Here is a 57,289-nt window from a genome sequence, read left to right on the forward strand (position 1 = left end):
GGCGGGCGAACTATATGCCGTGATTAGGCCGAGAGCTTTGCGCGGCCCTTACCGCGGCGGTTCGACAGAATCGCGCGGCCTGCACGGGTGCGCATACGCAGACGGAAGCCGTGCTTCTTGGCGCGACGGCGGTTGTTCGGCTGGAAAGTACGCTTGCTCATACTTTGTCTCCTTGATTTTCGCGGTTCTCGCCCTCACGGGGTGTCGGAACCGTACGCTTCTTGGTGCACGGAGGTATCGCGACTATTCGCGGTAGGCGGTGCACACACAACAGCACAACTTTAGAAGAGTGGCGGGAGTAAATCAAGTTCTTTTCGCTTTTTTCCGCGTGATTCCGGGCTCCTTATGGGGACTGGGTGCGGAATCGAGGAGAGCTGTTGGTGACGATCGAGGGTTTATGAGAGGCCGAGGGGAACCCTGAAGGGAACACGCTACGCTCCACTCGCATGAGTCACCGCTCCCATCCCCACCCCTGGGGATAACGCGGGATCGCGACTATCCACCGCGGGGCATATCCTCCTCGGATAGCACATTGCGCAACGCTTATCCACAGGCACACACAAACGCGCTACCCCCTGTAATTACAGGGAAGTCGGCGAATTCTCCACCGTTTTCCACCCTCCATCCACTCCTGTAATTACAACTTTTCCACCGTGTGGAAAACTCTTGTGGAAAACGTTAAATGCCTGTGCATTAAGCGGGTAGAATCTTAATGACCTGCGGAAGGTTCCGGCATCGTTGGCACTCTGTTGAGCTGCCAACGTCTTCTGCGGCAGATTGAGCGGAGGTAAAGACCCCTATGACCGAGTCACTTCAGGCGCGATGGGCGCACCTGCTGTCTATCCTGAGCAGCGACCCGAACGTCACGGCGCGCCAGCGTGGATTCGTGAACCTTGCGCGCCCCCAGGGTCTGATGGGATCTTCGCGCCTCATCATCGAGGTGCCCAATAAGCTCACCCGCGCCGTGTTTGAGGAGCAAATTACAGCACCTTTCCGTGCCGCGCTGCACGAGGCGTTCGGCCCCTCCACCACCGCGCTTTTCGATGTGAACGAGGCGATGGTTCCCATTGAAAGCCCAAGTCAGGACGTTAATGAGCCGGAACAGACCGCACCCGTCGAACCCGCAATTGCCGCAGCTCACCAGGTTCCCGATGAGCCTTCTGGCTATTCCGGCGCAACTCCCTACGCCGAGCCCGCCCGCCGTGAGGCCCCCGTTGGCTCCCGAGCTTTCGAGTACTACACCGAGCCGCATCCGGCACTGGATTCCGAGGCGCATGTCCCTGCGGATGAGCAGGTGACTCGTCCCTCGCTACAGGCCCTCGAGGCAGAACGAACCGCTTTCCACACTGCGCACAGTGAGGCCCCGGCCCCGGCCGCGCCGGTTGCGACCCAGCACGAAGACCCGGAAAACGCTCCGACGTGGGATAGCTCTGCTCGATTGAACCCGAATTACACCTTCGATACCTTCGTGATCGGCCAGTCCAACCGCTTTGCTCATGCAAGCGCCTTCGCCGTGGCAGAGCAGCCCGGCATCGTGTACAACCCGCTCTTCATCTACGGCGGTTCGGGCCTGGGCAAGACCCACCTGCTGCACGCGATTGGCCACTACACCAAGTACCTTTACCCGAATCTGCGAGTGCGCTACGTGAATTCTGAAGAGTTCACGAACGATTTCATCAACTCGATTCGCGACGACGAGGGTTCCTCGTTCAAGCAGATTTACCGCAATGTTGACGTTCTTCTGATTGACGATATCCAGTTTTTGGCGGGTAAAGAGGCGACAATGGAGGAGTTTTTCCATACCTTCAACGCGCTGTACAACCACCAGAAGCAGATTGTGATTACTTCGGATTTGCCGCCGAAGCAGCTGACCGGCTTTGCCGAGCGGATGCGTTCGCGCTTCGGGTCGGGTCTGAACGTGGATGTGCAGCCTCCGGAGCTGGAGACCCGCATCGCGATTCTGCGAAAGAAGGCTCAGAGCGAGATTTTGCCGGTGCGCGATGACGTTATGGAATACATTGCTTCCCATGTCACGGCCAATATTCGCGAGTTGGAGGGCGCTCTGATTCGCGCGAGCGCCGCCGCCTCGATGAAGAAGCCTCCGGAGCCCATCACCCTGGCTGAGGCTGAGACCTATTTGAAGGATTTGCTGTCGGATACGGGCGGCGCCGAGATTACCTCGGCGCTGGTGCTCTCGACGGTGGCGAAGTATTTCGATGTGTCCATCGAGGATATGCAGTCGAAGTCTCGCACCCGCACGCTCACGAACGCCCGCCAGGTGGCGATGTATCTGCTCCGTGAGCTGACCGAGATGTCCCTGCCGCGTATCGGTAATGATTTGGGCGGCCGCGACCACACGACCGTGATGCACGCGGTGCGTAAGGTGAGCGCGCAGATGGCTGAGCGGCAGACGATTTTCAATCAGGTGACCGAGCTGACGAACCTCATTCGCCAGGAACAGCGCGCCGCCGGATAGGCCCACGGAACCACTTACACCCCCTATAAGCCGCTGACAAGGCGTTTTATAGGGGGTATCGGGGTGGTTTGAGAGGGGCAGGGTTATTTTCGGCCACGATTTTTGGCTGCCTGGGGCCCTGAAATGTGGGGTGTGGATAAGCTGTGCTTTAACTCCGGCGCTCGTGTGGACGTTAAGTGCATGAATATTCAAAAGGTGTGGAAGAGAGTAAATGCATAAATATTCATACACAATGCATCCTCAACTTGGGGAGGATTCCTCCACTTAATATCCACAGGTCACTTCCGCGTCATTGCGGGGTTCTGCGGGGTTTTCCACCGTTTCCACAAGCGTTAATAATACTACTGTACTTAAAGAAAAAATCCTCCCCATAGCATGAAACATTTCCTCGCCCCGAGCTGCCGGGAAGTTCGATATGCATTTTGAGCTACTCAGGGCGTTCGCCCGTCGTGATTTCAGGAAACACTAGGCGATAGTAAGTGCTTTCTTTGATTCATTCTCCCTGTTGGTTTTGGCGAGAAACCCACATTTTTGAATGTCTAATTTCGAATCTATTTTCGATGCCTTCCAAGGATTCCTTCGCGGTTCTTTGTAATTACAAAAATGCGAGGCTGGTAACCGTGGTGACCGACCGTGTTCACCGCAAATCCCTGTAATTACAATTCGTCTGGATTCCGGTAGGATGGATAGACGCGCGCGCACGGGCACCGCGCACTAGAGCAGGCGAAACCTTCCGGCTCTCTCGCAATTCAGCTTTACGTGCGCCACAAACCGAATCTCTACCACCGTGAAAGGCGCCTTCTCGATGAAATTCACCGTTGAACGCGATGTCCTCGCCGAAGCAGTCGGCTGGACGGCACGCTCCCTGCCCTTGCGTCCTACCTCCCCCGTGCTCAACGGTCTGCTGATTACCGCCTCCGCCGGCGAAGTCAGCATCGCAAGCTTTGATCACGAAACCAGCGCCCGCCAGGTTATCGCCGCCGATGTTCAGGCCGAGGGTGTGTGCCTTGTTCCAGGTAAGATCCTGGCCGAAATCTGCCGTTCTCTTCCGAACGCTGAGGTCGAGTTCACCGCCGATGAGTCCGTGATTCGTCTGCACTGCCGTTCCGCTAACTTCCAGCTGGCCGGCATGCCCGTGGCCGATTACCCCGAGCTGCCCGAACTGCCCGAAGTTTCCGGTACCGTCGACGGCGCCGAATTTGCTGAAGCCGTCAAGCAGGTTCAGATTGCGGTGTCCAAGGACGAGACCCTGCCCCTGCTGACCGGTATTCGCGTCGAGATTAACGGCGACACCATGACCCTGCTCGCCACCGACCGCTACCGTCTAGCCATGCGCGAAATCAAGTGGAACCCCGTCAACCCCGATGTTCAGGCGGCTGTTCTGCTAAAGGCCAAGACCGTTTCCGAGGTCGGTAGCACTCTCTCCGGCTCCGGCGAGCTCTCCATTGCGCTGCCCGCCGCCGGTGAACTGATTGGTTTTGCTGCCGGTACCCGCCGCACCACGAGCGTTCTGATGGACGGCGATTACCCCAACATCCGTGCTCTCTTCCCCGAGCAGACCCCCATCCACGCGGTGGTTCGCACCTCCGACCTGACCGAGGCAGCTCGCCGTATCTCACTCGTGGCTGAGCGCAACACTCCGCTGCGCCTGAAGTTCACCCAAGGCTCGGTTGCCATCGATGCGGGCCGCGGCGACGAGGCTCAGGCCTCCGAAACCCTGCAGGCTCACCTCTCCGGCGACGACATCACCGTGGCGTACAATCCCTCCTACCTGCTGGACGGTCTGAAGGTGTTCGGCACCGAGTTCGTGCGTTTCTCCTTCACCGATGCGCCCAAGCCCGCCGTGATTTCGGGCCAGGACGAGCCGCTGGCTGAGGATGACCGCAACTACCGCTACCTGCTGATGCCGGTGCGTCTGCCCTCGAACTAGTAGCTTGCCGCCCCGCGCCCTTCCCGAGGCTCTGCCCAGGGAAGGCTCGCGGGGCTGTGCTTTCCCCGTCCGCGCTTATCCCCTCCTCGACCGAACCGTCCAACCGAACCGCACGAAAGGAGCCGTCCGGTGTACATCGACCACATCTCGCTGTTGGATTACCGCACCTACGCGCTGCTCAACCTGCCTCTATCGGCCGGGGTGACGGTTTTTCTGGGCTCGAATGGCGTGGGAAAAACGAATATCGTAGAGGCCATTGAGTATGCGGCGGCCCTCTCTTCGCACCGGGTGAGCCACGACGGTCCGCTGGTGCGCGTGGGCGCCGCCCGAGCCTACATCCGCACCCGCACTGTGCGCGGTTCGCAGCAGACCGTGACCGAGTTTGAGGTGGCTCCCGGTCAGGCGAATCGCGTGCGCATTAACCGGGCTGCCCCGGTGCGCGCTAAGGAAGCTCTGGGTATTGCTCGCACGGTGCTGTTTTCCCCCGAGGACCTGCAACTGGTGAAGGGCGATCCCGCCGGTCGTCGTCGATTTGTGGATGAGCTGGCCGTCTCTCTGCGCCCCGTGGTGGCGGGGTACCGCAGTGAGTACGAGCGGATTTTGCGGCAGCGTAATTCGCTGCTCAAGTCGATGCAGCGCCGCGCTCGCGACGAGAACGCGCTGAGTACCCTCGCGGTGTGGGATGGCCAGCTTGCCCTGATGGGGGCGCAACTGCTCTCTGCACGCTTCCGTCTGTTGCAGCGCCTACTCCCCCAGCTGCGTCGCGCCTATGCGGGGCTGACGGACGGTTCTAAGGACGTGGGGTTCATCTACGAGTCCACCGTCTTCGCAAGCATGGGCGAGCGCTCTCTTGAACACGCGGCCCTCATGAGCATCAAGGACCTGAAGGAGGCGCTTCTGTGCGGTTTCGCCGAGCGTCGCGCCGAGGAAATTGAGCGCGGCGTAACGCTGGTGGGGCCGCACCGTGAGGATGTGACCCTGCTGCTGGGCGGCCTTCCGGTTAAGCATTTTGCCTCGCACGGTGAGAGCTGGTCGTTTGCTCTGGCCCTGAAGTTGGCTTCGTGGTTTGTTCATGTGGAGGACGATTCTTCACCGGGTGCCTCCCCCATCCTGATTCTTGACGATGTCTTCGCCGAGCTCGACTCGGCGCGCCGCCACCGCCTGGGCGCTATGGTTGCCGCGGCGGAGCAGGTGCTCATTACGTGCGCCGTACTCACGGATATTCCGGAGGAGCTGGGCGAATACCGCTTGGTGTCTGTAACTCCAGGACATGCGGAGTACGTACCGTCGCCCGGCACTCGCGGTGGGAACGCAGAAGGAAGCACCGGTGAGACCCTCGCCAAGGAGAGCGGCGAAACGTTAGCTGAGAATCCTATTGCCGGTGGGGATCATGAGTAACCGTCCCGGAGAGGATTCCGTCCCCCTCACTGCACCCTTCGGCGATTCCTTGCCGATGCCTTCCCCGGCCCCTGACGCCCGTGAGCTCAACAGCACTGTTTCACGTGAAACATCCGGCGGCGAGGTCGATGGCTTCGGTGAATTTTACCGAGACGAGGTGGACGCCCCCGCGGCCCTGCTGACTCGTATGCGCGTGGCCGCCCAGGAACGCGGCGAGGCGCCCCTCAACGCTTTCTCGGCGCGAAAGATTATGCGCGAGTTCGGCGCCGCGATGTCCGGAACCGCCCCCAAGAAACGTCGAGAACGCGCACAGGGGTGGGATCCCCGCGTCATGGGTGGGTACAGCGGCCCCGGTGAAAGCTCCCGCGATCCCAAGCCGCTCGGGGGTATCGTGAGCGCGCTGATTCGGTCCCGAGGCTGGAAAGAGCCCGTGGCCGTCTCGAGCGTGCTGGCCCGCTGGGCTGAACTCGTTGGTCCCGAAATTGCCGCGCACACCAAACCTCTCAGCTTCGAGAACTCTATCGTTCAGGTGCAGTGCGACTCCACCGCCTGGGCCACTCAGCTGCGCCTGATGCACGGGCAGCTTATCGAGCTCTTCCGCCGAGAGCTTGGCGAGAGCGTGGTGGCGCAGGTACGAATCCTGGGTCCGAACAACGGCCGCTGGAGCCAGCGCGGGTATCGTCGCGCCTCCGGGATGCGCGGGGTGCGCGATACCTACGGGTAGGAGAGCCGGTGGTGCGTGCGGAACGAATTTTTGCCTCGAAACCGGACCGCTTGAAGAAGCAAAACCTCGGAAGTGCCCGCATCCCGGCCGCATAACCGAGGTGTATCCCCCCTCACTGGGGAGGGGGTTGAGCGTCTCTCAGGGGCCATTACGGGCGTTTGAGGGGGTGGAATATGGGTGAATTGCCCAAAAAATGGCGCGCTGGATGGCTTTAATACCCCCTTGCTCGGTAAAATAAAAGGGACAATGCGTAAAGTGCGCCCACCCGGGCGCCGCCGGCACCGCGAGTCCCCGAAGGCGCTTCACGCGCCGCGCCGAGGCGTTCTAGGCTACCCTCGGCAGTGTTCGCGGCTCCCTGCCGGTGCCCGGCTTACCCAAGGAGTTTCCCCTCGTGGCACCTGAACAGCCCCATGAATACGGTGCGTCCGACATCACCGTGCTGGAAGGCTTGGAGGCGGTTCGTAAACGCCCCGGCATGTACATCGGCTCGACCACCGAGCGCGGTCTGCACCACCTGGTCTACGAGGTCGTTGATAACTCCGTGGACGAGGCGCTCGCCGGTTACGCCTCCGAAATCGACGTGACCATCCAGGCCGATGGCGCGGTGCGCGTCAAGGATGACGGTCGCGGTATTCCCGTGGATGAGCACCCCACCGAGCACAAATCCACCGTCGAGGTCGTCATGACCGTGCTGCACGCCGGCGGTAAGTTTGGCGGCGGCGGCTACTCGGTCTCCGGTGGTCTGCACGGCGTGGGTATCTCCGTGGTGAACGCCCTATCGACCCGCGTGATTACCGAGGTGCACCGCCAGGGCTACGCGTGGCACATCTCCTTCTCCAACGGTGGCGTGCCCGACGGTCCCCTGCGTCGCGGCGAGCCCTCCGATAAGACCGGCACGATTCAGGCCTTCTATCCGGATCCCGAGATTTTCGAGACTGTCGAGTTCGATTTTGAGACCCTGCGCGCTCGCTTCCAGCAAATGGCCTTCCTGAATAAGGGCCTGACCATCACCCTGACCGATGAGCGCGAGAGGTTCACCGGTGACGAGGTTGCCGAAGAGGAGAAGGAAAACACTCTCAACCGCGTGCGTGCGAACGCTGACGGTTTCATGACCGTCACTTACCGTTACGACAACGGCCTGTTCGACTACGTGCACTTCCTGAATGCCGGCGCGAAGACCATCGTGAACGAAGAGATTGTCTCCTTCGAATCCGAGGACTCCGACCGTAACATGAGCCTGGAAGTGGCCATGCAGTGGACCGGTGCGTACAAGGAATCCGTCTACTCCTACGCAAACACGATCAACACCCACGAGGGCGGCACCCATGAAGAGGGTTTCCGTGCCGCGCTGACCTCCCTGGTGAACCGTTACGCTCGCGACAACAAGCTGTTGCGCGATAAGGACGATAACCTCACCGGTGAAGACGTGCGTGAGGGCCTGACCGCGGTCATCTCGATTAAGATTTCCGAGCCGCAGTTCGAGGGTCAGACGAAGACCAAGCTGGGTAACTCGGAGGCGAAGTCCTTCACCCAGCGCGAGGTGAACGATCACCTGAGCGACTGGTTCGACCGTAACCCCGCCGTGGCCAAGGACATCGTGCGTCGCGCGATTACCGCCGCCCAGGCGCGTATCGCCGCCCGCAAGGCCCGTGAGACGACCCGCCGCAAGGGCCTGCTGGAGACCAGCTCCATGCCCGGTAAGCTCAAGGACTGTTCCTCGAAGGATCCGTCGATCTCTGAGATTTACCTGGTGGAGGGTGACTCCGCGGGTGGTTCGGCGGTTCAGGGTCGTAACCCGAACACTCAGGCTATTCTGCCGCTGCGCGGTAAGATCCTGAACGTTGAGCGCGCTCGCCTGGATCGTGCCCTGTCGAACGCCGAAATTCAGGCGATGATTACCGCCTTCGGCACCGGCATCGGTGATGATTTCAATATCGAAAAGGCTCGCTACCACAAGATCGTGCTCATGGCCGATGCGGACGTGGACGGCCAGCACATCACGACCCTGCTGCTGACCCTGCTCTTCCGCTTCATGCGCCCGCTGATTGAGGCCGGTTACGTGTACCTGGCTCAGCCGCCGCTGTACCGCATCAAGTGGTCTAACGCTCCGCACGATTACGTCTACTCCGATGCAGAGCGCGACGAGGCTCTGGCACGTGGTTTGGCGAATAACCAGCGTCTGCCCAAGGACAACGGTATTCAGCGTTACAAGGGTCTGGGCGAGATGGACTACACCGAGCTGTGGGACACCACCATGGATCCGGCGCGCCGTACCCTGCTGCAGGTGAAGATGGAGGACGCGGCTGCCGCGGACCAGATCTTCTCGGTGCTTATGGGTGAGGACGTTGAGGCCCGCCGCGAGTTTATCCAGCAGAACGCAAAGGACATCCGATTCCTCGATATCTAACCCGCACGGCATATTTCTTTTGGGGAATATGCGGAATGGGTTATGTAACCGAGTGATTTATTGAGGGAAATAATGAGCGAAGAACAGCAGAACGAAGTGACCGGAGCTGACGTCGTCAGCACCGGTGACACCGAGATCGTGGACCACCACGGCCACATTGAACAGGTGGACCTGCAAACTGAAATGCAGCGCTCCTACCTGGACTACGCGATGGCCGTCATCATCGGTCGTGCCCTGCCGGATGTCCGTGACGGCCTCAAGCCCGTGCACCGTCGCGTCATCTACGCAATGTACGACGGCGGTTACCGCCCGGACCGCGCCTTCAACAAGTGCGCCCGCGTGGTCGGCGACGTCATGGGTCAGTTCCACCCCCACGGCGATAGCGCCATCTACGACACCCTCGTGCGTCTGATTCAGAGCTGGATTATGCGCTACCCGCTGGCACTGGGACAGGGCAACTTCGGCTCCCCCGGTAACGATGGCGCAGCGGCTCCCCGATACACCGAGACGAAGATGGCCCCCATCGCCCTGGAGATGGTGCGCGACATCAACGAGGACACCGTTGATTTCCAGCCCAACTACGACGGCAAGTCTCTCGAGCCGACCGTTCTGCCCTCTCGCATCCCGAACCTGCTGGTTAACGGCTCCTCGGGTATCGCCGTGGGTATGGCGACCAACATTCCCCCGCACAACCTACGCGAGGTGGCCGAGGGCGTGGAGTGGTTCCTGAAGAACCCGCACGCCACCAACGAAGAGCTGCTGAACGCTCTGATGGCTCGCATCAAGGGCCCGGATTTCCCGACCGGTGCGCAGATTCTGGGCACCAAGGGTATTGAGGATGCGTACCGCACCGGCCGTGGTTCGATTACCATGCGTGCCGTGGTCAACGTCGAGGAAATCCACGGACGCACCTGCCTGGTCGTCACCGAGCTGCCGTACCAGGCAAACCCGGATAACCTGGCCATCAAGATTGCCGAGCTCATCAAGGACGGCAAGGTCACCGGTATCGCCGACCTGCGCGACGAGACTTCGGGTCGTACCGGTCAGCGCTTGGTGATTGTGCTCAAGCGTGATGCTTCCCCGAAGGTTGTGCTGAACAACCTGTACAAGCACACCCAGCTGCAGGAGAACTTCTCCGCGAACATGCTGGCCATCGTGGACGGCGTGCCCCGCACCCTGTCCCTGGACGCTTTCGTGCGCCACTGGGTCAACCACCAGCTGGATGTTATCGTCCGCCGTACCCGCTACCGTCTGCGCCAGGCGGAGGAAGAGGCGCACATCCTGCGCGGCCTGCTCAAGGCCCTGGATGCTCTGGACGAGGTTATCGCCCTGATTCGCCGCTCCCCCACCGCGGACGAGGCGCGCACCGCTCTGATGGAGTTCCTGCAGATTGACGAGGCTCAGGCTCAGGCCATCCTGAACATGCAGCTGCGTCGCCTGGCCGCCTTGGAACGCCAGAAGATTCAGGACCGCCACGACGAGCTGATGCGCATGATCGCCGAGTACAACGCAATCATCGCTTCCGAGACTCGCCAGCGCGAGATTATCTCTGAGGAGCTGGGCGAGATCGTGAACCGCTACGGCGATGAGCGTCGCACCCAGATCATGTACGGCTACAACGGCGACATGTCGATGGAAGACCTCATCCCCGAGGAGGAGGTCGTGGTGACGATTACTCGCGGCGGCTACATCAAGCGCACCCGCAGTGATCAGTACCGTAGCCAGCACCGCGGCGGTAAGGGCATCAAGGGTGCCTCCCTGCGCGGTGATGACGTGGTGGAGCACTTCTTCGTGACCACCACGCACAGCTGGATTCTGTTCTTCACGAACCTGGGCCGCGTGTACCGCGCGAAGGGCTACGAATTGCAGGAAGCCGGCCGCGACGCGAAGGGTCAGCACATTGCGAACCTGCTGGAGTTCCAGGGCGGCGAGCACATCGCCCAGGTGATGGAGCTCAAGAGCTACGAGGACGCTGAGTACCTGGTGCTGGCAACCCGTGGCGGCATGGTGAAGAAGAGCCGCCTGAGCGATTACGACACGAACCGTACCGCGGGCCTGATCGCCATCAACCTGCGCGAAGGTGACGAGGTTGTTTCGGCCTTCACCGTTTCGGCTGCCGATGACATCCTGCTGGTTTCTCGTAACGGTATGTCCCTGCGCTTCCATGCGGATGACGCTTCGTTGCGCCCCATGGGTCGCTCGACTTCCGGTGTGACCGGCATGAAGTTCCGCGAGGGTGACGAGCTGATTTCTGCCAACGTGGTCACTGAGGGCTCCTATGTCTTCGTGGTGACTGAGGGTGGCTACGCGAAGCGCACGAGCGTGGATGAATATCGCGTTCAGGGTCGTAACGGTTTTGGCATTAAGGTTGCTAAGCTTGTGGAGGATCGTGGCGCCCTGGTGGGTGGCCTCATCGTGGACGAAGAGGACGAGGTCCTGGTCGTGATGTCCAGCGGCAAGGTTGTTCGTTCGAATGTGAATGAGGTTCCCGCGAAGGGACGCGATACCATGGGTGTTATCTTTGCAAAGCCCAGTGAGGGCGATTCGATTATCGGTGTAGCCCGTAACCAGGATCGTCAGCTGGACGACAGCGATGATGAAAACACTGAGAATGCCGAGGCGGCAGACGATACTTCTGCGGCTCCCGGCACGGATAACGAGGGTGAAGCGGCGGCTGCCGACCTCACCGCTACTGGAGGTAACTAATGAGCAGCACTCCCGCGAGCTCCTCTTCCGCGTCAGCGCAGCGTTCGGCAGCAGCTGGTGCGTCTAAGAAGGGAGCCCCTAAGTCTGGTGCCCGCCGCCCGGCTCAGGCACGTTCAGGTCAGGCCCGTCCCGGAGCCGCTAAGCGTCCTGCCGGCAAGCGCCCGGTGAATGCTAAGCGTCCGACGGGTTCGCGTCGCCAGCTGGTGCGCCCCGCGCCTCGTTCGAAGATTCGTCGCGCGCGCCTGGTGGTGCAGAAGGTCGATACCTGGTCGGTAGCAAAGCTGATCTTCCTGCTGTCGATTGCTCTGGGTATCGTGACCGTCGTGGCCTCGGTGATTCTGTGGCTGTTCCTGCAGGCTTCGGGTGCCTTTACCGGTGTAAACCAGCTGATTAGCTCGCTGGGTACCGGTTCGACCACCGTGGATATCTCGCAGATGATTTCGCTGGGGCAGGTGGCTCTGGTAACCACGATTTTTGCCGTGGTGAACACCGTGGTCTTCACCCTGCTGGGTATGATTGCCGCTATCCTGTACAACCTGGCTGCAAAGCTGGTGGGTGGCGTGACCCTGACCCTGAGCGACGAGTCTTAAGAGCGCTCGACTATGAGTTTGAATTGGGCGGTATCGTCTCCGTGCGGAGGCGGTGCCGCCCTTTTTGCGCTATCTTTTCTGTGTTCTGCGGGGGCTTTGGTGGTGTGTCCTATCTTGATGCTGAACCCCTTCATGCATATGTGACGCATAACATATCATTTTGATTTGGTGTTCCCTCTAAACGCCTGTATAGTTATATCTCGTTCTACGGAAGAAATTCCGCAGAGGGAGGGCGTATAGCTCAGACGGTTAGAGCGCTTCGCTGATAACGAAGAGGTCCCAAGTTCGATTCTTGGTACGCCCACTCCGCACTGTGAAAGGCAGAGATGAAGAAAGTTTTTCTGATTATCGCTCTTTCGGGTGTTGTTGTGATGGCGCTAATAAAGCGTCAGAACAATGAGGTCATCAAGGCCTGGAAATAACTAAACAGTGGTTTCCGCTGAAGCGGGGGCGTGGCGCAATTGGTAGCGCATCTGCTTTGCAAGCAGAGGGTTAGGGGTTCGAGTCCCCTCGCCTCCACTTTCCGGTGATTATAGCAAGAGGGAAACGCCTGGCTCCATTCCGAACCCAGAAGCTAAGACTCTTCGCGCCGATGGTACTGCACTTTTGTGGGTGTGGGAGAGTAGGTCGTTGCCGGTTTATTTTTGAGAAAGACCCCGTATCGAGAGATGCGGGGTCTTTGCTATATATGCTGCACCCCTTCGGCTCACTCGGTTCAGAGCTTTCGCGGTAGACTGCCGGGGAATTTGCAGTAAATGCATAACGGGGTACTCAGTGCGAGGTGAGTAATAGACGCGCATCACAAATGGAAATCTGGGAACTTCCTGAAGGTGAACACTAGATGAACTCACCCCGGCGCTCAGCGTGTGGTATATCGCCCGATGTCCATGTTTAGTGAAGAATCCACATAAAACAACTTAATGATTCTGGTGGGTGCACCCTTTTTGCCTAGTGATAGCGGGTTTCTCGGGATGATGGATGAACAACCCCACGAAACACGCACCCAATCGTGTGGGTTTGCGTGTTATTTCGTGTTAAAACCGAATACTTTCGATTTTTGGGGAAGCGACAGATAATTCTCTTGTGACTACAGAACTCATTATTCTCGTGATCGTGGTGCTGACCGCGCTCGCCTTCGACTTTACGAACGGCTTTCACGACACCGGCAACGCGATGGCTACGTCCATCGCTACCGGCGCGTTGAAGCCGAAGACAGCCGTGGCTCTCTCCGCATCCCTGAACCTGGTGGGTGCCTTCCTCTCCGTTGAGGTTGCACGCTCGGTCGGTAGCGGCATCGTGAACCTGGACCGTATCGATGTAACCTCGAACGGCCCCGCACTGATGCTGATTGTCTTTACCGGCCTGGTGGGTGGCATCCTCTGGAACGTGCTGACCTGGTTGCTGGGCCTGCCCTCCTCTTCATCGCACGCACTTTTCGGCGGCCTGATCGGTTCCGCGCTGGTGGCCATCGGCTTCGACGGTGTGCAGTGGATGGGCGTGCTCTCCAAGATCATTGTCCCCGCGGTTCTATCCCCCGTCATTGCCGCGATTGTGTCGGCAACCGGCACCTGGCTGGTGTACCGCATTGCTGCCCCTGTGGCCGATGAGCGCAAGCACAGCGGCTTCCGCAAGGGTCAGGTGGCTACCGCATCCCTGATGTCTCTGGCGCACGGTACGAACGATGCGCAGAAGACCATGGGCGTGATTTTCTTGGCTCTGGTGGCTTCGGGTTCTCTCAATAGCGACGACGCCATCCCCCTGTGGGTCAAGGCGGCCTGTGCGCTCGCTATCGCCCTGGGAACCTACCTGGGTGGTTGGCGCATCATTCGCACCCTCGGTAAGGGCATCGTTGAGGTGGACACCCCGCAGGGTGTGGCTGCCGACGGTGCCTCCGCCGCGATTATTCTGACCTCTTCCCACTTCGGTATGGCTCTGTCGACCACTCACGTGGCGTCCGGCTCGATTCTGGGTAGTGGCCTGGGCCGTAAGGGTGCCGAGGTACGCTGGTCCGTAGCGGGTCGTATGGTGGTCGCCTGGCTGATTACCCTGCCGGCTGCCGCGATTGTGGGTGCTCTGACCTGGCTGATTGGTCACGGCTTGAATGCTCTGACCGGCACCCAGTTCATTGGCGAAATGACCGTGTTCGCTCTGCTGGTTATCTTCTGCTTCCTGATGTGGCGTCACTCCCAGAAGGACAACATTGACGCTTCGAACGTGACTGGCGACTGGGATGAAAAGGAAGGCGCTGCAGTCACCAGCGCTGAGGCATCCGCAGACCAGACTCTTGCTACTGAGAAGGCAGGTTCGTAAGCCATGGCATATCTGTTGGAGATCGTAAACAAGATTATTCCGGTGCTCATGGCCGGTCTCTTCTTCGGTGCGGGTCTTCCGGCGCTGTATGCGCTCGGCCTCCGCCTCATGGCGGGCCGTACCGAGTACACGGCGGATGGTCAGCTGGTGGAGATTGAGCCGCCGAGCACGGTGGCTAAGATTGCCGCCGGGATTGTTTTTGCTATCATCGTAGCAATCGTAATCATCGCCATTCTCTGGGTTGCTAAGGACTTTATTCACCACACGTTCGGCTGGAATATTTTCGGCGTCACCGGTGGAGGTCACTAGAACCGTGAAACACACAGTGAATATGATGATGACAGTATCGAAGGAGGGGCTCAATGCCTGATAAGGGCATCATCTCTCGAGTAATCGACTGGCTGAGCGTTGGGTATCCCAAGGACGTCCCTGTTCAGGACCGTGCAGCCGTGATGGCCATCCTGAAGATGCGTCTGACGGATGAACAGCTGCAGGAAGTGGTCCGCCAGCTTATGCAGTCCCGCGCTGCTCGCGGTGAGGCATACGTGAGTGACCAGCGAATCAACGAGTACATTCGTCGCGTGGTCGACCATACCCCGACCCCGCAGGACATCGACCGAGTAGCTAAAATTCTGGGTGCACACGGCTTCCTGATTGCAGAAAACCATGTGAACGAGGATGCCGAGCCCGCCGGTCGTACGGAGTATGTGCCGTACGAGGACCCGACGACCGGTGAGATTCGTATTGCGGAGCTGGCCGCCGAGTCGGCAAACGTTGCATCACCGCAGATCGCTGAGTCGGATGACTAAAAATTCGAGGGTTGGCTGAATAGACAACCAAGAGGCCTACCGGGCGAATAATTCGTCCGGTAGGCCTCTTCTATGTCCAGGCTCTCGCTCTAGGCTCCGTCACCTTGACGTCCCATCGGTGTATTCTTACTCCGCTATCTCTCACTCTGTGCGGTCCTCGACCGTCGCTCATCCCCGGAGGCTCGATGTCTTCTTCGCAGATTCCCGAATCTCGTCAATCGGACAAATCTACCGGCGCGCGAGGTCGCTTCGCGGCCGTAGGAGACGCCGCAAAGCGGCGTGGGCGCGACCTGGTGGTTCCCCGACGTTCCCTGCTGCTGACCGGTGGCGTCATCCTGGCGGGTGGTCTTATCGCTACGGCACCGCGCATCGCCGCTACCGGCCTTCTGGGTGAGGATGCCGCCGTCACGGTTTCCGTAGAAAAGTTGCTGGCTCGCCGCGAGCGTCGTGTGCGCGAAAATATCGATACCCGTTACCTGCGCATTGAATCGCTGGAGCGTATTAACGTGGGTAAGGGGAACGAAGAGCAGAATCTGCGACTGGTGGGTTCCCTAGCGCTCACGGAAGCCGCACAAGCGGATTTGCCGGCCGCTGCGGAGGCGCTGGCCCAACTATCGGTTTACGGCTCAATACAGCGTCTGAGCGTCACCTACGGCGGTATAGACCCGTTTAACGACCCGCATGGGGGTAGCCAGTGCACCAATACTCCGGTCGCCCCGCTGCGTGTGAACGATTCGGCAACCCTTGACCGGGAGCAGTGGCTCAAGCTCCTCAATGCATCAGCCGCGCTGGGAACCAACGCGGACTATACCCAGGGGATCGCCATGGCGGACGAGCTACGCCTAACCGCGGTCATCGAGGAGGGCGAGTATGCCAACGTGGTTCGTCGCTTCCGCGCCCTGGGCAGTCTGGGCACCTCAGAGGAGCGTGTGAAGCAGATACAGCTCTACGCTCAGATTGCCATCTCTAAGGCGGTGAAGGTGCCCTCGGGTGGCGAGACGAAGATTGCTGTGAGCGTTGCGGAACCGGCCCGCGTGGCGGTGGCGGCCGATGCTCTGGATAGGGCGGTCACGCCCGCTGAGTTGAGCACCCTCGCAACTTTCGCGCTAACGTGGAACGCCCGCCAGGAATACCCAGCCGCCGGACGGGACGACGCCCTTAAGCTGGGGTTTAAGAGCCCCTCATCGAAGGACGAGCAGGCAAAAGAGAAGCTGAAGGAAGCCATTCGCCGCTACCTGCAGGAAGAGTCTGGGCCGCTGAACGCGGTGTCCAAGCGTGAGGCGAATGTGCCCGGCGAGGTCATCACGGGAGCGTAGCGCGTCGGCTTCCCTTTGAGGAGGCTTAGCGATGCTGTGATGGGTCTTACGAAAAAAATGTCCGCGAGGATTTGGTGATGTCCGAACCGCTGGTATAGACTGGTAGGGCACCACGGGGGCGTGGCGCAATTGGTAGCGCATCTGCTTTGCAAGCAGAGGGTTAGGGGTTCGAGTCCCCTCGCCTCCACTTTCCGGTGATTATAGCAAGAGGGAAACGCCTGGCTCCATTCCGAACCCAGAAGCTAAGACTCTTCGCGCCGATGGTACTGCACTTTTGTGGGTGTGGGAGAGTAGGTCGTTGCCGGTTTATTTTTGAACCGAGAACCCCATGTCGAAAGACATGGGGTTCTTCGCGTATCCGGGATATCGCTACGGGGAAGCAAGGTGGCGGCTTCACACGTGACCACGCCTCCACGCTTATCCCACGCACGCAAAACGGCCGCTCTCCGGAGAATCATCCGGAGAGCGGCCGTTCAAGCTAGATACGCGCTAGAGGCGGGAAGAACGTTTAGGCGTTCTTCCAAGGATCCTCAACGGGGCGAGCAGCGTTGTATGCGGCCGCGCCTGCGACACCCAGCGCCACAACCAGGCCCAGGAAAGCCAGACCCTTGCGGGGGCGCTTACCGCCGTTGCGCTCGATGCGTGCCAGCTCCTTCTCCGCGGCACGAGCGGTCTTTGCGGTGGCCTTGCGGGCCTTCTTCAGGGCGTTCTTCTTGCCGGTCAGCTTCTCGGCGAAAAGCTCAGCGGCCTTGCCCTCAAGCGAGGACTCAGCGGCAGCCAGGGACGAGACGACAGCCTGGGCCTTAGCAGCCTTGCGGGCCTTACGCTTCTTGCAGCAGAACATGGGGTGACCTCCATCGGTTGGGCGTCGCGGCGGTAAGAATCACCGAGACGCGCGTAGTGTTCACCTCTCAGGATATTCAATTCCGGCCTAAAAAGCCCGCCCGACAGTGCGCCCGGGGCGAAAAAACACGTTGTATGGCGAATGAGCGCCAGCCCGTGCCACAATAGAGCCATGACTAATGCAACTGCTAAGGCAACTATCCACACCAACTACGGTGACATCGTCGTGAACCTGTTCGGTAACCACGCACCCCTGACTGTCGAGAACTTCATCGGCCTGGCCGACGGTTCCCGCCAGTGGAAGCACCCCCGCACCGGTGAAATCATGAACACCCCCCTGTACAAGGACGTCGTGTTCCACCGCATCATCAAGGACTTCATGATTCAGGGTGGCGACCCCCTGGGCATGGGCGTTGGTGGCCCCGGCTACCAGTTCAAGGATGAGATTCACCCCGAGCTCTCCTTCTCCAAGCCCTACCTGCTGGCAATGGCTAACGCCGGCCCCGGCACCAACGGTTCCCAGTTCTTCATCACCACCGTTGAGACCCCCTGGCTGAACGGCCGCCACACCATCTTCGGTGAGGTCGCTGACGAGGCATCCAAGAAGGTTGTCGACGCTATTGAGGGCGTTGAGACCGGCTTCCAGGACCGCCCGGTCAAGGACGTCGTCATCTCCTCGATTGACGTCGAGAAGCTCTAAAACCCCTTCAGAAGGCTCGTGGAGCGTTCTGGTGTGTTGATAAAACACATATAGTTCAGGGGCCCGCCAGGATTTTTCCGGCGGGCCCCTGAACTTATATGGCCTGTACACCGTTCCGAACCATCCGGCACAAAATCTTTGGAGATTCAGTGGAGAACTTTCCCAACTACTCCGGCTACGGGCAGACCCCTACCGTCTGCGCCAACCACCCCGACCGCGTCAGCTACGCCCGGTGCGGACGATGCAACCGGGCCATCTGCGGTGAATGTCAGATGAACCAGGGAGCCGGTACGGTCTGCCCCGACTGCTACCGCGAGCTTAACGGGGACATCGCGAAGCCGAAGCGTTCCTTCATCGCCCGTCACTGGTACCTTACGTACACGCTCATTCTCATTAATGTTGTGATGTACGGTCTGCAACAGATCATTCCCAACGAATGGGTGGTTAGGCATGGCAACATCTGGTGGCCCTACGTCCAGCACGGCGAGTACTACCGCATCATCAGCTACGGTTTTCTTCACATGCAGAACGACCCGATGCACCTGGTATGGAACATGATTAACCTCTTCATCTACGGCGTGTCTCTCGAACGCATGATAGGGCGCTGGAAGTTCCTTGTGGTGTACCTGGGCTCTATCATCTTTGGTGCCCTTGGCGTGTACGTGCTGGCTCCTGGAACGAGTGTGGTGGGTGCCTCCGGTGGTCTATTCGGCCTCATGGGCTCGTTCTTGACCCTGCTAATCATCATGAAGCAGAAGGACACTGCACGAGTGTTCGTCATGATTACTGCCCCGAACATCATCTATAGCATTCTGACCCCGTCGAATATCTCCCACGCATGCCACGCCGGTGGCTTTGTCGGTGGCGTGCTGCTGACCCTGCTGTTTGTCCCGCTTGTGGATAAGCCTGAGCCTTCTCAGCCGCCGCAGCAGAGCCCGCAGCAGTGGCAAAACGGCAGGTACTGAGCCTGAAAATCCGCGGAAAATCTTCGGAAAATCCGGCACAAAATCATTGGAGGGTCTGTGGAGAACTTTCCCAACTACATGAATTACGGGCAGAGCCCCACGGTCTGCGTTAACCACTCCGACCGCGTCAGCTATACCCGGTGCGGACGCTGCGGCCGCACCATCTGCGGTGAATGTCAGACGGCTCTGGATGCGGGCGTGGTCTGCCCCGACTGCTACAGCGAGCTCAACGGGGGTGCATCGAGACCGAAGCGTTCCTTCATCGCCCGTCACTGGCATATTACGTACACGCTCATTCTGATTAACATCGTGGTGTACGGTCTGCAGCTAATCATCCCATTCCGTTGGGTACACAATCTCGGCATGATGTCTGGTCCCCGTGTTCACCACGGCGAGTACTACCGCTTGATCACGCACGGGTTTGTGCACTCGCAAACTGACCCGATGCACCTGGTGTGGAACATGATTTACCTCTTCATCTTCGGTGTGTCCCTCGAACGCATGATGGGGCGGTGGAAGTTCCTCTTCGTATATATGGCGGCTACCGTGGGTGCCGGCTGCAGTGTGTACCTCTTCGCCTACTCTCGTGGTGCCGTGGGCGCATCAGGCGGTGTGTACGGCCTCTATGGCGCGTTCTTCGTCCTTCTGCTTCTTCGGAAGCAGAAGGACACAGCGCGCCTCTTTATTCTGCTCATGGGTATTGACGTTGTGCAGAGCCTCTTCCACCCGAATATTTCTCACGCGGGACACTTTGGCGGTCTTGTCAGTGGCGCACTAGCAACCCTGCTGATTATCCCGTTCGTGAAGAAGCCCGAGTCTTCGGAGCCGCAGCAGCAGAGCCCGCGACGGTGGTTCAACGGCAGGTATTGAGCCTGAAAATCCGCGGAAAACCGCCGCAGACGAGGGTTATCCACAGAGGTTTTCCACACTGTGTATAACTACATTCGTGTAATTCCACGAGTGTGAGTACATGTTTAAAACCTGTGAATACAGGCTAAAACAACCGAATTACACGGGGTGAATTACACGGGTGTAAGAGTTTTCCCCAGATTTCTCCACAGATGTGGAAAATCTTAAATACCAGGGTGTGTGTAATTACAAAAAATTCCGGTGCTACGCACCGGAGAAACCAAAAAAGTGCCCGGAAGGATCAATCTTCCGGGCACTTTCACGTATCGAGCCCCTCACGGGGCGAAGAAGCGGCGGGTGCGAACCTAGTTCGCCTGAGCCTCCGCCTCCTCAACCTCCTCGGGAGTGAGCTCCACGCCGGTGTACAGGCGGAACTGCTCAGCAGCCTGCAGAGCAATCACCTCACCACCGTGAATAACTTCCTTGCCGGCCGCACGAGCCGCGCGAATCAACGGGGTCTCAACGGGCATCGCTACCACGTCAAAGACCACCTGAGCCTCGGCGATAGCCTCTTCGGGGTAGGACAGCTCCTCGCTCTCCTCACCGCCCGCCATGCCAATCGGGGTCACGTTCACCAGAATCGGTGCGCGCAGGTTGCCTACCTCCGGCGCCCACGCGTACTCGTAACGCTCAGCCAGCGCCCGGCCGGTCTCCTCGTTACGCGCGATAATCATGCCCTGCGCAAAACCGGCATCGAAGAAGGCGCCAGCCACCGCAGCGGCCATGCCGCCCGACCCGCGCAACAGGAACGGCAGGGAGGGATCCACGTTGTGCGAGCGCAGCAGAGAGGCCACCGCGATCACATCAGTGTTGTACGCCTTCAGGAAGCCGTCGGTGTTCACAATCGTGTTCACCGCACCAATCACCGCAGCTGAGTGGTCCATATCGTCCATCAGCGGGATAACAGCCTGCTTGAAAGGCATAGACACCGAACAGCCGCGAATACCCAGCGCACGCACACCGGCGATAGCGCCCTCAATATCGGTGGTGGTCATCGCCTTGTACAGGTAATCCAGCCCGTGCTTCTCGTACAGGTAGTTGTGGAACTTGATGCCGTGATTCGACGGGCGGCCCGACAGCGAAATGCAGACGGTCGTATCACGATTCAGCGGAGGGCGACCCATTTTAGGCCTCGCTACCGGAGTCGAGGGTGTTCTCGATCAGCTTCTTTACCTTGTTGCGGCTCACCAGGTCGGCCACCACGAAGTGGGTGTCGCCGGTGTCGACCGTAGGAACGACGGCGTTGCCCTCGTTGAGCGCCTTGACGTGTTCCTCAGCCTGCGGATCCTCCCAGATGTTGACCCAGGTGGCGTAGTTGCCGAGGTCGCCCAGCTTGGCGTCCAGAGCCTCGCAGTAGGGGCAGCCGGGGCGCCAGTAAATGACGACACCGCCGTTCTTCATAACCTCGCGGGCCTGCTCCTGGCTGGACTGCTGACGTTCGAGCATAGTTCCTCCGTGTGTTGGATGCGCCGGACGGATTATGTGAATCACGCGGGAGAGCCCGGCCCGGGCGCGCTAATACTTACCGTTTAAAGCATATCCCGGTGAGCGGAATTGAGCTTGCGGATTTTCTAAAGGGGAACTTCTGCCAGCGAATGGGAAGACGGGGCGTTAACGGCGCACACCCCGTGCTCCAAGCCGCAGGGGCAGGAACGCGGGGCGTGCACAGGCGCGAGATATCGCGGGCGCTTGCGAGAGTGAGAGATGAGAAGGAGAGCGATACACGGCAATGAGCATGCCGCTGCTGAGTGATGCTTCGGGTGCAGCATCGATGGGAAGCACCCGAAACGAGGTGGGAACCCCACCGTTGGTGGTTGAGTGAAAACCTAGAGGGGACGGCCCGTCTGAAGGCTGCCCACCGGACACGGGGTATTCAACCGCATCCGAACAGAAGGATTCTCCAGGGCCTTTGAACCACGCTGATGCGGAGCTCAAAACCCTGGAGAACCGTGGGATGCTTCAAGCCGCATCCCGAAATAACCGCAAAGTGCGGAAAAGAGGCTTACTTGTCGCCGAGCTTCTGAGAAACTTCGTCAATCTTATCGTTGATGACGTCCTCAACCTTGGCAACGTGCTCGTTGCTGACAACGTCCTTGCCGGCCTTGTCGTTGATGGCTTCCTTAGCCTTGTCCAGACCGTGCTCAACTGCCTCCTTGACCTTGTCGAGGTTCTGCTCAACGGTGTTCTTGATGTTGTCGAGGCCCATGCGGGTCTCCTCTCTGCGCAATCGCGCGCTCTCATATGAGGTATATTCCGGATCCAACGGAGAACCGGAATATGATGTGCGAAAGAACCTGTTGCCTAAATCGCCCGGCGCTCGCCGCGGTGAAACTTTATGGCTTACAGACTGGCCTTCTCGATAAGTTTACCCATGTAGGAAAGCAGGAAGAGTCAGGTTGCTGTTTGGCGGGTTATTTTTTGAGTAATGCTCAAACAATCGTGGCTTATCCAGGGGTTACTGCGGGGCGGGGGAGCGGGGCGGTGAGATAAAACTCGCAGGAAACTTTCAGATAAGAGTGGTGTTCAAAACCGTTGTGTGTGCCGCACGCGACGGGCTAACGCCCGAAAGAGCGGGGTTCACCGCCCCGCGCGCATCGCAAGCTCCCCCTTCAAATCGAGGCGCGGGAAACCGTGGCGAGGGTACTCTGCGAGCATCTAGTTCACGGGAATATCGGTCATATCAGTCGCCGCCGACCAGTCGTGCGAAGCCGCAAAGCCCGCCGTCATCGGCAAAAAACGCGGGGCCGCGTAGCCGTGCACGGCGTAGCTCGTCGCCACCGCCTGGGCCGCCTCCTCCAGGCGTTCGGTCGGGATAAGTGCCATGACAGCACCCCCGAAGCCGCCACCCACAATACGCGCGCCCAGCGCCCCGTGCTCCAGGCACACGCGCACCGCCTCGTCAATCTCCGGGCGGGAAACGCACAGCTCATCGCGCATCGACACAAACGACTCCGTAAAGATGCGGCCGGCCTCCTTAAAAGCCGCCAACCCCAGCTCGTCTGCGTGCTGCAGCAGGTAGCTCGCGCGACCCACCAGCGTCATATCGTGGAAAGCGTGACGCACCCAGCCGCGCGGGAACGAACAGGGACGCCCCGAGTCCTCCAGGGCATCCAGCGCGCGGTTTACCGAAGAGTCCACCAGGTCGGCGCGCCACGCCTTCGCGGTACGCGCATCCATACCCTTACAGGAGAGGTCCTCCGGCAGAGCATCGCGCAGGAAACGCAGGCCCAGGGCCTCCGCACATGCCTCGGAGGCCGCGCGGCGAGCCGCAAATCCGCCGTCCGTCAGCTCGTGCGGGGTATTCGTATCAATCACCAAAAAGCTCAGACCGTGCTGGGCGATGTCCACTCGCACCGGCTCAATCGAAAAGTCTCGGAAATCCACCACAAGCGCCTGCTCCGGGAAAGAACGCAGCGACGCCGTCTGATCCAGGCCGCCCGTCTGCGCACCCGCCACCTTATTCTCGGCCGTGATGCACACCTGAGCCAGGCGGGCCCGCAGCGTGTCATTATCGGCCGGGGCTGCATCCGTTTCCGAGCAGTCCGGGCGCAGGGGGCACGAAAGCTCAAGCAGTGCGAGCGCCGTCGAGCACTCCAGCGCGGCCGAGGAAGACAGGCCGCCGCCCACAGGAACGCGAGAGTTGATGAGAAGATCCGCGCCGAACGCGTCGGGGAGCATGATGTCGCGCCCGCCCTCCTGATTCATCGCCCAGGCCACGCCCGCCACGTACGTGAACCAACCCTTCAAATGGCCCGGCTGGATATCGCGCACCACAACCGTGCGCTCGTCCCCCGGCATCTGCAGTGAGGAAGCACGTAGCACGCCATCGCGGCGCAGAGCACCCGCAATATACGTGCGGTAGGGCAGAGGCATAGGCAGGCACGAGCCCCCCAGAAAGTCAATGTACTCGCCCAGCAGGTTCAGACGGCCCGGCGCAGACCACACGCCGTCCGGCTCGTAGCCGTAGGCGGTAATGAACTCCTCGCGGACGCGGGCAATCTCCGCGGTGTGGCTGGGGAAGGCCGCCCACTGGGCAGTAGCGGTCATGGACATGGGGACACCTCGCTTACGCCCCGCGGGGCATACGGAATCTGTGCGTACCTCCCCGTGACGAATACGTCCGGAACACGCAACTCGGCGCAGAGGTATCCCCTCTAGACTACGGCAGAGGGACGTTCTGGCTCGAGTCACGGGCGGTTTGGGTGGTGAGCGCTTGGACGCTAGGTGACGCAAAAGCCCCGCGCCGTAGCGGTGCGGGGCCTACGAATAGAAGGCTGAGTGGGGCGAGTACGGAGTTTAGTCCTCCTGAGTGTACGGGGGCTGAACAACCATCATCGTGTCGATGGCCGACTGTAGATCCCTGCGGTAACGGTTAAAAGCATTTTCGATGAGCGGAACATCGCCGCTTGCCACCGCCTCCTGCGGGGAAATGAGCGGTAGCGTCTGGTATTCCTCCACCAGGCTGAGCGCGGTGTGGGTCAGCAGGCGGGCGCGGCGCAATGCCTCAGCATGGCCCATGCCCAGCGACTGAAATTCGTGAGCCATCGCCACCACCGGCTTCAGCTCCCGCGGGTGCAGAGCCAGGCTCAGACGCACCACCTCGGGGCACTCGCGGATGGGGTACAGCAGTGAGAAGAGCGTGTCGCCGCGCTGAATCATGGAGGCACGCACAGCCTCTACCGTCGGCTCGGCCTCCTCCGACATCGACTTCGGGGCGCGGGCCAGGATGTAGTCCGCCAGCAGAATGAGTAGCTGCTGCTTATTCTTCACGTGGTAGTACAGGGCACCGGGAGCCACGTGAAGCTCCTGAGCGAGGCGGCGCATCGAAAGGTCCGCCAGACCGTAGGTCGCCAAGACCTCGTAGGCGGTATCTAGAATCTTTTCACGGGAAAGTACCACGTCTCTATTTTAGGGTGTTTGGCGCTCCGTCATTGACATCATGCACCGGCTGGAAAACAGAAAACACGTAAATTACGCGAGAGAAGCGGTGTAATAATTGGTGATTCTCACGGCTCAGAAATAAACGTTTCGCGTTCTAAAAGCGACTTCGATATTAGGCGCTCCTAAGAAGTTGAGTGGCACGAGATATGCCACGCTCTGGGCATAAAAATGCTCCCGGAGCCCCTAAAAACCGCCAATGCAGGCGAACCTCGCGAGCGCATCCCTGGCGCACGGGTGTTTAATAGCCGGTATGAGCAATGCATTTTCTGAACTAATCGAGCGGGCGGGCTCCGAACAGCCCCTGACCCGCGATGAGATCCACACCCTCCTGGTGGACGGGGAGGGTCAGGACTTCGCCCTGATTGAAGCGGCCTCCATTCTGCGCCGCAACGAATTCCGCAACATGATTGCTGTCCACACCGAGAACGAGGAACTTGCCGACGCTCTAGGCACCCGCTCCATTGCCGTGGACTCCTACGACGTTCTCGACATCTCCCGCGACATTGATTCTGAGGAGCTGGCCGAGACCATTGAGCGCATTGCCGCTTCCCCCGCTATTGGCGTGACCGTACTGCTGCCGAAGAACGCTGTGCCCATGATGCTCATGCGTGTGCTGTCGATTCTGCGCCTGGCCGCCCCCTCCAAGGTGATTCACCTGCCCGAGGGTTACGACCAGTCCCTGCGCTCGCTGACTTCCCTGGCCATGCACGTGGTCAGCGCCATTACCATTACCGACGATATTGAGCAGTGGCCCATGGTCAACGAGATTCTGAAGTCTCTGCGCCACGGCGGCATTGTCATCTCCGGCACCGGTGGACGCGATGCCCTCGCTGGCTACCTGCGTTACCTCTCCGACCTCGGTGTTGACCTGATGGGTCACCGCGAGGCGCGCGGCTCCGCCTGCGGTTCGGTCGACGGTGGCGGCTGTGGCTGTGGCTCGGGTGGCTGCGGTAGCCACGAGGAGCCGGCACCTTCCGCCGGTGGTTGCGGTTGCGGCTCGGGCGGATGCGGTTCCTCCGCTGAAGCTCCGGCTGAGGCTCACGGCCACTCCCACGGTGATGGCGGTTGCTGCGGCGGCCATGACGAGCCGAAGGAAGAAAAGGGCGGTTGCTGCGGCGGCCACGACGAGCCGAAGGAAGAAAAGGGCGGTTGCTGCGGCGGCCACGACGAGCCGAAGGAAGAAAAGGGTGGTTGCTGCGGCGGCCACGACGAGCCCGAGCCGGTCGTGGAGGAAGCTCCCGCTGGCGGTTGCGGCTGCGGTGCTGGTGGGTGCGGCTCTAAGTAATCCGCTAGAGGTAGCTACCCCAAGCAATATATTCCAAAAATAGAATTTTCCCCTGAATAACCTGCTGAAAAGCAGAGATATTCAGGGGAAAACTCTATATTCCGTAAAGAGCATTAGGCTTAGAGGTAAACAACACCACAATAAACGCTGCAGAACCCCCATATCCGAAAAGCGGAATGAGCCCCTCCGGTAGAGTAGAAAGACGTAGCCGACTAACCCTAGCCGCGCGAAAGGAACAACACCGGACCAATGCTTTACCTCTCCGTTATTGTCATCATCCTGATTGCGACCGTGTTCATGGTCAGCATTGGTGATCGACTCAACCTCCCCTGGCCGGTCATGATGACCCTGCTCGGCACCGCCGCGCTCTTCATCCCCAACCGACCGGATCTTACTATCGACAGCGACATCATCCTGCCGATCTTCCTTCCGCCGCTACTGTGGGCCATCGGCGTTAAATTCTCCTGGGGCACCCTGCGCCGCCGCTGGAGATCCGTACTGCTCTACTCGGTCCTTCTCACCACCGTCTCCGCCCTGGCAATTGCCGGCGCAGCCATGTGGTGGGTCCCCGGTATGACCATCGCCGTCGCCCTTGCCGTCGGTGCCGCCGTCTCCCCGCCCGACCCCGTCGCCGTGGAAGCAGTCGCTGAGCCCGTCGGCATCCCCCGCCGCCTCATCGGTACTCTGCAGACCGAAGGTAGCTTCAACGACGCTATCGCAATCGTTCTCTTCCACGCCGCAATCCACTCCATGACCAGCGGCCACCACATCGAGCCGCTCTCGGTCGCCAAGGACTTCGTGCTCGGCTCGATCCTCGCGGTCATTATTGGTTATATCTTCGGCTGGCTTGGCGGCTACGTTCGCCAGCGTGCCCACGACGTGGTCACCAGCAACGCCGTGACCCTCATGATCCCCTTCGGCGCCTACCTCGCTGCTGAAAGCGTGCACGCCTCCGGCGTTATTGCCGTGGTCATCGGCGCTATCCAGTTCACCAGCACCAAATACATGGCGGCACTCGAAGCGGAAGAACGCCTCTCCTCCACCTCCTTCTGGCAGATTATTGAGCTGCTCATGACCGGTGTCGCTTTCGGCCTCATCGGCCTGCAGGCAAGTAGTATCATCGCCACCGCCGACCCCTCCCGTATCGCAAGCCTCTTCGCTGACGGTGCCCTGGTCGCACTGGTCGCCATCCTGGTGCGCCTCATCTGGTTCACCATCGTCTGGCTGGCAGGACGCAAGAACCCCATCCACGAGGGTGCACCCGAAAGCTTTGCTGAAGTTATCGTTATGACCTGGTCCGGCATGCGAGGCCTCGTGACCCTGATTCTTGCCCTGTCCATCCCCGTGGTCAACGGCACCGAACAGGTCCGCCAGGACGCCATCGTCATGATGCTCTCCGTGCTCTTCTTCACCCTCGTGCTACCCGGCCTGACCCTGCCCATGCTCGTGAAGGTCCTGGGTGTGAAATCCAACCACGAAGAAGAAACTGCCGTACCCGAGCTGCTCCAAATTGCGCAGGTCGCCGCCCTGGAGGCGCTGCAGGCAGAAGCGAAGGCAACCACCGACCCTGAGACCTACGCCCGCGTGCAGGAAATGTGCGCCGCCATTACCCGCCGCGACGAAATCAGCGAGGCACTGCCCGAAGAATACAAGCAGCACATGGAGAAGGTTAAGGGCAAGAGGAACGACTTCGTGCGCCTGCGCGACGCCGCCCTCGTCGCCGCGCAGAAGGAGGTCATCTCGGCTCAGGACCGCTACGACTCCCACGACGTGACTCGCGTCATCCGCAAGCTGGACATCCTGGCGCAGGCCGAGAGTATCCGCTCCTCCGGCATGTTCATTCTGCCCGCAATGACGGCCGGTGCCGTGGCCCTGGAACGCTACAACCTCTGGAAGAAGCACCAGGACGCCCCGAGCACCCAGAACATCCCGGTCGTGAAGAACGCGCCCGCCTCGCCTCTGCCCTCCGTGGGGGAGGGCTCCTAACCTCTCTGGAGAAGGCCGACGGCCGGTTGGTAGGTCTACCGATTCCCGCTCCGGGGTATATATGCCCTGGAGTAGGGAATAAGGAAGACTAACGCTCAACCATCACCTAAAATGGGACAGGAAGCGTTGAACACGCTGTAGCTCTCTCAAACTCACAATGCATTGAAAGTAGACATGGACTTCAAGACTCTCTCGCCCGCGTACCTGACCTCCCTTGGCGCGATTTTTTGTGGCGCGCTCTTGATCGGCTCCTCAACCCCCTGGGTTCTGTGGCTGGGATGGATTCTGCTGATTGCCGCCCTGTGCCTGAACGTTCTGGCCGTGCTGCTCTCGGTGGGTAAGGCAAAGGGTGACCCCGTTCCGGCGCTCGTGACGAACCTGGACGGACTGGAGTCCTCCGTTGAAACCCGCATCCGTGAGCGCGCCGAGCACCGCCGTGAAGAGCGCGGGCGCCGTGAGGAAGAAGACGCCCACGCCGCCGAACAGCCCTCGGAGGCTCACGAGCAGGAGGCGGAGCCGGCTCAGCCCGAAACGGCTCAGGACGAGCCTCGCGAAGAGGAACCCACGGAGTCTCAGCCGGTCGTGCAGGCCCCTGCTGGTCGCCTGGGTGTACTGCCTTCTCGTTCCCGCGCGGCTGGCCGTGCCCCGAAGCCCCGCTCGAACGTTCGCTAGGTGGGGGTTATGAACACAAAGTTTCTGCTTTCCCCGGCGTACCTGGTCTCCATCGCGCTGCTACTCTCGGGCGCGGTGCTCTCGGGTGGTCGGTTCATGCTCATTGGGTGGATTTTGTGCATCCTTGGTGTGTGCCTGAACGCTATGACCCTGGTGGTGTTGACCAACCGCGAACAGCTCTACGCGATGGACGCTCGCGCGGCCGCCGGCACGCTGCGCCGCGGTTTCTCGGAGCGTTCGGTACCCGTGGTGCAGCGCGTTACCCCCGCCGCCGATGAGCCTGCCGAGGCTCCCGAAGCATCGGATACCCCGGTCGCGGAGGAAAGCCGCTAGACCGTTTTCGGTTGCGAGGCCGCCCAATAGCTAACGTGAAGAACCCCCTCAGACCTTTGGTTCGAGGGGGTTCTTCATATCCTAGGGCGGGTAGTATTGGCGGCTAGGCCCGCGCGTCGAGCCTCTGCGCCGCGTACTCGGCGTACTCCTGCACGTGGGCGCGCGCCTGCTCGGTCAGCGCCTTATTTTCGTTCAGGATGCGCTCGGACTGCGCCGCCATGAGTTCCAGATACTGGCGATCCCGGGTCTTCTTCCATGCGGTGCGTGCCGCCTCCAGCTCCGCGAAATCCCTGAGAGCCTGCCGTTGCATCGTGTACCGCACCCACATGAGCACCAGAATCAGCACCAGCGGAATGAGGCATGCCCAGCTCTGCCACAGCCCGTACAGCGCCGCCGCAATGGCACCCAAAACAATCAGCACCGGAGAAATCGAGACGATGGGGGAGTCCGGGCGGCTCTTCTGGTTCTTCACGAGCGATTCACGCGCCATAGCGCGGAAAGTGTCGGAGAAGCTGGACGGGTCGTAAGACTGGGCAGAATCGGGCTGCTGGCTCTTCCGGGACTGATTCTTGCCGGGCTGGTTCTTTGGGGGTTGAGCGGGGCACATAGAAACCTCACGGGGATACACGGGGAGTAACGGGAAGCGGACGTTTCACGTGAAACGGGGGAGTAGGCGGCGAGCACGCGCGAGAGAAACGGCGAGCACGCGGAAGTGGCTGGCAGGCTCAGCGCTCGCCGCGCCTAAATGCTGCCGAGAGAGCTTCTACAGGGAAGCCTCAATAAACTCGTACGCCTTATCCACGCAATCGGTGGTGACGGCCTTAACCTCGTCGGGGGAGTAGCTGAAGGAAGCCGAACGGTCAGCGTAGCGGTGCATGTCGATGTCGTTCCACGAGTCACCAATCGTGTGCACCTCATAGGAGGTGCCCGGATGCTCGGATTGCAGGTACTCCACCAGATGCTGCAGACCGGTGCCCTTCGTGCAGGTGGGCGGCACGATATCCAGGAAATCCTGGTTCTTGTGGCAGTCCACCGAGTTGCCAAAACGCTCAAGAATCCAGGTGTACGCCGCCTCGCGGACCTGCACATCCGGAATCCACAGGGGCACACCCACGTACTCGTGGTTCTGCAGGTCCTCGGGTGCCAGGGGAGTGAACTCCGGCAGAATATTCGTCGAGGAGCCCACCCGGTCGCACAGGCTGTAATCGTTATCCAGGGTCGTCGCGAACAGGGCCACACCGTCCACGCTGCTGAAATGCTCGTAGCAGGCCCGCACAACGCTTAGCGGGAGGGTCTGGCGGTAAATAATCCGGTAATCCCGGTCGGTCACCACCGCGCCGGTGTACAGCACGTGGTAGTCGAAGCGGATGGCGGTCGGGTTCAACGCCAGCTGCGTGGCAAAGATGCTCTTGCCCGTGCACGAGACCGCCAGGTTACCCTCCGCCTGCCAGCGGGCAATCGCCCGCTCATTGGCAGGCTCCACGGCTCGGTTAAACAGGATCGTGCCGTCCAAATCGAAAGCCATCAACTTGGTCATCAAAACTCCTTCACGGAAGGGCTACGTTGCCGCGAACTGCGCGCCGCAACCCATAAAAAACGGGGCGCGGCCGGTACTTTTAAGTGTACCGACCGCACCCCCGCCACTTGAGATATAGCCCCTGAATCTCACGCCCTCATAGAAGGGTGAAAGGGTTTATCCCTCAGATTTTTAGAGGGCCAGGAATCCCAGGTACGAACCGAGGATGCCCACGCCGAAGAGGGCGAAAATCAACCAGATGGCGTTAATCTTCTTCTTCAGAAGCCACATGCACAGGAAGCACAGACCCAGCGAGGCCAGGCCCGGCAGCAGATCGTTCAGCACGGACTGGACGGTCACATCCACCATCGCGCCAGCCTGGTTCTTGTAGCTGGTTAGCGGCAACGGAATGTTCACGCTCGTCCAGCGGTACACCAGAGCACCCATCACGAACAGGCCCATCACGGAGGCGCCCTGAGTAATCTTCTGCAGGGTGTTGCCGCCCGCCTCGGTCACAATCTGGGTGCCCTTCTCGTAGCCGTACTTGAAGCCGTACCAGCGGGTTGCCCAACGAATTGCGGTCATGCCGAAGAAGAACAGCAGCGGGCCCAGAATATTGCCGGTCACCGCCAGGGATGCGCCCAGAGCCGCCAGCACAATACGTGCGGTACCCCAGAAAATCGGGTCGCCCACACCGGCCAGTGGGCCCATCAGGCCCACCTTAACGTTGGTGATGGCGGCTTCGTCGATGTCCTTACCGGCTGCCTTCTCGCGTTCCATCGCAGCGGTCACACCCATAATCGAGGATGCAACCCACGGCTGGGTGTTGAAGAACTCCAGGTGGCGGGTCAGCGCCTCCGCCTGGTCTTCTTTCTTGGTGTAGAAGCGCTTAATGGCCGGAATCATGGAAACCGCGAAACCGATGGACTGCATGCGTTCGAAGTTGAACGAACCGAGCAGGAAAGTGGAGCGGATGTAGGTGTCGACCTTATCGCGCTGGGTGAGCTCGGGAACTTCAACGAGCTCGACGTTCTTGTTTTCAGTCATGGTGATGCTCCTTATTCGAGCTCGTTGTCGAGGTCATTGGCGGCGGCCGGTGCTACGGCGGGTGCCTCACTCTTGTGGAAGAGCGGGTTCAGCTGCGTGTACAGCAGACCCAGGCAGGCGCCGACCAGGCCGATAGCAACCAGGTTGAACTGTGCCGGGGTGGACAGTGCCACGAGGACGTCCTTTGAGCTTCCGCCGGGTAGCGGCACAATCGACTGGGTTGCCGGGATAGCGGCGGCGGCGATGAAGCCGAGGAAGAAGAAGGGCATGAGGGCCTTCGAACGCATCATGTTGATGACCATTGCGAAACCGACCACGGTGATCATGCCGCCGGCGATGCGCAGACCGGTGGTCACCTCGGCGGGAATCATGTTCAGCAGGCGGGTCAGCTCGTCGGAGCTAATCAGCGCCACAATAGCGGTCGGGATAGCCACGCGCAGACCCTGCAGGGCCATACCGCTGAGGTGCATCAGCTCGATACCGCGGAAGTTAGCCGTCTTGGCGAAATTATCGGCCTGGTGCTGGAAGAACACCGTAATGGTACGAACGAAGATGGTCAGAACCTGTCCGGCTGCGGCCAGCGGCACGGCGATGGCGATACCGGTGTCGATGTTCTGGTGGCCCTGAATCACGACAAGGGCGGAGATGGTGGAGGCCAGAGCCGAGTCGGGAGCCATTGCCGCACCGACGTTCATCCAGCCCAGTGCGATGAGCTCCAGGAAACCACCGAGCATAATGCCGGTGGGTAGGTCGCCGAGCGCGAGGCCCATGAGGGTACATGCCACGAGGGGGCGGTGGAACTGGCGTTCGTCCACCACGGATGCGACGCCCGCGATGAACGCCACGAGAACAACGAGAATAAACGTCAGGGGGGTCATGCGTCCAGGCCTTTCTGCTTGAGAATCTTTGCCAGATCAACCGGGGAGTGGTTGGGCAGCTGCTGCACGGTCAGCTTCACGCCGCGCTTGAGGAGTTCGCGGTAGGCCTCGAGGTGCTCCTCGGAGGCGTACACGGCGTCCGAAAGCTGAACCATGCCGGTCTTGAAGGTGACGCCACCAACGTTCACTTCGTCGATCTTGACGCCTTCGTCGAGCAGTCGCACCACGTCGACGGGGGATTCCACGACGAACATGGTCTTCATGCCGGTGTACTTGGGATTGTTGTACACGCGGCCCGCCTTGGCGATATCCAGGACGTTGGTCTTCACGCCCGCCGGCGCGACCTGCAACAGCAGGGACTTGCGTAGCTTGTCGTGTGCCGCGTTATCGGAGGCCGCGATGAAGGTCTGCGGCGCGATGAACGGAACCCAGGTGCCCGCCACCTGGCCGTGAATCAGGCGGGAATCGATGCGGGTGAAGACGGCGTCCATGGTGCCGCCGGGAACCTGCTGGGCGGCCGGAACTTCTGCGGCCTTAGCCTCGGCGGGCTTCGCCTCGGCGGGCTTCGCCTCGGCGGGCTTGGCGGCCGCAGGCTGGTTCGCATCCTGGAAGGAGCGAATACCCTTGGTGCCGGCCTTGTGCGCCTTAGCGACCAGGGACTTGAGGGTTGCGCTCTTGCGTCCGGCGGCGGAAATAACCTCGATGAGCATCGGTACGTTGACGCCGGAGACGACATCCACGCCCTCGCGGGTGGCCGCGAACTGCGCACCGGCGTTGTAGGGGCTACCACCGAAGAGGTCAACGAGCAGCAGGGTTTCTTCTGCTTCAGATGCCTCAACGATGCGGGTGTACTCTTCGACGAGATCTTCGGGGCCCTGGCCCGGCAGGAAGGTGACCGGGTGGACGTTTTCGAAGTTACCGAGGATCATGCCGGCGGTCTTCAGCAGAGCCGGGGCCGACTCGCCGTGTGCCGCCACAATGATGGTGACCATAATGGTCCTCTCGTATGCGTATTGGGTGTGTGTTATGAACCCCGTTCAGGGTCCCGTAACCCTCGTATGGTAGCATTTTCGGTTTTTGTTTTGTGGGTTTTTTCAAGGATGCTCACTTTAGGTTTCCGTGACGTTTTTACCGGTGTTGGAATATGGGTTTTCGGGCCTCGAAACGCGTATTTTTAGTGCGTCCGAAAATCTCGAGAAGAAAAGCTTGAAGTGCTCGGAGGATAGTGAGAAGAAGCGCTATTCCGCCCCCAAAATAGAAATATTGATGTTTTAAAGGTGAGTCGCTGGATGAATCTGTCACACGTTTGACATAAAATATCGGAAATCCAAGAAAGCGGAAAAATATTTACAAGGAAAATACCTCGCAGGGGAGGCTGTAATAGTAAAACGTGTGGGATTTAGAAAAACCCAACATTTTTCTGTGGTCTGTCCACGGAATGGTATTTCAGGGGCGCCCCGATTGAAATCGCCACTTTTAAAAATTACTCGACGCGCTAAAGCGCGATGAAGGCACCCGCCAACATGTATCCTCGTAATCCCGAATATTCACGAATACAATAAACCGCCTTTAACGGCCACACCCCGGCCGGTACCGACCGCTACTCCTTGATACCCCACATTTCGCGAGCCAGGCGGGCAATATGAATCGTCAGATAGGTCAGCTCGTCCCGAGTCAGCGAATGATTCAGCTGCATCTGCAACACCAGCAGAACCTTCTGCGCGCAGGCGAAGGCGCGGGGCGCATCCGCACGCAGAGCGGCCAAAAGGCTCGGCTGCGAGACACCATCAATTTCCTGGGGCCCACCCTCTCGACTAGCGCGCACGAAGAGGTAGCGCAGGTGCGTGATAAAGCGGGCCGCGCTCACGGAATCCGGGTCAAGTGTGCGCTCGTAGCTGGCCTCAATAATCTCGAAAACCTGCGCGAACACCTCCGTCATGCGGAAGGCTTGCGACATATCCGCCGTCGCAAATTGCGCGTTGACCAGGTGCAACGCCAGCGGAATGGCCTCGCCGGGATCCATCTGAACCTGCAGGCGCTTGCGCACCGCGGCAATCACCGAACGGCCGTACTCCACCTCGCGCGGGTACAGGAGCGTCACCTCGGGAGCGAGCGGGTAGTCCACGCGTACCCCCTCGCGGGCACGCATCACCGCGTAGTGCAGGTGATCAGCCAGGGGAATGATGAAAGAATTCGAGAGCTCCAGCACCCCGTCAGCACGCACGCGTGATTCCAGACCCGTGGCGATGGACAGAATCTCGGCGGGAATCTCGGAAAGGGTCAGGCTGAGGCGCTCGCCCGACATGCCCCGCTCGGGCACAAAGGTCTGTTCGACCGCGGCAGGATCAATCATCTGCCCCTTGCGCTTGCCAAAGGCGATGCCACGGCCAATTACCACGGCCTCCTGGCCGAGGTGATTCACGGTGAGGGCGACATTGTTGTTGTAAATGCGGCTGATGCGCATGCGCCCTCCTCTGCGGTGATGCGACGGTCGTGCGGTAGTCGGTTATCGGTGCGTAACGCCCGGAAAAAGAGCCGGTGGCGGCACCGCAAAAAGCGATTGAGCGTCACCTAATCTAGTACAAATTTTACAGAAGAGACCGGCCGACTGAAGGGGGTACGGACTGGCCCGAAGAGAAATCCCTGCAATCTGTGTATCAGCTGTGACCGGCACATGCGTTCCATATGTTTGCCGCGAAAATATTCGTTCGGCACGCCCGAGTGAGATTCCTCGCGGTACCCTAGACCTATGAGCAGTAAAGCAACCGAAATCGCAAAGAACCTTCCCGCCCTGGAGCACCCGGATGGTAGCCCCATCCGGGCCCTCGTCGTCGATGATGAGGAGATGCTGAAAGAACTCGTCAGCATGGCTCTGAAGATGATTGGCTGGGAAGTGCAATCCGCCGGCGACGGCCCCTCCGCGCTGAACATTGCCCGCGACTGGCGACCCGATGTGCTGGTGCTGGATATCATGATGCCCGGCTTCGACGGTTTGGAGCTGCTCAACCGCATCCGCAAGTTCTACCCCGAGGTGCCCTGCCTGTTCCTGACCGCTAAGGATTCGGTGGATAACCGTATCGAGGGCCTGGCCGCCGGCGCCGATGACTATGTGACCAAGCCCTTCTCTATGGAGGAGGTCATGATTCGACTGCATCGCCTGGTGCAGCGTTCCGGCGTGGCCGCCATCGATGACGCTGAGCTGGTGGTGGGCGACCTGGTGCTGAACCAGGACACCCGCGAGGTCACCCGCGGCGGTGAGCAGATTACCCTCACCGCAACCCAGTTCGACCTGCTGCGCTACCTCATGGAAAACGCGAAGCGCGTGGTCTCCAAGAGCCAGATTCTGGATAACGTCTGGAACTACGATTTTGGCGGCCAGGCCAATATTGTCGAGCTGTACATTTCGTACCTGCGTAAGAAGATTGACGTCGGCCGTGAACCGATGATTCACACGGTGCGCGGTGCCGGTTACGTGCTGCGTCCGGCACTGTAATTTCGACGTCGTTTTTCAACGTCTTGGAACGGGTAGGTGCTATCCGTTCCGCACTATCTGCTCAGGTGGCGCGGTATGTTCCGGAGTATGCGAGTATTCCCGGAAATGCCGCGCCACAGTGGTTGTATTCCGTATTTAGAATGTAGAAAGAAAGGTGTTTATGAGCGCCTACACGCCCGGTGATTCCGGCTCCCACGATGCCGAGCCCACCCGTCGCCTCCGCACCGGTGACACCCGTGATGGCCGCACCGGCCTAGGGCGCATAGCCTCGATGAAGCACCTCTACATTCGCTTCCGCGCGGCTTGGCGGAGCATGAAGAACCCCGACGCCTCCCCCGAGGAAATGGGGTACGTGCCGCACCTGCGTTCGCGCCTCATCGCGATCCTGGTGATGGCGCTCGGCGTGGCCTGCCTCATCATTGGTCTGTCAACCTACGTCACCCTGCAGAACTCCCTCTATCAGCAGGCTGAAAGCAACCTTAAGGAAACCAGTCACCGCGTGGTGCAGCCCACCTCGCGCAATGGTAAGCAGGAAGAAGTGGACTGCGACGATCTGAAGAAGGATAAGTCCATCTTCGCGCCCGGTCAGGCCTCGGGAACCCTCATCACCTGTGTGGACTCCGAGGGGTCGGTCGAGATCGCCAGCAAGCTGGGCAGTGACGGTACCATTCAGAGCCTCTCCGCCAACGACCAGGTAACTCTCGGAACCCTGGCCCTGAACTCCACTAAGAGCGAAGAGCGTGAGGTCAAGCTGGAGGCGGGCACCTACCTCATTCGGATCACCCCGAAGGCAAGCAGCGATTCCGACGCGCAGGTGGTTGGCATCCCCCTCCATAACGTGCAACAGACCCTCACCATCTTTGTGATCGTCGTGTCCATCGGGTCAATCGCCGTGATGGTGGGTGCGGGCGTAGCCGGATCCTACATTATTCGCCGCACCATGAAGCCGCTCGAGCGCGTCTCCGCGGTGGCGACGGATGTGGCGCACCTGGATCTTGAGGAACACACGATTTCATCGGCCGTGCGCGTGGAGCCCCGCGATTCTGACCCTCGCACCGAGGTCGGCGCGGTGGGCTACGCCCTCAACCAGCTGTTGGATAACGTGAACTCGGCGCTGGAGGTGCGCGAGAGAACCGAACATCAGATTCGCGCCTTCATTGCGGACGCCTCGCACGAGCTCCGCACGCCGCTGGCGGCCATTAAGGGATACTCCGACATGCTGCGCTGGACCGAACCGCTCAGCGACTCCGGGCAGTCCTCGCTCGCCCGCATCGACTCGCAGACCGAGCGCATGTCTCGCCTCGTGGAGGACCTGCTGACCCTCGCGCGCCTGGACGAGGGGCGCGAACCCAAGCTGGAAACCGTGGACCTGACGGAATTGCTCGTCGAATGTACCTCGGATATGCAGGCGGCCGCCCGCACCCACGTGTGGCACCTGGATGTGCCCCATGAGCCCGTCGAGGTGGTTGCGGACCGCTCCCAGATGCAGCGCGTCATCCTGAATTTGCTCTCGAACGCGCGCAAGCACACGGATGAGGGAACGCGTGTGATTGCGGGACTTTCTGTGGACCACACCCGCCGTGAGGCGGTGATTTCGGTGGTTGATAACGGCCCGGGTATTGCCCCGGACTTCCTGCCGAAAATTTTTGACCGCTTTACGCGTGCGGATAAGGCACGCTCCGGCTCGGATGGTACGACCGGTCTGGGGTTGGCTATCGTGCAGGCTATTGTGCAGGCGCATGGCGGCTCAATTCAGGTGCAGAGCCAGCCCGGACACACCGTCTTTACGGTGCGACTGCCGCTGGAATCCGTCGAATCGTAGGGTGCGGCGGGGTCGGGATGGTAAATCTCGGCGGACAATCGCCATGTAAAGTTTCAATCTACACCTGAGAGTTATTTCCTCCAGTGCAGATATGTGGTGAATCTAACCCGTTTATTATTTGCTGGCAGTGCAAATTGCACGTATTGTGAAACTATGGCAAAACTCGTTGAATCCCCCGCAAACATTGCAGATAAGCGCTCTGCCCGCAAAGCGGAGAATCGCATCGCAATTGTCGAAGCTGCAGAATCCCTCATTCTTGAAGGCGGCTACGGCGCGCTGAACGCCGAAGCGCTCGCCGAACGCGCCGGCGTCTCCCGCCGCACCATCTTTAACCATTTCGCGTCCGTCGACGACGTGTTGGTTACCCGCCTGAACCAGTACTTCAACCGCATCTTTGAAGAGAGCGACTTCACCGTCTCCGGACAGAACCCCAGCATGGAGACCGAGATGCTCTCCATCGCCCACAACGTTTTCATGAGCAGCACCCTGGAGGAGTACATCGCTCCCTTCGCCCAGCTGCTCTACGCGCTCGAGATGGACAGCCCCGCAAAGTTCGAGGAGTACTCCCACGTCATCCTAGAACGCACCTACGACATCTTCCTGGAGAAGTACCTCGAGGCCTACCCCGACCTGCCCTACCTGCGCGTCGCCGTGTTCGCCTCGAACCTCTCCGAAACCATCGGTGAGGGCGTGTACTACTACCTCACCCGCGCTGAAGAAGTGACGGCCAAGGTCGCGGCAGAAGCACCCGAAGGCACCCACCCTGAAACGCTCGCTATCGAAGCGATGCGCCAGTGCGTTCTCGAGGCCCTCGACTACCTGGGTCGCCTGGTCCAGGGCGAATTTGCAGCCTAAAAACGTAAAACACTAGTAGACGGATACTCCCGTTCCGGGGTCTTCCGACAGGTGGCCACACGGCACCTAACGGGGGCATCTGGAGCGGGAGTACGCGTCTGTTTTGTCTCTACAGCTGACCTGCCTGACGATGCATTCGCAAGACCTGGAAGTCGCACGCCGCGACCCGCTTATTCACCGATCCTTCTACCCCACCTCAAGGAATTCATCATGGCAACATGGCTTTATCGCATCGGCAACTTCGCCACCCGCCGAGCGTGGGCCGTTATCCTCACTTGGACGCTTGTCATCGCGGGTGTAGCCGGCGCCTACACCGCGTTCCACGGCAAGCTCAGTAACACCTTCACCATGCCCGGAACGCAGACCCAGCAGCTCTCCGATGAGCTCGCCCAGCGCTTCCCGAGTGCCAACCGCGGCTCCGGGCAGATCATCCTCACTACGGGCGACGGCACCGCCCTCACCGAGGAGCAGAAGCAGGCGTTCTCCACCGCGCTGAACAAGCTCACCGGCGAGGTTTCTTCCGTGGATGCGGTCACCGACCCGTTCACTACCACCTCCAAGCTTGCCGAGGCAAAAACCCAGCTCGACGAGGCACACGCCAAGATTGACGCCGCCCCCGCCCAAATTGAGGACGGTAAAAAGCAGCTGAGTGGCGCCGCATCCCAGATTGAAGAGGGCACCAAGCAGATTGCCGAGAACGAAAAGAAGCTCGACGACTCGCAGGCGCAGATTACCTCGGGGCAGGATCAGCTAGCCTCCGCACAGAAGCAGCTGGACGATGCCCAGGCGCAGCTGAAGAACGGCTACGCTCAGGCTGAGGCGGCAGGCTCACCCGCCGAGATGATGGAACAGCTGAACGCTCAGCAGGCGCAGCTGACCGCGCAGCAGAACGCCCTCAACCAGCAGCGTGAAACCCTGACTGAAAGCCAGAAGCAGGTCGATGCGGGTCGCTCGGAAATCGCCTCCAAAAAGGAGGAACTGGCCGAGGGCCAGAAGAAGCTGGACGAACAGCGCACTCAGTTGCAGAAGACCGAGAGCGAGCTGCCCGCCCAGCGTGAGCAGCTGGAGCGCCAGCAGAAGCTGTACGACTTCGCCTCCGGCTACCGTATGGTCTCTGAGGATCAGTCCACGGCGATTGCGACTGTCTCGTTTAAGAAGAAGATTTACGAGGTGCCGTCCGCCGAATTGCAGAAGGTCATGTCCGACATTGAGTCGACGAACCTGCACGGGGCAACCGTCCACTTCGACGCGAACCTGAGCGAATCCGCGCTCGGCGGCGGCTCGCACACCGGTGAGGTGGCGGGTATGGTCATCGCCTTCATCGTGCTCATGGTCATGCTCGGTACCCTCGTGGCGGCCGGCCTGCCGATTCTCATGTCTCTGGTGGGCGTGGTGGTGGGTGTGCTCGGCACGCTCTCCCTGTCCTCCATCATTCAGATGAGCTCCACTGCCTACACCCTGGGCCTGATGCTCGGCCTGGCGGTCGGCATCGACTATTCCCTGTTCATCCTGAACCGCTACCGCACGAACCTGCTGGAGGGCATGCCGAAGAACCAGGCGATTGCCCTGGCGAACGGAACGAGCGGTAACGCCGTGATTTTTGCGGCGACCACCGTGATTATTGCGCTGGTGGCGCTGAACGTGACCGGTATTCCCTTCCTGGGCGTGATGGGTAACGCCGCCGCGTTCTGCGTGGTCGTTGCCGCCCTGATTGCGGTTACCCTTACCCCGGCGGTGCTGTCCCTGGCGGGTACCAAGGTCATGTCGAAGAAGCTGTGGGCTTCCATCGATACCCCGCAGAAGATTGCGGAACGCCGTGCGCAGGATGCCGACCGCACCGAGAAGCCGAACGGCTGGTTGCGCCTCGTGCTGGCGCGTCCGCTACTGACCCTGGTGGTGGGTACGCTGGCGCTGCTGGCGGTTGCCGCCCCTATGTCTCAGATGCGTCTGGGCCTGCCGGACGCCTCGAACTACCCCTCCGATAGCGCCGCGTATAAGTCGTACGCACTCATCAAGGACAAGTTCGGTGAGGGTATGAGCTCTCCGCTTGTTGCGGTTGCGCATACCCCCGCGAACATGAGCGAGGAGCAGGCGCAGATTGATATCGCCTCTGCGGTGAAGGAGCGCGGTGGTGCGAACGTGCAGGCTGTGGTTCCCGGCGGCATGACGGACGACCGCACCCTCATGATTTTCCAGGTGATTCCTGCCCACAGTGCAAGCTCCGTGGAGACCGAAGAGCTTGTCCATGAGTTGCGCGCCGTGACCGTGCCGGTGCAGGGCTCCGAGGTGTCTCTCGGTGTTGCGGGCCAGACCAGCGGCAATATCGACGTCTCCGAGGTGCTCGCCCAGAAGCTACCCCTGTACCTGGGTGTGGTGATGGGCCTGTCCTTCCTGGTGCTGATCCTGGTGTTCCGCTCGATTCTGGTTCCGCTGGTTGCCTCGATGGGCTTCCTCTTCTCGGTGCTGGCAAGCTTCGGTGCCGTCGTGTCGATTTACCAGCTGGGCTTCATGAGTTCCCTCTTCGGGGTGGATCACCCGGGCCCGGTGCTGTCCTTCCTGCCGACCCTGCTCATCGGTATTCTCTTCGGCCTTGCCATGGATTACCAGATGTTCCTGGTGACCGGCATGCGTGAAGCATACGTGCACGGTAAGGACGCGGCGACCGCCATTGTGAGTGGCTATAACCACGCGGTGCGCGTGGTGGTGGCTGCCGCGATCATCATGATTTCGGTGTTTGGCGGCTTCATCTTCGCTGAATCGACCATGATTCGCCCGATGGGCTTCGGCCTGGCGTTCGGTGTGCTGGTGGATGCGTTCATCGTGCGCATGACGCTGACCCCGGCGATTATGGCTCTGCTGGGTGATAAGGCGTGGTGGATGCCGAAGTGGCTGGACCGCCTCACCCCGAATATGGACGTTGAGGGCGCCGCACTGAGTGAGAAGATTCAGCACGAGCGAGAGTCTGCCGGTGCAGGCTCGGACAACAAACTCAGGTGACAAGCTCGAGTAGCCGCTAAAGTATTAGTATGCGTTTACGCACCACGGCGCACACTGAAGACTAATACGACTCGAAAGGGCAGGTACACGGTGATGAGGAACCGCGCGAGTATCCGGCAGAGGATAGGGGTCGTTCTAAACCGTGTACCTGCCCCTTTTCTTGTCTTTTTGGGCGGCGGCCTGGGTGCACTGTGCCGCGTGCACACCCCAGGTGGCGTACTGGTGGCGAATCTTCTGGGCTCGTTCACCATGGGTTTGCTGACGGTTCTATGGAACGCGTACGCGGCGCGCGATGGTGAGGATCGAATTCACTCCTTCCGCCTGCTCTTTGGTGCCGGAATGATGGGTGGCTACACGACCTATTCGTCTATCGCCGCGGTCATGGCGCAGACGATTTTTCTGCCGTACACGGTGCACGGCGGGTACATGGTGCTGGCGATTCTGGTGCTGCTGGTGGGTGGCCTGGCGGCCGCGGCCTCCGGCATGCTTGTGGGCCGCATGCTGGCCGCGAGGCTGGTGCACGTCTTACCCAATGAGGAGCCTGGGACCGAAAACGAGGAGGGTCGCTAATGTTTTTCTCCCTGATGATTTTTATCTGCGGCGGTCTGGGAGCGATGACCCGCTTCTTCCTGGATAAGGCGATGTCTCCTCGCCTGCGCACGGAGTCCTCGATTATTAGCCCGGTGTTCGTCATTAACCTGGTGGGTTCGTTCCTGTACGGCCTGCTGATTATGCCGGTTTCGAATCCGCGTGCGCTGGGCGTGCACTACAACGCTACGGATCAGGTGGCGTTCTGGTGCACGGTGATTACGACCGGCATGCTGGGTGGTTTTACGACCTTCTCGACCGCCATGGTAGAGGCGTTGACGGCTCGCTCCGAGGGGAAGACCGTCAAGTTCCTGATGCTGTGGCTGGTGCAGGTTTTGGGCGCCATGGTGGCCGCGATTGTGGGCGCCTGGCTGTTTAGCCTGATTTTTGGGCGCTATATCGCGCCGGTGTTCCCGCCGGATGTTCTGTACTGATGCGCTGAGTCGTTAGACGGTTTAACGGTGAACGGCTACCGCACAGCTTTTTCACAGTTTTACTAAGGGTAACCCATAGAGCCGTCTTTTACACTGGTGGTGAACGATATGCGACGGGCACGAACGGAAGCCCGCTATATACCACCTAAAATATATGAATGAACAGATATATATGCGGGTGGAGTGCGTATATTTCAATCTCACGACACTAGGGATACACGGCATGCAGGAACTACTGAATAAGCACATGATAGGCACCTTCGCCCTTGAAATTGCGATGCTCACAATCGCTCTGACCCTCATCGGGTTTGTGGCGATGCGCCTGCGCGCCAAGAAGACGGGACGAGCGCATCACGCAAAACAGTACGTGATAACGGCCCTGTTCGCGCTGTTCCTATCCTCGATTCTTTCGCTGACGCTCACCCCAATCGGTAGCGCAAATAGCGTCACAAACCCCGAGCTGTACTACCCGCGCTTCTACGTGGGCTGGAGCTGGCAGCAGGCCTGGAACCTGACCGAAGGCATGGGTCTGCGCCGCTTCGCGACGACCGTGTACGCACAGCTCTTCTTCAACATCGCGATGTTCATTCCGCTGGGCTTCTTCACCGCGGGCTGCCTGCGCTGGGGACTACGCGCCACGGCTCTGAGCGGCTTCGCGCTGTCGACCTTCATTGAGCTGAGCCAGCTGACCGGTAACTGGGGCCTGGCAGGCTTCACCTACCGCACCTTCGACGTGGACGATATCGTGAACAACACCACCGGTGCGGTCCTTGGCGCGGTCTGCGTCTGGACGGTGCGCGCAATTCGGAAGCACCGCGCGGCTAAGCGCGAGCGGGTACTGGAGATGGCATCCGCCTCGGCGTAGCAGATTCTTGGATTGCCAGACGTTTTCATAACATGATTGATATAATTCATGTTATGAAAACATCTGCTCCTAGCCTCCTTCCCATCTTGCGTAGTGACCTGCAGGGTGAAGTGATGGCATTGCTGTTCTCTCACCCTGAGCAGCAATACACGGTGTCACAGATTGCTGATGCGACACGTGCATCATTGCCGACTGTTTCCCGAGAAGTGAATCGTCTAAATCAATCTGGTCTGGTGACTGTCCAGAATGTTGGTAGGACCCGTATGGTGCAAGCCAAGGTTGATAATCCGGTGGGCCAGGCGATGCGTCAGTTGATTCTGGTAACTTATGGTCCTGTTCCGGTGCTCCGGGATACTTTGCAGGGTGTTTCCAATATTGAGGGTGCCGCTATTTATGGCTCGTGGGCTAGCCGTCGTTCTGGGGTGGCTGGGCACGTGCCGAACGATATTGATGTGCTGGTTGTGGGCTCCCCTTCACGGCAGAAGCTGTATGAGGCTATCGATGATGCTGAGCAGAAGCTTGGGTATGAAGTAAACGTGAAGCGGCTATCTCCTGAGGCTTGGAACTCGCAGGATGGCTTCGTGCAGACTGTGCGGTCGCGTCCTATGGAGGTTCTCTTTGGGCAGCTGGAGGTGAACGATGTCGACGCTGAAGCCTAACGCCCCGACTCCTGGTCCTTGGACTGTTGGCCGGGAGCGCATTCTTGAGCTGATTGATGCCGGTGAGTTGGAACGGGTCGCTGTAAATCGTGAGCATGCTCAAGGTCTGTTGTTGCGTGCTCGTCGGCATCTAAAGACAGCGCGTCGTCTGGTAGTTGATGATCCGGAAGGTGCCTATACGCTCCTCTATGATGCTTCGAGGTTGGCGATGACTGCCGCCTTGGCGGTGCAGGGGCTGCGTCCAACTACTCGGGGAGGTCATATCGTGGTGGGTGATGCCTTGCGTGCTCAGCGAGGCCCTCATGATGTGGTGGGTAAGCTGTATTCTCGCTTGCGTCGAACTCGTCATGAGGTTGAGTATCCCGGTCTGGATTATGAGCCTATAGCTGTGGAGGAAGCTGAAGAGGCTTTGGAAGATGCAGAGTATATCGTTCAGGAGATGACTCTTTTTATTCCTAAGCTGGGACCTTTCTAGACTGTATTTCTTTTCGGCACCCCTGAATGAACCTCCTTCCGTGAGGTAGACGCAACGAACCCCTCATTTTCATAACCTGACCGATATTGTGCAGGTTATGAAAATGAGGGGTTCGCTGTTTTTAGATGAAACCTCGCCGGATATATCTATTCAGATAAACCCGGCTCGATGAAACCCTATACAGGGAAGTTCTCGGGCGGGAAGACTACTCGTCCTCGGTCACCCGGTTCACGACGCGGGTGCTACGGTTTGCCTTCACCTCTTCGGGGAGTAGGACCGGCATGGGACCGGTCGGGGTGTAGGTTGCCGCGCGTGCCGCCGCGGTAGCGTGGGTGTCCTCAAACTCGGGGATAACCTCGGCGCTGGGTGCGCGGTACAGGTGGCTATTTGCCCACCATGCGAAGAGCAGAACCACAACCGCCAGGGCGGTGGAAACGAACAGCCACGGGCTGACCTGACCCTCATAGTAGAGCTTGAAGAATGCGCCACCCATGAAACCGCCGGCAATCGGGCCGCAGATCGGAACCCACGCGTAGAACCAGCGTGAGGTGCCCTTATCGTGGATGGGCAGCAGGGCGTGCATGAGGCGCGGACCGAAGTCACGGGCGGGGTTCAGGTGGCCGCCGGAGTAGGCGTGGGAGGCGTAGACGCCGAAGGTGACGGCGAAGCCCCAGCCGAAGGCGATGGTGAAGAAGTTGTCGCCGTGGCCTTTGGAGCGGCGGAGTTCGACGTTGGCGATGACGCCGCAGCCGATGGTGCACATGATGAGCGTGCCAAGAAATTCAGCAAGGTAGGGGCTAATAGTGTACACAGGGTGTCCTTCAGGTAGTGAACTGCGGGTGGTATACCGGGATTCGGTCGGGTGCGCAGTGCCGAGCGTGAGGGAGGTGTGGTTTTGTGTGGGGTTATACCGCCCGGGCGGTGGGGTTAACCTTTGGCATCTATGGAACCCTGAATGCCCTTACTGGGCAATACTTTAGTGTTATTTCACCCTTATAGATAAGCTATTTTTGGGTTTTTTATTTAAAAATAAATGTGGTGGATGCGGGAAAAATCGGGCGTAGTTCACAGGGGGGACGTGTGGTGTGCAGACTCCCGTGTCGGCCTGCATAAAACACAAAACTGCCCGGGCCCCTCAATTGGGTGCCCGGGCAGTTTTCTGTCATCTCTTTATGGTTTTTGTGCGGCTTATATGAGCCGCAGTGAGCTGAGTTTTACGCCGCTACACGGTTGCTATTTGGCCGCTACTTTGCGCTCGCCCAGCCGAGGATGGCCTCGAAGAAACGCTCACATTCGCGCAGCTGCTCCAGCTCAATCCACTCGTTGGGGGAGTGAGCCTGCGCAATATCGCCGGGGCCGCAGATGATGCTCTCCACACCGGCGCGCTGGAACTGGCCCGCCTCGGTGCCGTAGGTGACCTTCTGCGGCGCATCGTTGGTGCCGAGCCACTCGTGGGCGAGGCGCACGATGGGCGCATCGTCTTCGGTGCCCAGGCCCGGCACGGTGGCTAGCAGTTCGTGCTTCACGCCCACGCGGGAGGTGAGGCTACCGGGCTCCGCGCCGGTCAGCTTCTCGGCGCGTGCGGCGCGCGCCTGCAGGTCGGGCAGAATCACCTCGGAAATCTCGCGGTCAATGCGCTCGACGAAGGACTCGGTGGTCACCCGCGGCAGGGTGCGCACATCGTACTCGAGCACGGCCTGCTCAGCGACGATGTTGTACTGCAGGCCGCCGTTTGCCAGGTTCACGCTGCCGGTGGAGTGGGGAATGATGAACGCCTCGTCGAAGGGGCCTTCCTCCTCCCACTCATCGGCCATATCGGTGAAGAAGGTGATGAACTCGCCGGCGGCGGCGACCGCGTTCACGCCGTGGGTTGCGAGGGAACCGTGCTTCGGTACGCCGGTGATGGTGACGCGGCCGCGGTGCGCGCCCTTGTGCGCGTCGATGATGCGCATGCTGGAGGGCTCACCCACAATCGCGTAGTCGGGGGCGAGATCGCGGGCCACGAATTCCTCGATGAGGGAGGGAGCGCCGACGCAGCCGATCTCCTCGTCGTAGGAGAAGGCGAAGTGCAGGGGCACGCGCAGTTTCGCCTCGGCAACGCGCGGCAGCAGCCAGAGCGCGACAGCGATGAAGCCCTTCATATCGCAGACGCCGCGGCCGTAGGCGCGGGTACCCTCCACGCGCAGGGTGAACGGGTCGCTGGCCCAGTCCTGACCGGCGACGGGCACGACGTCGGTGTGGCCAGAGAGGACGAGCCCGCCGCGAGTGGTGCCGTTCGCGGCGGGGACGGTGATGAAGAGGTTAGCGCGGGTGCGGTCCTCGTTGTAGGTGCGCACGCCGCTGTAGCCGTAGCGGCCGAATTCGGCTTCGAGAAGCTCGATGAGTTCCAGGTTGGAGCTACCGGAGACGGTGGGGATAGAGACAAGCTTTTCGAGCCAGGGGAGGGACGCCGGCTGAGTGGTCTGTGCGGTCATGAGGAACCTTTCTGCTGTGCGTTTGTGCCCGGGGTGGCTACGTTCAGGGTACGCCGCGGGGCGGTATTCGTCGCGTGGTCGCCGCCGAATACCGCCCCGTGAATGGCCTGAGCGGCCGGACTAGATGACGTAGTTGTTGACGTTGGAGTGATCGCCGAGCGCGTGGAAGTTGCGCGAGTGGTAGACGAGCGGGGTGCCCTCGCAATCGTTGCGGATAAACTCCTCAACCTGGGCGGTGAAGACGAGCGCGGGGCCCGCCTCAACGCGGCTGAGGGGGGTTGCGCGCAGCACGCGGCGCACGCCGTGGACGAGGGGCTCACCGGTGTGGACGAATTCCCACGCGGCCGGGTCGGCGAAGCGGGGGTAGTCGTGGGTCGCGAAGTTCTTAGCGAGGGTGACATTCTCAGCGTCGAGCATGTGTACGAGGAAGGAGGAAGCCGCAGCAATCTTTGCCGCGGAGCCACTGTTGGCCTTGAGGGAGAAGGCGATGATGGGCGGTTCGGCGGCGACGGAGGTCAGGGAGGAGGCGGTGAATCCCGCGGGTTCGCCGTTTTCGTCGGTTGCGGTGATGATGGCGACGCCGGCGGGCTGGTGGCCGAAGGCGAGCTTGAACTGCTCGGTGGTGTCGGCGAGGGTCGCCTGTGCTGCAATGGTTTCGGTCATGATCGACCCTTTCTTCTGCGGCTGCGTGGGTTCGGCCCGGGTTGTGTGTGCGGGCGGTTCCCGTGAGTAGGGGAGATATGTTCAGGGTAAAGCTTTGGTGTAGCGAATACCTTATTTATTGCCCTATGTTTCTTAGGCCTACCTTTCATGACGGGAGGGGCGAAATATTACGTCATATTCGGGGGTGTGCAGGGGATGCGGAGGCACCCGGCGGGGTTTGCGTGGGAGAGCCCCCTGCTTCACCTCGAGGGTCGCCTCCGCGGGGCCTTAGACGGGTTTTGCGGGGGTCTTCTGGGGGTTTCTCGGGGGTGTAGAGGCCTCTAAGGTATCCTTGCTTGGTACACGAAAGCGCACCGGGCCCCCGCACGAGGGGTTTCAGGGCGTTCACTGTGGTGAGATGAGGGTTTATGAGCTGGTTGGCAACTATTCCGCTGCTACTTTTCGCGGTCGTGGTGGCATTCGTTCCCGGATACGCGATGGGCTGGGCGTTGCGCATCCCCGCGCGTCTGCGCATCTTCCTCTCCCCGCTCCTGACTTTTGCCCTGGTGGCTGTCTCGGCGATTGTGCTGGGTAAGACCGGCATCGCGTGGAGCCTGATTTCCTTCGTCGTGGTCGCGGCCGTGCTGGTGGCTGCGGCGGCGGGCCTGATGTGGTTGGTGGGCCGCCGCTGGCCCTCGGCCGTAGCGGGTTCCGACGAATCCTCGGTGAGCTGGCCGGGTAACACGGTGCCGCTTTCCTGGCCCGTGGTGGGCGCCCTGCTGGGCGGTTTCTTGACCCTGCACGCGACCCAGCATATGGTCTTCGGCCCGGAGGCCTTCTCTCAGACCCTGGACAATTCCTTCCACCTGAACGCGATTCGCTGGATCCAGGAGCACGGCGACGCCTCGAGCCTGACCATGGGCGCGGTTTCCGGAACGAACCAGGAACCGTACTTCTACCCCGCCGGTTGGCATGATTTCGTGTACCTGATTTACAACACGACCGGCACGAGCATCGCGACCGCAACCATCGTCATGGTGCTGCTGGTGGCGGGCGTCATCTGGCCCTGCTCCCTGGTTGCGATGTGTCTGAGCATCCCGCATCTGCGTCGCCTGCAGGCGCTCGCTATTCCGGCGTTGACCTGCGGTTTCTTTGCTTTCCCCGGTCTGCTGCTGTTCTGGGGTGTGCTCTTCCCGAACCTTTTGGGCTATGCCCTGCTCCCCGCCTTTGTGGCGCTGCTATCGCACATGATTCAGGTCATGGTGCATCGCGAGTACTCCGTCGTTCTCTCCCTGTCCCTGACGATTCTGGTGGGCCTGGGCGGCCTGGCCCTGGTGCACCCGAACGCGGTGGTTTCTGCGGCGGTATTCGCCGTGCCCATGCTCCTCGGCGGTGTGGTTCAGATGTGGCGCGTCCACGACGCCTCCGTGCGTGAGCGTCTGGTGGGTACCGGCGTTCTGGTTGCACTGATTGCCGGATGCGTGACCGCCTGGTCCGTGCTGCGCCCGAGCGAGGACGCCAGCGACCTGTGGACCGCCGTCATGAGCGAGGGCGAGGCGGTCTACCAGTTCCTGTTCCTGGGCCTGGAGAACGCGAACCCGCTGGGCGGTAATTTCGCTCCCGCCTACCTGATGGGTTTCCTGGCCCTGTGGGGCGTGGGGTACCTGCTGTACAAGCGCCGCAACCTGTGGCTGATTGGCAGCTGGATGCTCGTTGGCTACATGTGGATTATTGCGGCTTCGGTGCCGCGCGGTGACTTCCGCCTGCTGATGGTGGGCCCCTGGTACACGGACCACTTCCGCTTGGCGGCGCTGGTGGTGTTCCCCTCGGTGCTTCTGGCCGGTATTGGCCTGGGTGGCGTCCTGGAGGGTGCGCTCTCCTGGGTGGTTCGTCGCGTTCCGCGCACGGCACGCCTGAACGTGGCGACGGCCGGCATGGGTGTCACCGCGGTGCTGGTGCTGGTGGTCGCCGGCCTGTCCTCGCGAACCCCCGCGATGCACGACGCGACCCTGGTGGTCGCTCAGCGGTACCAGGTGACCCCGACCTCCGAGGTTTTGAACCAGGATGAGATGAACGTCATTAACGAGATCCCGAAGATTGTGCCCAAGGGCGACACCATCGTGAACAACCCCTGGGACGGCAGCGCCTACATTTACGCGCTGGCCGACCGCCACCTGACCAGCTACCACTTCGAGTTCAAGATTTCTCCGAAGTACGCGGCAATCATCAACGATTTGAAGGATGCCCGCACGAACCCGGAGGTCTGCCGCGAGGTGAACGAGTACAAGGCCCACTGGTACGTGCACCTGGAGAACCAGGGCAACTTCGGCCCCAGCGAGCAGAAGAACTACGACGGCTTGGTGGCCGCTATCGATACGGATGTTCTGACCCCGGTGTACTCCTCCGGCCCGATGACTCTGTACCGTATTAGCGCCTGCGACAACTAGACGCAGGCAGCAACTCCGCCCGGGATGTATGCGCCCGGGGAGGGGCCGCATTGCGGTCTTGATTCTGCGACGAATCCTAATGCCGCTGAAGCACTGATATGATGAAAGCCGGTATGTCCACTGGACATGCCGGCTTTCGCACGCACGGTATGACACATTCGTTAGGAGGGGTAGCAGCCCTATGGGATCTCCCACATCGCCTCATACCCCTCGCACGCTGGTGATTATGCCCGCCTGGAACGAGGAAGAAGCACTGCCCGGCACCATCGCCGAGCTACAGGAGACGGTGCCCTACGTGGACCTGGTGGTGGTCAATGACGGCTCCACCGACAACACCTCCGCCGTGGCTCGTGAGGCGGGTGCCTTCGTGATTGACCTGCCCTACAACATGGGGGTGGGCGCCGCCATGCGCACCGGCTACAAGTACGCGCAGCGCACGGGCTACGACTACGCCATGCAGGTGGACTCGGACGGCCAGCACCACCCCGAGAGCATCCCCTCGCTGATTGATGCGGTGCAGGATTACGATATTGTGATTGGGTCCCGCTTCGGTGAGGGCTCTGATGACTACGAGGTGTCCGGCCCGCGCAAGTGGGCGATGAGCCTGCTGTCTTTCCTGTTCACCCGCTCGGCGGGTACCCCGTTCACGGACGTGACGAGCGGCTTTAAAATCGCTAACCGTCGCGGTATCGACTTTTACTGCCGTAACCTGCCCGCCGAATACCTGGGCGATACGATCGATATCACCGCCATGGCGATTAGCAATGGCCTGCGGGTGCGTCAGGTGCCGGTGCACATGCGTGAACGTCAGGGGGGTACGCCCTCCTCCGGTCCGCTGAAGTCTGCTGTCTATCTGGTTCGCTCGCTGTTCTCCTACGGCATTTCGGTGAGCCGCCGCCGGGAGGAGAAGTAGCCGTGAGCGCCAGTGTTTTCTTCTTGATTCTTGCCATCCTGGTCTGCACCTTCGTGGTGGTTCAGGTGCGTCATCAGCGCATGAAGGAACGGTACGCCGCCCTGTGGCTGATTATCGGTGCCATCATCATCGTGCTGGGCGCCTTCCCGAATCTCCTCAACGGTGTGGCGGACTTCGTGGGCGTGGCCCTGCCGGTGAATCTGCTGTTTCTCCTGTCGATTCTGCTGCTGATGGGCGTGAGTATTCACCTGACCCTGGAGCTGTCACGCCTGTCGGAGAAGACCCGCATCCTGGCCGAGGAAGTCGCCATCCTAAAGGCGCTTCAGGAGCAGCCGGAGGGCGCCTCCGGTGCGAGGAAGCGCGACCAGCAGGACTCTTAAAGCTTTACCGTCGAGACTTTTCACCCCTTTGTGAGTTGGAGTAATACCCCATGACCGTTGATATTTTGTTCCCGTACTACGGCGACGTTGCCATGATGAAGCAGGCCGTGCTGTCCGTGGTCGGTCAGACCAACCCGGACTGGCGCCTGATCGTGGTGGATGACGGCTACCCGGACGACTCGATTCCCGGCTGGTTCGAGTCCCTGAAGGACGAGCGCATCACCTACATGCGCAACGAAACCAACCTGGGTGCGAACGCAAACTACCGCAAGTGCCTGACCTTCGTGGAGAACGAACTGGTCACCGTCATGGGTGCCGACGACGTCATGCTCCCCAACTACGTGCAGTGGCTCGTGGATGCGGCGGCTAAGCACCCCGAGGCCTCCATCTTCCAGCCCGGCGTGGTCGTCATCGACGAGCACAACGGCCTGTCGAACACCCTGGTGGAGCAGACTAAGGCGTTCTACCGCCCCAAGGGTGAGGCCGTGCTGAAGGGCGAAGAGCTGGCCGTCTCGCTGCTGCGCGGCGCGTGGTTCTACTTCCCGTCCCTGGGTTGGCGTGCGGACGCCATCGTGGGCACCGGCTTCCGTGAGGGCCTGAACGTCATCCAGGACATGGCGCTGATTCTGGACATCACGATGCGCGGCGGCTCCCTGTACTACGACCCGCAGGTCGCGTTCATGTACCGCCGTCACGGTGGTTCCGACTCGTCCTGGCGTGCCCTGGAGGGCACCCGCTTCGAGGAGGAGCGCCGCTACTACAACACCATGGTCGAAGAGATGAGCGCCCTGGGCTGGAAGAAGGCCGCCCGCGTGGCTCGTATTCGCTTCTCCTCGCGCGCTCACGCGCTGACCCTGCTGCCGAAGGCGGCTCTGGCGAAGAAGTGGCAGGGCGTGAAGAACCTTGCCGAGCACGTGGTGAAGTAAACCCTATACGTGTGCGATGCGTCGTACATCCTACGGTGGATGTGCGGCGCATCTGCGTATGGAATGATTGGTTGAGTGACAGCTAGGAGCGAGGAGGACGCGGTGAGCGAGCCGGTACAGAATCCTGATGCAGGCGAGGCACGGGAGCGGAACTCTCGAGAGACTCAGCCTCAAGAACCCGCGGATGCCCGGGACACTGCGGAAACCCAGGACACTGCGGAAACCCAGCCTTCGGGCACGGTCAACCGCTACCAGTCCCTGGCGCTGCTGGGATCGTCGGTGCTGGCGGCGGCGTCCACGCTGGTCGTGACCATGATTGCTCAGCGCGCCCTGACCGGTTCGGAGCTGACGGAGTTCCTGCTCTTCTGGTCGGCGCTTTTCACGGTGACGGGTATTATTACTGGCCTTCAGCCGGAGATTACCCGCGCGGTGGGTACGGCGCGCACTTACGCTGCAGCTGACGGGGTAGCATCCGCCCACCCCGCATCCGACGGGACGCCCGCACCGCAGGGTGCCCGCGTGGTGACGGTTGCGGCCGCGCTCGGCGCTGTCGCCGGTGCGCTGGTTCTGGTGAGTTCTCCGCTGTGGGCGGGTCAGCAGATTCCACATTCGGCGGCGGTGGGCGTGACCGTCATGGCCGTGGGCGTGTTCCTCTACGCCCTGCAGGCGACCATCAGCGGTGTGGCCGCCGGTGAGGACCGCTGGTACCTTTTCGCGACGGTCGGTGGCCTGGAATCTGCCGGGCGCCTCCTCTTCATGCTTGCGGTGGCCCTGCTTATTCCTTCCCTGGCGGGCCTTGAGGTGGCAACGGTCATTCCGATGGGTCTGTGGCTCATCCTGGCGCTCGTGACGTTCTCGGGCCGCCGCCTGTGGGTTGCCCGCGCGGATGTGCCCGCGGGCCGTTTGACGGTCAATATCCTTTGGTCGTTCCTGTCCTCTGCCGCCGCAGCGATGCTGATGATGGGCTTCCCGAACGTACTGAAGGCCAGCGGCGCCGCGGAGAGCGAACCGGTCGTGCTGGGCACCCTGATTCTGGCGATTTCCATTACCCGTTCGCCGATTATGATTCCCCTGCAGGCCTTCCAGGGCGTGGCGGTTTCTGCCTTCTTGAAGCAGCGTCACCGCCCAGTGGCGGCGTTCATTAAGCCCGCCGCCGCGGTGGTGGCGGTGGGTGCTGTGGGCGCGTTGGCGGCCTATCTGGTGGGTCCGCTGCTCTTCCGCCTGATTTACCCGCCTGCCGCAGGAACCGAGTCCGCGTACGAGGCGGCCGCCTCCGGCCTCTCCCTGGGTGCGCTGGTGTTTGCCTCCGCGCTGCTGGCGCTCATGACCCTCTCGGGCAATATGGCGCTCGCGGTGAACCAGCACCGCATCTACCTTGCCGGTTGGGTGGTTGCCGCGGTGGTAACCCTGGGCCTGGCGTTCCTGCTGCCCGCACCGCTGGTGCCGCGCGCCGTGGTGGCTTTGGCGGTCGGCCCGGTCTGCGGTTTCGTGGTGCACATGGTGGGTGTGTCCATGGCCTCCCGCGTGGAGGAAACTCGCGCCGAGTAGCTTTAAAACTTATGGGAGGGGCACGTACGTCATGTACGTGCCCCTCCCGTTTTCGTTGCGGAGTGGATAGCCGGCTAGGGCACCAGCCACTTGCGGACCGGCGGAATCCACCGCAGCAGCCACACCAGAATCAGCGAGGAAGCCCACACCATCAGAGCGTAGGGAGCCTCCAGCCGGTAATCCACCAGCGGCCAGCCGTAGGCTGCGAGGCCCTGAATAATCAGCAGGTGAATCAGGTACACGCCGAAGGTCAGCGCCGACAGCTTACGCAGACCCGTCTGAGCCGCCTGCGGCAGACGATTCAGTGGTAGAGACTTGAAGAACACGAAGACCGCCGAGGCCCAGAAGATCGTCGGGATGGACAGATACGACATCGCCAGACTCTCAAGGCCGTGGTGGTTCAGGGTCAGGTAGGGGCCGTACAGGATGTGCGTCAGGGAACCGGCAACACCCAGCACGTAGATGACGAGACGCCACGGCAGGCTAAAGCTCGTATTCGCCAGCGCATAACCCAGGAAGCAGAAGCCCACGTACCCCACGATGGGGGCGGTGAACTCAGGCATAATGTGCGGGTTAATCTTATGCACCGTGGTGGTCGCGATGGGCATGAAAAGCCCCAGCACGGCCATGAGCCACGCCAGGCGCACCTTCTTCTCACCGGCACCGCGCAGGGCGTAGGAGAAGATGGGGAGCACCAGGTACACGCCGATGAGCGCCTCCAGGTACCAGAGGGTCACGCCCACGGTGCTCGGTGCCAACAGCACGGCCAGAATCTCCTCACCCTTTGGCAGGGGAGTATGGGTGAACCAGCTACGCGCGAAGAGGTAAATCTGCCCCCAAATCAGCAGGGGAACCAGGATTTTCGTGAAGCGCTTCTTGTAAAAGGTGCCGACGCTCTCCCGCTCGGTGAAGTTGAGGAGGGTGATGCCGGAGGCCATGAAAAAGAGGGGGACGGCGGCAACCGCGGTACCCGAGAGGATATTCTCGAGAACCCAGCCCGGCGAATCGTAATCCACCCGGTAGTTGAACCGGTTGTGCAGGGCGACGACGCCGATGATGGCGAGGACGTTAATGCAGTCCAGGTACACCTTTCGCCCGGGCTTGGGGCGATGCGCGGCGGACCCGCGAGCCGGTCGGCCGCCGGGCTGGGCATCCTCGGAGGGAGAGGACGCCACCTGCGCCGATGCAGGCAGAGAGGACATAGATTTGCTCCAATCTGGGTGAGTGTGATGAGAGAGAACCCCGGAGTCGGGGCGTGAAACCTAAATGTTGTAGACCCGCTTGACGTACACGCCGTAGAGAACCCGGTACAGGGCTGTGCTGGTCTTCAGGAGCAGGCCGGCGGCACCGAAGACCGGGCGTTGGCGGAGGACGAGTAGCGCATCGCGCACCGAGAAACCGCGACGGCACCCGGCGAGGGTTGCCGGAGCTTCCTCACTGCCCACGATGAGCGCCTGCTGGGCGTTATTCAGGTACGCAAGAACACGGGCGACGGTTAGCGCCTCCTGACCTTCGGGCAGGTGGTACGTGCTCGTGCGCTGCAGGGATTTCGCGAAGTAGTCGAGCAGGCGGCGGGTCTCGGCCAGGGGAGTGATGCGGCTCCAGGTCAGGCTTCCCGCGTTCACCGCGTAGGCGTAGAGCGGCTCGTCGATGACGGTCACGCTCTGCGCTCGCAGATAGCAGTCCAGGATGACGCACTCATCCTCGGCGCGGCGAATATCCTCCGGGAAGTAGACGCCCTCCAGCAGGGAACGCTCAATGAGCTTATCCCACGGGTAGGGGGACAGCTCGTCCTTGAGCAGCGCGAAGGCCGCCTGCTGCCCGGTCAGGGTGCCGGGGGCACCCTTCAGGCGCTGCGTGGTCGTGCCGTCGGTTGCCACCATGGTGTGAGCGCAATTGACCACCTGCGCGCCCGTGCGCTCCGCGTGGTGGTGCAGCCGCTCCAGGAAGGTGGGGTAGAGCGTGTCGTCGGAGTCGAGGAACGCCACCCATGCGCCGCGCGCCGCATCCAGGCCCTGATTGCGCACCGCGGAGGGGCCCCGGTTCTCGGGGTTGTCGAACACGCGCACGCGTTCGTCCGCGTTCCGCTGTAGGTAGTCCGCAATCAGCTGCGCCGAATCGTCCGGGGAGCCGTCAATCATGACCAGCAGTTCAAAGTCGGGGTCGGTTTGCGCCAGCACCGACTCAATCGCCGCGACCACGGTGGAGGCGGTGTTGTAGACCGGCATGATAATGCTCGTGCGAGGGGTGGAAGACATGTGCATAAAACCTTGGGGGAGTTGCGGAGGACTTACATGCCGTAGGCGCGTCGAACGTACACGCCGTACAGGGTGCGGTACAGGGCGGGGGAGAGCTTCAACAGCAGGCTCGCCGCACCCATCACGGGGCTCGAAAGCAGGGCCTGGCCGACCCATTCCCACCTAATCTGGCGGCGACATTCACGAATTACCGCGGCGGAGTCGGCGCTATCGCTCATGAGCGCCTGCTGGGCGTTGTTGAGGTAGGTGACGGCCGAGGAGGTGTTGAGGGCGCGGCGTCCCTCCTTCGTGGAGAGCAGCTCGGCACCGGCCTGGCGCATGTAGCGGGTGTGGCGAATACTTTCCTCCACCGGGGTGACGCGGCCCCAGGTCAGGCCTTCGGCACCCATGTAGTACACGTAGAGGCAATCCGGAATCACCTCGAGAGCTTTGGCATGCATGAGGCACTGGAAGACGGCGAGGGCGTCCTCCGCGCGGTGAATATCGGTCGCGAAGCGCACCGACGAGAAGAGCGAGGCGCGGAAAATCTTGTCGGGTGTGAAACCCGTGAAACGGTCCTGCAGGTAGTTGATTGCAATATCGCGGCCCGTGTAGGTGCCGGGGGAGTTCTGCGGGCGGTTCAGGGTGGAGCCATCCGCCCGGTGGATGGTGTGACCGCAGGTTGCCACATCCGCGCCGGTACGCGCCGCCGCAGCGTGCAGGCGTTCCAGGAACTCGGGACGGTATGTGTCGTCGGAGTCGATGAAGGCAATCCACTCGCCGCGAGCCTCGT

At 60.7% G+C, this 57,289-nt stretch carries 51 protein-coding genes, 3 tRNA genes and 2 rRNA genes (1 of these 56 only partly in view); 37 read left to right on the forward strand and 19 right to left on the reverse strand.

The features are described from left to right. Positions 1 to 23 precede the first annotated feature (23 nt). Positions 24 to 161: a 50S ribosomal protein L34 gene (gene rpmH, locus ADJ95_RS02390; RefSeq protein WP_049332235.1), complete on the reverse strand. Its 138-nt coding sequence runs from the start codon at positions 159 to 161 to the stop codon at positions 24 to 26. A 638-nt stretch (positions 162 to 799) separates the two neighbouring features. On the opposite strand from rpmH, the gene dnaA reads away from it, so the two are divergent. The 16 genes from dnaA to rrf (ADJ95_RS02470) all read left to right on the forward strand — a co-directional run bounded on the left by dnaA (position 800) and on the right by rrf (ADJ95_RS02470) (position 16,973). Next, the gene (gene dnaA, locus ADJ95_RS02395; protein WP_049332238.1) at positions 800 to 2,476 is read left to right on the forward strand and encodes a chromosomal replication initiator protein DnaA; all 1,677 of its coding nucleotides are present in this window, start codon (positions 800 to 802) and stop codon (positions 2,474 to 2,476) included. Between the two features lie 805 nt (positions 2,477 to 3,281). Then, positions 3,282 to 4,406, forward strand: coding sequence for a DNA polymerase III subunit beta (dnaN, locus tag ADJ95_RS02400; protein ID WP_049332240.1), 1,125 nt, complete (start codon positions 3,282 to 3,284; stop codon positions 4,404 to 4,406). A 129-nt stretch (positions 4,407 to 4,535) separates the two neighbouring features. Then, positions 4,536 to 5,804, forward strand: coding sequence for a DNA replication/repair protein RecF (gene recF / locus ADJ95_RS02405; protein ID WP_049332242.1), 1,269 nt, complete (start codon positions 4,536 to 4,538; stop codon positions 5,802 to 5,804). A 55-nt stretch (positions 5,805 to 5,859) separates the two neighbouring features. Then, positions 5,860 to 6,528 carry a DciA family protein gene (locus tag ADJ95_RS02410; protein ID WP_080974923.1) on the forward strand — a complete coding sequence of 223 codons (669 nt, stop codon included), beginning with the start codon at positions 5,860 to 5,862 and terminating at the stop codon, positions 6,526 to 6,528. Positions 6,529 to 6,919: 391 nt separating this feature from the next. After that, positions 6,920 to 8,935: a DNA topoisomerase (ATP-hydrolyzing) subunit B gene (gene gyrB / locus ADJ95_RS02415; protein WP_152691690.1), complete on the forward strand. Its 2,016-nt coding sequence runs from the start codon at positions 6,920 to 6,922 to the stop codon at positions 8,933 to 8,935. 72 nt (positions 8,936 to 9,007) lie between these two features. Further along, a complete protein-coding gene (gene gyrA / locus ADJ95_RS02420; protein ID WP_049332245.1) occupies positions 9,008 to 11,641 on the forward strand; it encodes a DNA gyrase subunit A in 2,634 nt (877 codons plus the stop codon). Further along, a complete protein-coding gene (locus ADJ95_RS02425) occupies positions 11,641 to 12,231 on the forward strand; it encodes a DUF3566 domain-containing protein (protein ID WP_049332247.1) in 591 nt (196 codons plus the stop codon). The genes gyrA and ADJ95_RS02425 overlap by 1 nt, the downstream gene beginning before the upstream one ends. A 230-nt stretch (positions 12,232 to 12,461) precedes the next feature. After that, positions 12,462 to 12,535: transfer RNA gene (locus ADJ95_RS02430), tRNA-Ile, on the forward strand. 142 nt (positions 12,536 to 12,677) lie between these two features. Next, positions 12,678 to 12,750, forward strand: a tRNA-Ala gene (locus ADJ95_RS02435). A 3-nt stretch (positions 12,751 to 12,753) separates the two neighbouring features. Continuing rightward, positions 12,754 to 12,870: ribosomal RNA gene (rrf, locus tag ADJ95_RS02440) — 5S ribosomal RNA — on the forward strand. A 444-nt stretch (positions 12,871 to 13,314) separates the two neighbouring features. Next, a complete protein-coding gene (locus ADJ95_RS02445) occupies positions 13,315 to 14,541 on the forward strand; it encodes an inorganic phosphate transporter (protein WP_049332248.1) in 1,227 nt (408 codons plus the stop codon). Positions 14,542 to 14,544: 3 nt separating this feature from the next. Beyond that, a complete protein-coding gene (locus ADJ95_RS02450; RefSeq protein ID WP_049332249.1) occupies positions 14,545 to 14,850 on the forward strand; it encodes a hypothetical protein in 306 nt (101 codons plus the stop codon). 53 nt (positions 14,851 to 14,903) lie between these two features. Continuing rightward, positions 14,904 to 15,350 (forward strand): DUF3349 domain-containing protein, encoded by a 447-nt coding sequence (locus ADJ95_RS02455; RefSeq protein ID WP_049332253.1) that lies wholly within the window; start codon positions 14,904 to 14,906, stop codon positions 15,348 to 15,350. A gap of 293 nt (positions 15,351 to 15,643) precedes the next feature. Next, on the forward strand, positions 15,644 to 16,666 hold the full coding sequence (locus tag ADJ95_RS02460; RefSeq protein ID WP_152691691.1) for an acetamidase: 1,023 nt from the start codon (positions 15,644 to 15,646) through the stop codon (positions 16,664 to 16,666). Between the two features lie 114 nt (positions 16,667 to 16,780). Next, a tRNA-Ala gene (locus ADJ95_RS02465) sits at positions 16,781 to 16,853 on the forward strand. 3 nt (positions 16,854 to 16,856) lie between these two features. After that, positions 16,857 to 16,973 (forward strand): 5S ribosomal RNA (gene rrf / locus ADJ95_RS02470). A 201-nt stretch (positions 16,974 to 17,174) separates the two neighbouring features. Here the strand turns inward: rrf (ADJ95_RS02470) and ADJ95_RS02475 are convergent. Further along, a complete protein-coding gene (locus ADJ95_RS02475) occupies positions 17,175 to 17,510 on the reverse strand; it encodes a hypothetical protein (RefSeq protein ID WP_049332256.1) in 336 nt (111 codons plus the stop codon). A 171-nt stretch (positions 17,511 to 17,681) separates the two neighbouring features. Here ADJ95_RS02475 and ADJ95_RS02480 point away from each other — a divergent pair, with 171 nt between their 5' ends. The 3 genes from ADJ95_RS02480 (at position 17,682) to ADJ95_RS02490 (ending at position 20,044) form a co-directional block, all read left to right on the forward strand. Next, complete coding sequence (locus ADJ95_RS02480; RefSeq protein WP_049332259.1) at positions 17,682 to 18,209, forward strand: peptidylprolyl isomerase; 528 nt, start codon at positions 17,682 to 17,684, stop codon at positions 18,207 to 18,209. 149 nt (positions 18,210 to 18,358) lie between these two features. After that, a complete protein-coding gene (locus ADJ95_RS02485; protein WP_049332262.1) occupies positions 18,359 to 19,174 on the forward strand; it encodes a rhomboid family intramembrane serine protease in 816 nt (271 codons plus the stop codon). A gap of 57 nt (positions 19,175 to 19,231) precedes the next feature. Then, positions 19,232 to 20,044 (forward strand): rhomboid family intramembrane serine protease, encoded by an 813-nt coding sequence (locus ADJ95_RS02490; protein WP_049332263.1) that lies wholly within the window; start codon positions 19,232 to 19,234, stop codon positions 20,042 to 20,044. A 344-nt stretch (positions 20,045 to 20,388) separates the two neighbouring features. On the opposite strand, the gene ADJ95_RS02495 is transcribed toward ADJ95_RS02490, so the two are convergent. The 5 genes from ADJ95_RS02495 to ADJ95_RS02515 form a co-directional block, all read right to left on the reverse strand. After that, on the reverse strand, positions 20,389 to 21,207 hold the full coding sequence (locus ADJ95_RS02495) for a shikimate 5-dehydrogenase (protein ID WP_049332265.1): 819 nt from the start codon (positions 21,205 to 21,207) through the stop codon (positions 20,389 to 20,391). Between the two features lies 1 nt (position 21,208). Next, positions 21,209 to 21,529, reverse strand: a complete 321-nt coding sequence (locus tag ADJ95_RS02500; protein WP_049332267.1) for a glutaredoxin domain-containing protein — start codon at positions 21,527 to 21,529, stop codon at positions 21,209 to 21,211. Between the two features lie 556 nt (positions 21,530 to 22,085). Continuing rightward, positions 22,086 to 22,289, reverse strand: a complete 204-nt coding sequence (locus tag ADJ95_RS02505) for a hypothetical protein (protein WP_049332269.1) — start codon at positions 22,287 to 22,289, stop codon at positions 22,086 to 22,088. Positions 22,290 to 22,738: 449 nt separating this feature from the next. Further along, positions 22,739 to 24,136, reverse strand: a complete 1,398-nt coding sequence (locus ADJ95_RS02510; RefSeq protein ID WP_049332270.1) for a galactokinase — start codon at positions 24,134 to 24,136, stop codon at positions 22,739 to 22,741. Positions 24,137 to 24,379: 243 nt separating this feature from the next. Continuing rightward, entirely contained in the window at positions 24,380 to 24,982 is a 603-nt protein-coding gene (locus tag ADJ95_RS02515) for a TetR/AcrR family transcriptional regulator (RefSeq protein ID WP_049332271.1), read from the reverse strand. A 292-nt stretch (positions 24,983 to 25,274) separates the two neighbouring features. Here ADJ95_RS02515 and ADJ95_RS02520 point away from each other — a divergent pair, with 292 nt between their 5' ends. The 4 genes from ADJ95_RS02520 to ADJ95_RS02535 all read left to right on the forward strand — a co-directional run bounded on the left by ADJ95_RS02520 (position 25,275) and on the right by ADJ95_RS02535 (position 29,300). Further along, complete coding sequence (locus ADJ95_RS02520) at positions 25,275 to 26,309, forward strand: hypothetical protein (protein WP_049332272.1); 1,035 nt, start codon at positions 25,275 to 25,277, stop codon at positions 26,307 to 26,309. Positions 26,310 to 26,558: 249 nt separating this feature from the next. Then, the gene (locus ADJ95_RS02525; protein ID WP_049332273.1) at positions 26,559 to 28,295 is read left to right on the forward strand and encodes a cation:proton antiporter; all 1,737 of its coding nucleotides are present in this window, start codon (positions 26,559 to 26,561) and stop codon (positions 28,293 to 28,295) included. Positions 28,296 to 28,469: 174 nt separating this feature from the next. Beyond that, on the forward strand, positions 28,470 to 28,967 hold the full coding sequence (locus ADJ95_RS02530) for a hypothetical protein (RefSeq protein WP_049332275.1): 498 nt from the start codon (positions 28,470 to 28,472) through the stop codon (positions 28,965 to 28,967). 9 nt (positions 28,968 to 28,976) lie between these two features. Next, entirely contained in the window at positions 28,977 to 29,300 is a 324-nt protein-coding gene (locus tag ADJ95_RS02535; RefSeq protein ID WP_049332276.1) for an ATPase, read from the forward strand. Between the two features lie 103 nt (positions 29,301 to 29,403). Here ADJ95_RS02535 and ADJ95_RS02540 read toward each other — a convergent pair whose 3' ends face one another. From ADJ95_RS02540 to ADJ95_RS02565, 6 genes are all read right to left on the reverse strand, one after another. After that, positions 29,404 to 29,907 (reverse strand): hypothetical protein, encoded by a 504-nt coding sequence (locus tag ADJ95_RS02540; RefSeq protein WP_192830498.1) that lies wholly within the window; start codon positions 29,905 to 29,907, stop codon positions 29,404 to 29,406. Between the two features lie 156 nt (positions 29,908 to 30,063). Next, positions 30,064 to 30,837 (reverse strand): HAD-IIB family hydrolase, encoded by a 774-nt coding sequence (locus tag ADJ95_RS02545; RefSeq protein WP_049332277.1) that lies wholly within the window; start codon positions 30,835 to 30,837, stop codon positions 30,064 to 30,066. 171 nt (positions 30,838 to 31,008) lie between these two features. Beyond that, positions 31,009 to 31,863, reverse strand: a complete 855-nt coding sequence (locus ADJ95_RS02550) for a PTS system mannose/fructose/sorbose family transporter subunit IID (protein ID WP_049332279.1) — start codon at positions 31,861 to 31,863, stop codon at positions 31,009 to 31,011. Positions 31,864 to 31,874: 11 nt separating this feature from the next. Next, a complete protein-coding gene (locus ADJ95_RS02555; RefSeq protein WP_049332280.1) occupies positions 31,875 to 32,741 on the reverse strand; it encodes a PTS mannose/fructose/sorbose transporter subunit IIC in 867 nt (288 codons plus the stop codon). Further along, the gene (locus ADJ95_RS02560) at positions 32,738 to 33,733 is read right to left on the reverse strand and encodes a mannose/fructose/sorbose PTS transporter subunit IIA (RefSeq protein WP_049332281.1); all 996 of its coding nucleotides are present in this window, start codon (positions 33,731 to 33,733) and stop codon (positions 32,738 to 32,740) included. The genes ADJ95_RS02555 and ADJ95_RS02560 overlap by 4 nt, the downstream gene beginning before the upstream one ends. A 608-nt stretch (positions 33,734 to 34,341) precedes the next feature. Next, a complete protein-coding gene (locus ADJ95_RS02565; protein WP_049332282.1) occupies positions 34,342 to 35,205 on the reverse strand; it encodes a PRD domain-containing protein in 864 nt (287 codons plus the stop codon). A gap of 285 nt (positions 35,206 to 35,490) precedes the next feature. Here ADJ95_RS02565 and ADJ95_RS02570 point away from each other — a divergent pair, with 285 nt between their 5' ends. The 9 genes from ADJ95_RS02570 to ADJ95_RS09015 all read left to right on the forward strand — a co-directional run bounded on the left by ADJ95_RS02570 (position 35,491) and on the right by ADJ95_RS09015 (position 44,929). Then, positions 35,491 to 36,234, forward strand: coding sequence for a response regulator transcription factor (locus ADJ95_RS02570; RefSeq protein ID WP_049332283.1), 744 nt, complete (start codon positions 35,491 to 35,493; stop codon positions 36,232 to 36,234). Positions 36,235 to 36,394: 160 nt separating this feature from the next. After that, a complete protein-coding gene (locus ADJ95_RS02575; protein ID WP_053088802.1) occupies positions 36,395 to 38,056 on the forward strand; it encodes a sensor histidine kinase in 1,662 nt (553 codons plus the stop codon). A 153-nt stretch (positions 38,057 to 38,209) separates the two neighbouring features. Beyond that, on the forward strand, positions 38,210 to 38,911 hold the full coding sequence (locus ADJ95_RS02580) for a TetR/AcrR family transcriptional regulator (protein ID WP_049332284.1): 702 nt from the start codon (positions 38,210 to 38,212) through the stop codon (positions 38,909 to 38,911). Positions 38,912 to 39,121: 210 nt separating this feature from the next. After that, entirely contained in the window at positions 39,122 to 41,908 is a 2,787-nt protein-coding gene (locus ADJ95_RS02585; protein WP_049332285.1) for an MMPL family transporter, read from the forward strand. 93 nt (positions 41,909 to 42,001) lie between these two features. Continuing rightward, the gene (locus ADJ95_RS02590) at positions 42,002 to 42,478 is read left to right on the forward strand and encodes a fluoride efflux transporter FluC (RefSeq protein ID WP_049332287.1); all 477 of its coding nucleotides are present in this window, start codon (positions 42,002 to 42,004) and stop codon (positions 42,476 to 42,478) included. Further along, entirely contained in the window at positions 42,478 to 42,930 is a 453-nt protein-coding gene (locus ADJ95_RS02595) for a fluoride efflux transporter FluC (RefSeq protein WP_049332288.1), read from the forward strand. The genes ADJ95_RS02590 and ADJ95_RS02595 overlap by 1 nt, the downstream gene beginning before the upstream one ends. 223 nt (positions 42,931 to 43,153) lie before the next feature. Next, the gene (locus tag ADJ95_RS02600; protein ID WP_049332289.1) at positions 43,154 to 43,795 is read left to right on the forward strand and encodes a VanZ family protein; all 642 of its coding nucleotides are present in this window, start codon (positions 43,154 to 43,156) and stop codon (positions 43,793 to 43,795) included. Positions 43,796 to 43,827: 32 nt separating this feature from the next. Then, entirely contained in the window at positions 43,828 to 44,454 is a 627-nt protein-coding gene (locus tag ADJ95_RS09235; protein ID WP_141761786.1) for an ArsR family transcriptional regulator, read from the forward strand. After that, positions 44,435 to 44,929 (forward strand): HEPN domain-containing protein, encoded by a 495-nt coding sequence (locus ADJ95_RS09015; protein ID WP_080974922.1) that lies wholly within the window; start codon positions 44,435 to 44,437, stop codon positions 44,927 to 44,929. Before ADJ95_RS09235 ends, ADJ95_RS09015 begins: the two co-directional genes overlap by 20 nt. Before the next feature lie 205 nt (positions 44,930 to 45,134). Here ADJ95_RS09015 and ADJ95_RS02610 read toward each other — a convergent pair whose 3' ends face one another. The 3 genes from ADJ95_RS02610 to ADJ95_RS02620 form a co-directional block, all read right to left on the reverse strand. Continuing rightward, positions 45,135 to 45,740, reverse strand: a complete 606-nt coding sequence (locus ADJ95_RS02610; RefSeq protein ID WP_049332290.1) for an aquaporin — start codon at positions 45,738 to 45,740, stop codon at positions 45,135 to 45,137. Between the two features lie 433 nt (positions 45,741 to 46,173). After that, positions 46,174 to 47,403, reverse strand: coding sequence for an acetylornithine deacetylase (gene argE, locus ADJ95_RS02615; protein WP_049332291.1), 1,230 nt, complete (start codon positions 47,401 to 47,403; stop codon positions 46,174 to 46,176). A gap of 120 nt (positions 47,404 to 47,523) precedes the next feature. Beyond that, the gene (locus ADJ95_RS02620; protein ID WP_049332296.1) at positions 47,524 to 48,066 is read right to left on the reverse strand and encodes a flavin reductase family protein; all 543 of its coding nucleotides are present in this window, start codon (positions 48,064 to 48,066) and stop codon (positions 47,524 to 47,526) included. 407 nt (positions 48,067 to 48,473) lie between these two features. Between ADJ95_RS02620 and ADJ95_RS02625 the strand changes: the two genes are divergently transcribed. The 5 genes from ADJ95_RS02625 to ADJ95_RS02645 all read left to right on the forward strand — a co-directional run bounded on the left by ADJ95_RS02625 (position 48,474) and on the right by ADJ95_RS02645 (position 54,259). Continuing rightward, positions 48,474 to 50,492 carry a DUF6541 family protein gene (locus tag ADJ95_RS02625; protein WP_049332298.1) on the forward strand — a complete coding sequence of 673 codons (2,019 nt, stop codon included), beginning with the start codon at positions 48,474 to 48,476 and terminating at the stop codon, positions 50,490 to 50,492. Positions 50,493 to 50,673: 181 nt separating this feature from the next. After that, positions 50,674 to 51,405 carry a glycosyltransferase family 2 protein gene (locus tag ADJ95_RS02630; protein WP_049332300.1) on the forward strand — a complete coding sequence of 244 codons (732 nt, stop codon included), beginning with the start codon at positions 50,674 to 50,676 and terminating at the stop codon, positions 51,403 to 51,405. 2 nt (positions 51,406 to 51,407) lie between these two features. Then, positions 51,408 to 51,785: a DUF2304 domain-containing protein gene (locus ADJ95_RS02635; RefSeq protein WP_049332306.1), complete on the forward strand. Its 378-nt coding sequence runs from the start codon at positions 51,408 to 51,410 to the stop codon at positions 51,783 to 51,785. A gap of 50 nt (positions 51,786 to 51,835) precedes the next feature. Next, positions 51,836 to 52,711 (forward strand): glycosyltransferase family 2 protein, encoded by an 876-nt coding sequence (locus tag ADJ95_RS02640; RefSeq protein WP_049332308.1) that lies wholly within the window; start codon positions 51,836 to 51,838, stop codon positions 52,709 to 52,711. A gap of 102 nt (positions 52,712 to 52,813) precedes the next feature. Next, positions 52,814 to 54,259 (forward strand): hypothetical protein, encoded by a 1,446-nt coding sequence (locus ADJ95_RS02645; RefSeq protein WP_239662753.1) that lies wholly within the window; start codon positions 52,814 to 52,816, stop codon positions 54,257 to 54,259. Between the two features lie 74 nt (positions 54,260 to 54,333). On the opposite strand, the gene ADJ95_RS02650 is transcribed toward ADJ95_RS02645, so the two are convergent. The 3 genes in view from ADJ95_RS02650 to ADJ95_RS02660 are tightly spaced (at most 60 nt apart) and all read right to left on the reverse strand, a layout consistent with a single transcriptional unit that may run on beyond the window. Beyond that, positions 54,334 to 55,461 carry an acyltransferase gene (locus ADJ95_RS02650; RefSeq protein WP_049332310.1) on the reverse strand — a complete coding sequence of 376 codons (1,128 nt, stop codon included), beginning with the start codon at positions 55,459 to 55,461 and terminating at the stop codon, positions 54,334 to 54,336. A gap of 60 nt (positions 55,462 to 55,521) precedes the next feature. After that, a complete protein-coding gene (locus ADJ95_RS02655) occupies positions 55,522 to 56,517 on the reverse strand; it encodes a glycosyltransferase family 2 protein (RefSeq protein WP_049332311.1) in 996 nt (331 codons plus the stop codon). A gap of 32 nt (positions 56,518 to 56,549) precedes the next feature. Then, positions 56,550 to 57,289 carry the 3' portion of a glycosyltransferase family 2 protein gene (locus ADJ95_RS02660; protein ID WP_049332313.1) on the reverse strand. Its footprint extends 247 nt past the window's final position, so only the last 740 of its 987 coding nucleotides appear in the window; its start codon lies beyond the right edge, outside the window; the stop codon is at positions 56,550 to 56,552.

This window comes from Rothia mucilaginosa (genome assembly GCF_001061665.1).
Classification (GTDB): domain Bacteria; phylum Actinomycetota; class Actinomycetes; order Actinomycetales; family Micrococcaceae; genus Rothia; species Rothia mucilaginosa_A.

What these genes read in the sequence shown, in the direction of transcription:
- rpmH (WP_049332235.1), bottom strand. Translation starts at nt 161, where the DNA reads ATGAGCAAGCGTACTTTCCAGCCGAACAACCGCCGTCGCGCCAAGAAG.
- dnaA (WP_049332238.1), top strand. Translation starts at nt 800, where the DNA reads ATGACCGAGTCACTTCAGGCGCGATGGGCGCACCTGCTGTCTATCCTG.
- dnaN (WP_049332240.1), top strand. Translation starts at nt 3,282, where the DNA reads ATGAAATTCACCGTTGAACGCGATGTCCTCGCCGAAGCAGTCGGCTGG.
- ADJ95_RS02410 (WP_080974923.1), top strand. Translation starts at nt 5,860, where the DNA reads ATGCCTTCCCCGGCCCCTGACGCCCGTGAGCTCAACAGCACTGTTTCA.
- gyrA (WP_049332245.1), top strand. Translation starts at nt 9,008, where the DNA reads ATGAGCGAAGAACAGCAGAACGAAGTGACCGGAGCTGACGTCGTCAGC.
- ADJ95_RS02425 (WP_049332247.1), top strand. Translation starts at nt 11,641, where the DNA reads ATGAGCAGCACTCCCGCGAGCTCCTCTTCCGCGTCAGCGCAGCGTTCG.
- ADJ95_RS02450 (WP_049332249.1), top strand. Translation starts at nt 14,545, where the DNA reads ATGGCATATCTGTTGGAGATCGTAAACAAGATTATTCCGGTGCTCATG.
- ADJ95_RS02455 (WP_049332253.1), top strand. Translation starts at nt 14,904, where the DNA reads ATGCCTGATAAGGGCATCATCTCTCGAGTAATCGACTGGCTGAGCGTT.
- ADJ95_RS02475 (WP_049332256.1), bottom strand. Translation starts at nt 17,510, where the DNA reads ATGTTCTGCTGCAAGAAGCGTAAGGCCCGCAAGGCTGCTAAGGCCCAG.
- ADJ95_RS02480 (WP_049332259.1), top strand. Translation starts at nt 17,682, where the DNA reads ATGACTAATGCAACTGCTAAGGCAACTATCCACACCAACTACGGTGAC.
- ADJ95_RS02495 (WP_049332265.1), bottom strand. Translation starts at nt 21,207, where the DNA reads ATGGGTCGCCCTCCGCTGAATCGTGATACGACCGTCTGCATTTCGCTG.
- ADJ95_RS02500 (WP_049332267.1), bottom strand. Translation starts at nt 21,529, where the DNA reads ATGCTCGAACGTCAGCAGTCCAGCCAGGAGCAGGCCCGCGAGGTTATG.
- ADJ95_RS02505 (WP_049332269.1), bottom strand. Translation starts at nt 22,289, where the DNA reads ATGGGCCTCGACAACATCAAGAACACCGTTGAGCAGAACCTCGACAAG.
- ADJ95_RS02510 (WP_049332270.1), bottom strand. Translation starts at nt 24,136, where the DNA reads ATGTCCATGACCGCTACTGCCCAGTGGGCGGCCTTCCCCAGCCACACC.
- ADJ95_RS02520 (WP_049332272.1), top strand. Translation starts at nt 25,275, where the DNA reads ATGAGCAATGCATTTTCTGAACTAATCGAGCGGGCGGGCTCCGAACAG.
- ADJ95_RS02525 (WP_049332273.1), top strand. Translation starts at nt 26,559, where the DNA reads ATGCTTTACCTCTCCGTTATTGTCATCATCCTGATTGCGACCGTGTTC.
- ADJ95_RS02530 (WP_049332275.1), top strand. Translation starts at nt 28,470, where the DNA reads ATGGACTTCAAGACTCTCTCGCCCGCGTACCTGACCTCCCTTGGCGCG.
- ADJ95_RS02535 (WP_049332276.1), top strand. Translation starts at nt 28,977, where the DNA reads ATGAACACAAAGTTTCTGCTTTCCCCGGCGTACCTGGTCTCCATCGCG.
- ADJ95_RS02540 (WP_192830498.1), bottom strand. Translation starts at nt 29,907, where the DNA reads ATGTGCCCCGCTCAACCCCCAAAGAACCAGCCCGGCAAGAATCAGTCC.
- ADJ95_RS02545 (WP_049332277.1), bottom strand. Translation starts at nt 30,837, where the DNA reads ATGACCAAGTTGATGGCTTTCGATTTGGACGGCACGATCCTGTTTAAC.
- ADJ95_RS02550 (WP_049332279.1), bottom strand. Translation starts at nt 31,863, where the DNA reads ATGACTGAAAACAAGAACGTCGAGCTCGTTGAAGTTCCCGAGCTCACC.
- ADJ95_RS02555 (WP_049332280.1), bottom strand. Translation starts at nt 32,741, where the DNA reads ATGACCCCCCTGACGTTTATTCTCGTTGTTCTCGTGGCGTTCATCGCG.
- ADJ95_RS02560 (WP_049332281.1), bottom strand. Translation starts at nt 33,733, where the DNA reads ATGGTCACCATCATTGTGGCGGCACACGGCGAGTCGGCCCCGGCTCTG.
- ADJ95_RS02565 (WP_049332282.1), bottom strand. Translation starts at nt 35,205, where the DNA reads ATGCGCATCAGCCGCATTTACAACAACAATGTCGCCCTCACCGTGAAT.
- ADJ95_RS02570 (WP_049332283.1), top strand. Translation starts at nt 35,491, where the DNA reads ATGAGCAGTAAAGCAACCGAAATCGCAAAGAACCTTCCCGCCCTGGAG.
- ADJ95_RS02575 (WP_053088802.1), top strand. Translation starts at nt 36,395, where the DNA reads ATGAGCGCCTACACGCCCGGTGATTCCGGCTCCCACGATGCCGAGCCC.
- ADJ95_RS02580 (WP_049332284.1), top strand. Translation starts at nt 38,210, where the DNA reads ATGGCAAAACTCGTTGAATCCCCCGCAAACATTGCAGATAAGCGCTCT.
- ADJ95_RS02585 (WP_049332285.1), top strand. Translation starts at nt 39,122, where the DNA reads ATGGCAACATGGCTTTATCGCATCGGCAACTTCGCCACCCGCCGAGCG.
- ADJ95_RS02590 (WP_049332287.1), top strand. Translation starts at nt 42,002, where the DNA reads ATGAGGAACCGCGCGAGTATCCGGCAGAGGATAGGGGTCGTTCTAAAC.
- ADJ95_RS02595 (WP_049332288.1), top strand. Translation starts at nt 42,478, where the DNA reads ATGTTTTTCTCCCTGATGATTTTTATCTGCGGCGGTCTGGGAGCGATG.
- ADJ95_RS02600 (WP_049332289.1), top strand. Translation starts at nt 43,154, where the DNA reads ATGCAGGAACTACTGAATAAGCACATGATAGGCACCTTCGCCCTTGAA.
- ADJ95_RS09235 (WP_141761786.1), top strand. Translation starts at nt 43,828, where the DNA reads ATGATTGATATAATTCATGTTATGAAAACATCTGCTCCTAGCCTCCTT.
- ADJ95_RS09015 (WP_080974922.1), top strand. Translation starts at nt 44,435, where the DNA reads ATGTCGACGCTGAAGCCTAACGCCCCGACTCCTGGTCCTTGGACTGTT.
- argE (WP_049332291.1), bottom strand. Translation starts at nt 47,403, where the DNA reads ATGACCGCACAGACCACTCAGCCGGCGTCCCTCCCCTGGCTCGAAAAG.
- ADJ95_RS02620 (WP_049332296.1), bottom strand. Translation starts at nt 48,066, where the DNA reads ATGACCGAAACCATTGCAGCACAGGCGACCCTCGCCGACACCACCGAG.
- ADJ95_RS02625 (WP_049332298.1), top strand. Translation starts at nt 48,474, where the DNA reads ATGAGCTGGTTGGCAACTATTCCGCTGCTACTTTTCGCGGTCGTGGTG.
- ADJ95_RS02630 (WP_049332300.1), top strand. Translation starts at nt 50,674, where the DNA reads ATGGGATCTCCCACATCGCCTCATACCCCTCGCACGCTGGTGATTATG.
- ADJ95_RS02640 (WP_049332308.1), top strand. Translation starts at nt 51,836, where the DNA reads ATGACCGTTGATATTTTGTTCCCGTACTACGGCGACGTTGCCATGATG.
- ADJ95_RS02650 (WP_049332310.1), bottom strand. Translation starts at nt 55,461, where the DNA reads ATGTCCTCTCTGCCTGCATCGGCGCAGGTGGCGTCCTCTCCCTCCGAG.
- ADJ95_RS02655 (WP_049332311.1), bottom strand. Translation starts at nt 56,517, where the DNA reads ATGTCTTCCACCCCTCGCACGAGCATTATCATGCCGGTCTACAACACC.